General features: G+C 51.8%; 54 protein-coding genes, 1 pseudogene and 1 other annotated feature (1 of these 56 cut by a window edge). Of the genes and pseudogenes, 17 read left to right on the forward strand and 38 right to left on the reverse strand.

Going from position 1 to position 57,671, the window contains the following annotated elements; translation table 11 throughout:
* Positions 1-20: 20 nt before the first annotated feature.
* The 4 genes from KI379_RS28575 to KI379_RS28590 form a co-directional block, all read right to left on the reverse strand.
* On the reverse strand, positions 21-761 hold the full coding sequence (locus KI379_RS28575) for an SDR family oxidoreductase (RefSeq protein WP_212985785.1): 741 nt from the start codon (positions 759-761) through the stop codon (positions 21-23).
* Positions 762-892: 131 nt separating this feature from the next.
* Positions 893-1,294, reverse strand: coding sequence for an ester cyclase (locus tag KI379_RS28580; RefSeq protein ID WP_076172244.1), 402 nt, complete (start codon positions 1,292-1,294; stop codon positions 893-895).
* A gap of 47 nt (positions 1,295-1,341) precedes the next feature.
* Positions 1,342-1,692: an ester cyclase gene (locus KI379_RS28585; protein ID WP_089549548.1), complete on the reverse strand. Its 351-nt coding sequence runs from the start codon at positions 1,690-1,692 to the stop codon at positions 1,342-1,344.
* Between the two features lie 116 nt (positions 1,693-1,808).
* A complete protein-coding gene (locus tag KI379_RS28590; protein ID WP_076172248.1) occupies positions 1,809-2,360 on the reverse strand; it encodes an NADPH-dependent FMN reductase in 552 nt (183 codons plus the stop codon).
* Between the two features lie 193 nt (positions 2,361-2,553).
* Here KI379_RS28590 and KI379_RS28595 point away from each other — a divergent pair, with 193 nt between their 5' ends.
* A complete protein-coding gene (locus KI379_RS28595) occupies positions 2,554-3,324 on the forward strand; it encodes an ArsR/SmtB family transcription factor (protein WP_244879483.1) in 771 nt (256 codons plus the stop codon).
* Between the two features lie 249 nt (positions 3,325-3,573).
* Positions 3,574-3,813, forward strand: a complete 240-nt coding sequence (locus KI379_RS28600) for a hypothetical protein (RefSeq protein ID WP_212985693.1) — start codon at positions 3,574-3,576, stop codon at positions 3,811-3,813.
* A gap of 55 nt (positions 3,814-3,868) precedes the next feature.
* Here the strand turns inward: KI379_RS28600 and KI379_RS28605 are convergent, their stop codons facing one another.
* The 8 genes from KI379_RS28605 to KI379_RS28640 form a co-directional block, all read right to left on the reverse strand.
* Positions 3,869-5,914 carry a bifunctional diguanylate cyclase/phosphodiesterase gene (locus KI379_RS28605; RefSeq protein WP_373309623.1) on the reverse strand — a complete coding sequence of 682 codons (2,046 nt, stop codon included), beginning with the start codon at positions 5,912-5,914 and terminating at the stop codon, positions 3,869-3,871.
* A 156-nt stretch (positions 5,915-6,070) separates the two neighbouring features.
* Positions 6,071-6,496, reverse strand: coding sequence for a DUF1801 domain-containing protein (locus KI379_RS28610; RefSeq protein WP_192716854.1), 426 nt, complete (start codon positions 6,494-6,496; stop codon positions 6,071-6,073).
* A gap of 70 nt (positions 6,497-6,566) precedes the next feature.
* Positions 6,567-8,342 (reverse strand): DUF5050 domain-containing protein, encoded by a 1,776-nt coding sequence (locus KI379_RS28615; protein WP_212985694.1) that lies wholly within the window; start codon positions 8,340-8,342, stop codon positions 6,567-6,569.
* A 134-nt stretch (positions 8,343-8,476) separates the two neighbouring features.
* A complete protein-coding gene (locus tag KI379_RS28620; protein WP_212985695.1) occupies positions 8,477-8,842 on the reverse strand; it encodes an MmcQ/YjbR family DNA-binding protein in 366 nt (121 codons plus the stop codon).
* 14 nt (positions 8,843-8,856) lie between these two features.
* On the reverse strand, positions 8,857-9,522 hold the full coding sequence (locus tag KI379_RS28625) for a YdeI/OmpD-associated family protein (protein ID WP_212985696.1): 666 nt from the start codon (positions 9,520-9,522) through the stop codon (positions 8,857-8,859).
* A 202-nt stretch (positions 9,523-9,724) separates the two neighbouring features.
* Positions 9,725-12,274 (reverse strand): carbohydrate-binding domain-containing protein, encoded by a 2,550-nt coding sequence (locus tag KI379_RS28630; RefSeq protein WP_212985697.1) that lies wholly within the window; start codon positions 12,272-12,274, stop codon positions 9,725-9,727.
* Positions 12,275-12,278: 4 nt separating this feature from the next.
* Positions 12,279-12,974: a DUF4956 domain-containing protein gene (locus KI379_RS28635; protein ID WP_212985698.1), complete on the reverse strand. Its 696-nt coding sequence runs from the start codon at positions 12,972-12,974 to the stop codon at positions 12,279-12,281.
* On the reverse strand, positions 12,971-13,720 hold the full coding sequence (locus tag KI379_RS28640; protein ID WP_116233271.1) for a polyphosphate polymerase domain-containing protein: 750 nt from the start codon (positions 13,718-13,720) through the stop codon (positions 12,971-12,973). Before KI379_RS28640 ends, KI379_RS28635 begins: the two co-directional genes overlap by 4 nt.
* Before the next feature lie 299 nt (positions 13,721-14,019).
* Here KI379_RS28640 and KI379_RS28645 point away from each other — a divergent pair, with 299 nt between their 5' ends.
* Positions 14,020-14,697 carry a response regulator transcription factor gene (locus KI379_RS28645; protein WP_076172272.1) on the forward strand — a complete coding sequence of 226 codons (678 nt, stop codon included), beginning with the start codon at positions 14,020-14,022 and terminating at the stop codon, positions 14,695-14,697.
* A complete protein-coding gene (locus KI379_RS28650) occupies positions 14,697-16,091 on the forward strand; it encodes a sensor histidine kinase (protein ID WP_212985699.1) in 1,395 nt (464 codons plus the stop codon). Before KI379_RS28645 ends, KI379_RS28650 begins: the two co-directional genes overlap by 1 nt.
* A gap of 179 nt (positions 16,092-16,270) precedes the next feature.
* Here the strand turns inward: KI379_RS28650 and KI379_RS28655 are convergent, their stop codons facing one another.
* On the reverse strand, positions 16,271-16,558 hold the full coding sequence (locus KI379_RS28655) for an alpha/beta-type small acid-soluble spore protein (protein ID WP_076172276.1): 288 nt from the start codon (positions 16,556-16,558) through the stop codon (positions 16,271-16,273).
* Between the two features lie 137 nt (positions 16,559-16,695).
* Positions 16,696-17,595: a LysR family transcriptional regulator gene (locus tag KI379_RS28660; RefSeq protein ID WP_212985700.1), complete on the reverse strand. Its 900-nt coding sequence runs from the start codon at positions 17,593-17,595 to the stop codon at positions 16,696-16,698.
* 158 nt (positions 17,596-17,753) lie between these two features.
* Here KI379_RS28660 and KI379_RS28665 point away from each other — a divergent pair, with 158 nt between their 5' ends.
* Complete coding sequence (locus KI379_RS28665) at positions 17,754-18,845, forward strand: oxidoreductase (RefSeq protein WP_212985701.1); 1,092 nt, start codon at positions 17,754-17,756, stop codon at positions 18,843-18,845.
* Positions 18,846-18,901: 56 nt separating this feature from the next.
* Here the strand turns inward: KI379_RS28665 and KI379_RS28670 are convergent, their stop codons facing one another.
* The 4 genes from KI379_RS28670 to KI379_RS28685 form a co-directional block, all read right to left on the reverse strand.
* Complete coding sequence (locus KI379_RS28670; protein WP_212985702.1) at positions 18,902-20,380, reverse strand: protein adenylyltransferase SelO; 1,479 nt, start codon at positions 20,378-20,380, stop codon at positions 18,902-18,904.
* Between the two features lie 294 nt (positions 20,381-20,674).
* On the reverse strand, positions 20,675-20,884 hold the full coding sequence (locus KI379_RS28675) for a twin-arginine translocase TatA/TatE family subunit (protein ID WP_076172284.1): 210 nt from the start codon (positions 20,882-20,884) through the stop codon (positions 20,675-20,677).
* A 66-nt stretch (positions 20,885-20,950) separates the two neighbouring features.
* Entirely contained in the window at positions 20,951-21,511 is a 561-nt protein-coding gene (locus KI379_RS28680; protein ID WP_163882169.1) for a RidA family protein, read from the reverse strand.
* Between the two features lie 28 nt (positions 21,512-21,539).
* Positions 21,540-23,144, reverse strand: a complete 1,605-nt coding sequence (locus KI379_RS28685) for a flavin monoamine oxidase family protein (protein ID WP_116233265.1) — start codon at positions 23,142-23,144, stop codon at positions 21,540-21,542.
* 280 nt (positions 23,145-23,424) lie between these two features.
* On the opposite strand from KI379_RS28685, the gene KI379_RS28690 reads away from it, so the two are divergent.
* Complete coding sequence (locus tag KI379_RS28690; RefSeq protein WP_076172288.1) at positions 23,425-23,676, forward strand: MerR family transcriptional regulator; 252 nt, start codon at positions 23,425-23,427, stop codon at positions 23,674-23,676.
* Positions 23,677-23,708: 32 nt separating this feature from the next.
* Complete coding sequence (tatC, locus tag KI379_RS28695) at positions 23,709-24,479, forward strand: twin-arginine translocase subunit TatC (protein WP_076172290.1); 771 nt, start codon at positions 23,709-23,711, stop codon at positions 24,477-24,479.
* 147 nt (positions 24,480-24,626) lie between these two features.
* On the opposite strand, the gene KI379_RS28700 is transcribed toward tatC, so the two are convergent.
* The 4 genes from KI379_RS28700 to KI379_RS28715 form a co-directional block, all read right to left on the reverse strand.
* Positions 24,627-25,652 carry an SMI1/KNR4 family protein gene (locus KI379_RS28700; protein WP_212985703.1) on the reverse strand — a complete coding sequence of 342 codons (1,026 nt, stop codon included), beginning with the start codon at positions 25,650-25,652 and terminating at the stop codon, positions 24,627-24,629.
* 133 nt (positions 25,653-25,785) lie between these two features.
* Positions 25,786-26,286 carry a DinB family protein gene (locus KI379_RS28705; protein WP_212985704.1) on the reverse strand — a complete coding sequence of 167 codons (501 nt, stop codon included), beginning with the start codon at positions 26,284-26,286 and terminating at the stop codon, positions 25,786-25,788.
* A 211-nt stretch (positions 26,287-26,497) separates the two neighbouring features.
* On the reverse strand, positions 26,498-28,600 hold the full coding sequence (locus KI379_RS28710; protein ID WP_212985705.1) for a TerD family protein: 2,103 nt from the start codon (positions 28,598-28,600) through the stop codon (positions 26,498-26,500).
* Between the two features lie 311 nt (positions 28,601-28,911).
* A complete protein-coding gene (locus tag KI379_RS28715; RefSeq protein ID WP_212985706.1) occupies positions 28,912-29,991 on the reverse strand; it encodes an ankyrin repeat domain-containing protein in 1,080 nt (359 codons plus the stop codon).
* A gap of 156 nt (positions 29,992-30,147) precedes the next feature.
* Here KI379_RS28715 and KI379_RS28720 point away from each other — a divergent pair, with 156 nt between their 5' ends.
* Positions 30,148-30,528: a hypothetical protein gene (locus tag KI379_RS28720; protein WP_244169313.1), complete on the forward strand. Its 381-nt coding sequence runs from the start codon at positions 30,148-30,150 to the stop codon at positions 30,526-30,528.
* Positions 30,529-30,723: 195 nt separating this feature from the next.
* Here the strand turns inward: KI379_RS28720 and KI379_RS28725 are convergent, their stop codons facing one another.
* Complete coding sequence (locus KI379_RS28725; RefSeq protein ID WP_212985707.1) at positions 30,724-32,232, reverse strand: malate:quinone oxidoreductase; 1,509 nt, start codon at positions 32,230-32,232, stop codon at positions 30,724-30,726.
* Positions 32,233-32,686: 454 nt separating this feature from the next.
* On the opposite strand from KI379_RS28725, the gene KI379_RS28730 reads away from it, so the two are divergent.
* On the forward strand, positions 32,687-33,178 hold the full coding sequence (locus KI379_RS28730) for a pyridoxamine 5'-phosphate oxidase family protein (RefSeq protein ID WP_089549529.1): 492 nt from the start codon (positions 32,687-32,689) through the stop codon (positions 33,176-33,178).
* Positions 33,179-33,281: 103 nt separating this feature from the next.
* On the opposite strand, the gene KI379_RS28735 is transcribed toward KI379_RS28730, so the two are convergent.
* The 6 genes from KI379_RS28735 to KI379_RS28760 form a co-directional block, all read right to left on the reverse strand.
* A complete protein-coding gene (locus tag KI379_RS28735; protein ID WP_076172305.1) occupies positions 33,282-34,019 on the reverse strand; it encodes a GntR family transcriptional regulator in 738 nt (245 codons plus the stop codon).
* 70 nt (positions 34,020-34,089) lie between these two features.
* Complete coding sequence (gene frlD, locus KI379_RS28740) at positions 34,090-34,872, reverse strand: fructoselysine 6-kinase (protein ID WP_212985708.1); 783 nt, start codon at positions 34,870-34,872, stop codon at positions 34,090-34,092.
* A gap of 63 nt (positions 34,873-34,935) precedes the next feature.
* Positions 34,936-35,949: an SIS domain-containing protein gene (locus KI379_RS28745; protein WP_212985709.1), complete on the reverse strand. Its 1,014-nt coding sequence runs from the start codon at positions 35,947-35,949 to the stop codon at positions 34,936-34,938.
* A 79-nt stretch (positions 35,950-36,028) separates the two neighbouring features.
* Complete coding sequence (locus tag KI379_RS28750; RefSeq protein WP_212985710.1) at positions 36,029-37,399, reverse strand: amino acid permease; 1,371 nt, start codon at positions 37,397-37,399, stop codon at positions 36,029-36,031.
* 25 nt (positions 37,400-37,424) lie between these two features.
* Entirely contained in the window at positions 37,425-38,243 is an 819-nt protein-coding gene (locus tag KI379_RS28755) for a TIM barrel protein (protein ID WP_212985711.1), read from the reverse strand.
* 196 nt (positions 38,244-38,439) lie between these two features.
* Positions 38,440-38,793: a winged helix-turn-helix transcriptional regulator gene (locus tag KI379_RS28760; protein ID WP_089549524.1), complete on the reverse strand. Its 354-nt coding sequence runs from the start codon at positions 38,791-38,793 to the stop codon at positions 38,440-38,442.
* Between the two features lie 119 nt (positions 38,794-38,912).
* On the opposite strand from KI379_RS28760, the gene KI379_RS28765 reads away from it, so the two are divergent.
* The 3 genes from KI379_RS28765 (at position 38,913) to KI379_RS28775 (ending at position 41,129) form a co-directional block, all read left to right on the forward strand.
* Entirely contained in the window at positions 38,913-39,332 is a 420-nt protein-coding gene (locus KI379_RS28765) for a YybH family protein (protein WP_212985712.1), read from the forward strand.
* Between the two features lie 111 nt (positions 39,333-39,443).
* Positions 39,444-40,517: a hypothetical protein gene (locus KI379_RS28770; protein ID WP_212985713.1), complete on the forward strand. Its 1,074-nt coding sequence runs from the start codon at positions 39,444-39,446 to the stop codon at positions 40,515-40,517.
* A gap of 255 nt (positions 40,518-40,772) precedes the next feature.
* On the forward strand, positions 40,773-41,129 hold the full coding sequence (locus KI379_RS28775) for a hypothetical protein (RefSeq protein ID WP_076172322.1): 357 nt from the start codon (positions 40,773-40,775) through the stop codon (positions 41,127-41,129).
* Positions 41,130-41,243: 114 nt separating this feature from the next.
* Here the strand turns inward: KI379_RS28775 and KI379_RS28780 are convergent, their stop codons facing one another.
* Positions 41,244-41,834: a TetR/AcrR family transcriptional regulator gene (locus KI379_RS28780; protein WP_212985714.1), complete on the reverse strand. Its 591-nt coding sequence runs from the start codon at positions 41,832-41,834 to the stop codon at positions 41,244-41,246.
* Positions 41,835-42,031: 197 nt separating this feature from the next.
* Here KI379_RS28780 and KI379_RS28785 point away from each other — a divergent pair, with 197 nt between their 5' ends.
* Positions 42,032-42,775: an SDR family oxidoreductase gene (locus KI379_RS28785; protein ID WP_212985715.1), complete on the forward strand. Its 744-nt coding sequence runs from the start codon at positions 42,032-42,034 to the stop codon at positions 42,773-42,775.
* Between the two features lie 48 nt (positions 42,776-42,823).
* Positions 42,824-43,506: pseudogene (locus tag KI379_RS28790) on the forward strand (ABC transporter ATP-binding protein); the annotation flags it as partial.
* 418 nt (positions 43,507-43,924) lie between these two features.
* On the opposite strand, the gene KI379_RS28795 reads toward KI379_RS28790, so the two are convergent.
* Together KI379_RS28795 and KI379_RS28800 are read right to left on the reverse strand one after the other, a co-directional pair.
* Positions 43,925-46,453 carry an ATP-binding protein gene (locus tag KI379_RS28795; RefSeq protein WP_212985716.1) on the reverse strand — a complete coding sequence of 843 codons (2,529 nt, stop codon included), beginning with the start codon at positions 46,451-46,453 and terminating at the stop codon, positions 43,925-43,927.
* A 503-nt stretch (positions 46,454-46,956) separates the two neighbouring features.
* On the reverse strand, positions 46,957-48,096 hold the full coding sequence (locus KI379_RS28800; protein WP_212985717.1) for a 5-methyltetrahydropteroyltriglutamate--homocysteine S-methyltransferase: 1,140 nt from the start codon (positions 48,094-48,096) through the stop codon (positions 46,957-46,959).
* A 245-nt stretch (positions 48,097-48,341) separates the two neighbouring features.
* Between KI379_RS28800 and KI379_RS28805 the strand changes: the two genes are divergently transcribed.
* Entirely contained in the window at positions 48,342-49,619 is a 1,278-nt protein-coding gene (locus KI379_RS28805; protein WP_212985718.1) for an MFS transporter, read from the forward strand.
* Positions 49,620-49,749: 130 nt separating this feature from the next.
* On the opposite strand, the gene KI379_RS28810 is transcribed toward KI379_RS28805, so the two are convergent.
* The 4 genes from KI379_RS28810 to KI379_RS28825 form a co-directional block, all read right to left on the reverse strand.
* Positions 49,750-50,412, reverse strand: coding sequence for a nitroreductase family protein (locus tag KI379_RS28810; protein WP_212985719.1), 663 nt, complete (start codon positions 50,410-50,412; stop codon positions 49,750-49,752).
* A gap of 136 nt (positions 50,413-50,548) precedes the next feature.
* Entirely contained in the window at positions 50,549-50,950 is a 402-nt protein-coding gene (locus KI379_RS28815) for an RrF2 family transcriptional regulator (protein WP_076172363.1), read from the reverse strand.
* Positions 50,951-51,330: 380 nt separating this feature from the next.
* Positions 51,331-52,251: an alpha/beta hydrolase family protein gene (locus KI379_RS28820; RefSeq protein WP_212985720.1), complete on the reverse strand. Its 921-nt coding sequence runs from the start codon at positions 52,249-52,251 to the stop codon at positions 51,331-51,333.
* Positions 52,252-52,314: 63 nt separating this feature from the next.
* Complete coding sequence (locus KI379_RS28825) at positions 52,315-53,067, reverse strand: SDR family oxidoreductase (protein ID WP_212985721.1); 753 nt, start codon at positions 53,065-53,067, stop codon at positions 52,315-52,317.
* A 228-nt stretch (positions 53,068-53,295) separates the two neighbouring features.
* On the opposite strand from KI379_RS28825, the gene KI379_RS28830 reads away from it, so the two are divergent.
* Entirely contained in the window at positions 53,296-53,757 is a 462-nt protein-coding gene (locus KI379_RS28830; RefSeq protein ID WP_212985722.1) for a MarR family winged helix-turn-helix transcriptional regulator, read from the forward strand.
* 242 nt (positions 53,758-53,999) lie between these two features.
* On the opposite strand, the gene leuA is transcribed toward KI379_RS28830, so the two are convergent.
* Together leuA and KI379_RS28840 are read right to left on the reverse strand one after the other, a co-directional pair.
* Positions 54,000-55,670, reverse strand: a complete 1,671-nt coding sequence (gene leuA, locus KI379_RS28835) for a 2-isopropylmalate synthase (protein ID WP_212985723.1) — start codon at positions 55,668-55,670, stop codon at positions 54,000-54,002.
* A gap of 76 nt (positions 55,671-55,746) precedes the next feature.
* Positions 55,747-56,009: a binding site (T-box leader), on the reverse strand.
* Between the two features lie 437 nt (positions 56,010-56,446).
* Entirely contained in the window at positions 56,447-56,791 is a 345-nt protein-coding gene (locus KI379_RS28840; RefSeq protein WP_089549515.1) for a winged helix-turn-helix transcriptional regulator, read from the reverse strand.
* A gap of 273 nt (positions 56,792-57,064) precedes the next feature.
* Here KI379_RS28840 and nfsA point away from each other — a divergent pair, with 273 nt between their 5' ends.
* Positions 57,065-57,671 carry the 5' portion of an oxygen-insensitive NADPH nitroreductase gene (nfsA, locus tag KI379_RS28845; RefSeq protein WP_089549514.1) on the forward strand. Its footprint extends 134 nt past the window's final position, so the window shows 607 of its 741 coding nt (coding positions 1-607); it begins with the start codon at positions 57,065-57,067; its stop codon lies off the right edge, out of view.

Raw genomic sequence — 57,671 nt, forward strand, 5'->3', positions numbered from 1 at the left:
GTGAGCCATGGTTATTCGTATTATAATTCCTGCCTGGTGGGCCTTACAATGATTTCATTGACGGCCGTTTGCGGCGGCTGGGATATGGCGTAAGCAATAGCGTGAGCGATGGCCTCCGGGGTTAAGGCGATGTCCATGGAAGCTTCGATGTCCCGCTTCACTTCTTCGTTCGTAATCGTGTGCACCAGCTCGGTGTCGACGCCTCCCGGACAAATAATCGTCGTGCGGATGTTATTATGAGCTTCTTCTTGGCGCAGTGCTTCGGTGATTGCCCGAACGGCGAATTTGGTGCCTGAGTAAACCGCCCACGTTTTACGGACGATGTGCCCGGTCACCGACGCGACGTTGATGACGTGCCCCTGTCTGCGCTCCCGCATATGCGGCAGCACGGCCCCGATCCCATAGAGCACACCCTTCACGTTTACATCGATCATCCGGTCCCACTCTTCGATCTTCTTCTCGTGCAGATAAGACAGCGGCATGATCCCTGCATTATTCACCAGCACGTCGATTTGTCCGTATGTGTCAAGGGCGAGCCGGGCCAGCTCCTCCATCTGCGACTGCACGCTCACATCCGTCACTTGGTACACCGCCGTGCCTCCTTCCTGCTCAATCGCCGACTGTAGCTGCTTGAGCCGTTCTCCGCGCCTTGCTGCGAGCACCATTTGGGCTCCGCTTCGGGCGAGGACCCTGGCCGTAGCTTCTCCGATACCGCTGGAGGCTCCTGTTAAAATAACCACTTTTCCTTGCACCGCGTTCATGATCATGGGTACCATCCTTTCTTTACGGGTAAGATGGTTCCCAGTATAGGACCTTGAGCGCGCTCTAGGTCAAGGCTTTCTGTTCATAGGAAAAGACCGGTGTCTAACGCCTCGAATCCAACGGTTTAGGTTTATCCCGCTTGAATTTGGCTCCACATCGTCACCATATCGATCCAGCCGCGATGCTCTGCGATTTTTCCGTCCCTAAGGCGGTACTGGCGGTACAGCGTCACATTCATCGTCCGTCCGGTCGGTGCGGTGCCGAAGAACACGCCCTGATGGGTGCCCCGGACCGTCATTCGAACGAGAACCTTCTCATTCTCGGCGATGATTTCCTCTACCGTATACTGCTTATCCGGGAAGGCCTCCAGGATTTTGGCGGCAAACTGCTTCAACCCTTCTTTCGATTGATAGCTGAGCTCCCGGTAATCTTCAGTCGTAAACGTATCCGCTGCACTCAGATCGTTGCTGTTCCAGAACGCCTGAATAAAAGCTTCAACCACCTCGGTATTTTTTTGCTCCATCGTTGTCATAGGATCCATCTCCTCTAATTTATATTGGCCGTATCATACAGGTCATGTCAGGCACCAGTTTGCAGCTGGGGGAGCAGCGTACCGGTGTCATACCATCCGAAGCGATGAACGATCCGCCCATCGTTCACCGTGAATTCGTGGAACTGCGTGATCCGTACCGTTTTTCCCGTAGCGGGAATTCCTGCGAATATTCCGGTGTGCTTGCCCGTGATGACCACCCTTGCGATGACCTTCTCTCCCTGGACCATCACGTCATCCACTTCGTATTGCCGGTCCGTAAATGCCTCTTCCAGTTGACCGATGAATGCTTGCCCCGTTTGGCTCAGCGTCCCTGCCTTCCATGCCTCTTCGATCCATTTTACTGCCGCTTCCACCTGCTGCTGCCGCGTTGTGCTCATAGCGATCCGTCTCCTTTTTTGTTGGTCATATTCAAAATACTCCGGCGCACTCGTCTAATCGTTGCAAATTCATAATGTTACCATTTGGTCACGTGTTGTGTAAAAAAATATGCTGTCTATCCGGTTACCACTGCCGTCTCAGCTGAAAGCAGCCGGGTCATCTTTATAAATTGTTCGATAACTGTGCTGACCCTCTCTCTCACCCCTGCATCCAAAGGCGCGCCATCCGGGCCAAATTCATTCGAACCGTACCCTACGGAAATCCATTCCGGGCAATTGACGCCATGCAGGTTGCGGACGATCGTCTGCAGATGCGTCAGCGAGCTGATGCCAAGCGGCCCGCCTGCCGAGCTTACGGAAAGAACCGGCTTGCCTTCCACATGTCCCGGCGTCAAATAATCCAGGGCATTCTTCAGCGCTCCCGAGATAGATCCGTGGTATTCCGGTGTGGCCAAAATCAGCGCATCTGCATGAATGATCTCATTTTGCAGACGTACAGCCTCCGGATTTTGCCCTGCTTCCGGCGAATACAGCGGCAGCTGAAGCTCCCTCATGTCCACGAACGAAACCGTAATTCCGCTGCCGGCCAGTTGGCTTTCCAAATAACGAAGGAGCCTGGTGCTAACGGATCCCGCATCGTTGCTTCCGGCAATCAAAGTCATTTTCATTTCCTACATCCTCCTTTGGATTCCCCGGCGCTGCATCAGCACTTAAACACCTGCCGGCTGACAAACGATTTGGGGTATGATAATATGTGACTATATTGTCACTCTTGATGAAATTATAATACGTTACTATATGGTAACATGTCAAGGGCATTGCTCTACTTTTTCAATGCATGAGGTAAAGGAGGTGTTACGATTGGAGGACAATCTAATATTTAAAGCCCTCGCCGACCCCACGCGCCGCACCCTTCTGGACCTGCTGCAGGCGCATGACGGACGGACGCTGAACGACTTGTGCGCCCCGCTCGACATGTCCCGGTTCGGCGTGATGAAGCATTTGAACCTGCTGGAGGAAGCCGGACTCATTACGACCAGGAAGGTCGGCCGGGAGAAGCTGCACTACCTTAACGCCGTGCCCATCCGCCAGATATACGAACGATGGGTCAGCAAATACGCCGAACCTTGGGCGGCAGGATTAACATCACTTCAATTCGAATTGGAGCGTGAGACGCAAATGGAAACCAGACCGAAGCATGTCAACCGGATCGCCATTAAATCGAGTCCCGAGCAGGTGTGGCAGGCGATTACCGACCCGGCCAAAACGTCAAAGTTTTGGTTCAATTGTGCCATTCAATCCTCCTGGGAAATCGGCTCTTCCTTTGAACTGCTGGGCCCGGAGGGGGAAAAGAAGGTCAAGGGGGTCATCCTTGAATTGGATCGCCCGCATAAGCTGGCCGTGAGCTGGCAGTTTGTCAATCTGCCCGGTACGGAGAACGATGCGCCTTCCCGCGTCACGTGGGAGATCGCACAGCACGATGAATTACCCGGCGTCACGCTCGTTACGGCCGTCCATGACGATTTCGAACAGGCGCTCCCTACCGCGGGCGTGCTGGAGAACGGCCTGCCGCTCGTCCTTTCGGGAATGAAAACGTTCCTGGAAACAGGGTCTACGCTGGCGGATATGTAAGGAGTTTCAAAAGCATTTTCAAGGCCCAGTCGCGACTGTCTGCGAGTGGGTTTTTCGTGCGATCTGATCGACAAGCATGTTAATCCAAGCCCATAGCCGGCAAACTTCTCCGCACTTCTCTAACTTTTGTGCTTCCAAGGCGTTGTTATAAATAGATGTCAACGAGCGTCATTTATAGGCTGTGTGAACTCCACCCTGCTTATATAGCAGATAACCGATAGCGATGGAGAAGGGAGATGAAATGCTAAGATGAGTGGTGCTAGTATGATAGGTATGGGCGGCGTGGTAGCCGTCCTGATAATGTGGGGAGTTATTTTAGCAATTTTCTTTTTGCTGGTCCGGCTGGCCGTGGATAAATCCAATATGCGTACCGAGCTGCGGCATTTGCGCCGGGAGGTTCGAGAGCTGAAATCCTTGGTTCAGAACCAGCGGAACGATTCTATCAACCATGTTGAGAATTTCACCTATAACCATCCCGAAGATGATTAATAAAATAGCTTGTAAAAAAGGATGCCAGCTACAACCGGCATCCTTTTTGTTTTATTCAAACCAACGTTTCTCCGCTCGGCCTTCCCGCATTCTGCAGCAGCCACTCGTCCATCTGTTCGATATTCATCGGTTTGCCGTAGAAATATCCCTGCATCACGTTGCATCCGGATGCGCGGAGAAAATCGATCTGCTCCCTCGTTTCCACGCCCTCAGCCACCAGCTCCAGATGAAGCTTGAGCGCCATATCGATGATGGCGCCCACGATCGCCCGTTTGGAGGGTGAATCGCTTTCCCGGACAAACAGCTGATCGATCTTGATCGTGTCGATCGGAATTTGATCCAGGGATCCGAGCGAGGAATACCCCGATCCGAAATCGTCCATCGATATCCGCACCCCGATCTCGCGCAGCTCATTCAGCTGCCGGATCATATCGGGCACATCGTACAGCATCGTCGATTCGGTGATCTCCAGCTCCAGGTACCGGGCCGGAAGCCCGGTCGTCCGAAGCGCATGTTCTACCATGTACAGAAGGTGCTGGCTTTCGAACAAGCGCACAGACACATTGACCGACACGATCATCGAAGGCATGCCTTTGTCGAGCCACACCTTGTTTTGGCGGCAGGCCTCTTCCAGGATCCACCGGGTCATCGGGATAATCAGTCCGGTTTCTTCGGCGATGGGGATGAATTCATCTGGTGAGACGACGCCGAATTTGGGGTGCGGCCAGCGCATCAGCGCCTCGAGTCCGACGGGAGTATCCGTCTGGGCATCCCACTTCGGCTGATACACGACATAGAACTCCTGGCGTTCCGACGCTCCACGCATATCCTTTTCCAATTCCAGCCGGCGCAGCAGCCTTTTATCCATGTCGTCATCAAATACGCAGTACCGGTTCTTGCCGGCATTCTTGGCATTGTACATGGCCGTATCTGATGTTTTCAACAGCGACGCCCGGTCCGTTCCATGCTTGGGCGCCAGACTAATGCCAATGCTGGCCGTAATGTACAGCTCATTGCCCTGCAGGACAAACGGTCGGGTGACGACCTCCAAAATGCCGGACGCAAGCTCCTCTGCCAAGGCCTGGCCGCAGTTTTCCGCAACTACGAGAAATTCATCACCGCCTAGGCGAAATACCTTCTGGTCATCCTGCAGATACCCGCTTAGACGTCTTCCCACCTCCTGAACCAGCATGTCGCCGATGTCATGACCCAGCGTATCGTTGATCGTTTTGAATCGATCCAGGTCGATAAACAAAACGGCGGTTTCCTTCGAGGTATCGACTCCCTCGCCAAGCAGCCGGTTCAGGTCATGCCGGTTAGGCAGCCCGGTTAACGGGTCGCTGTAGGCCATTTTCTCCAACACGTGACGGTCGAAAAACATCGCTCCCCACGAAACCATCAGGATAAAAAACGTCGTGATCGTCACACCGGCCAGCAGTAAAAGGTTCATTTCCCCGGCATCGGTAGAAATAATCGCATTCGGGTTCCCGCACCAAAAATCGGCTGCCTTCATGCCGGTAAAATGCATGCCGCAAATGGCCAGTCCCATGATCAGAGCCGAAACCCACTTCCACCAGCTGACCTCGGTATGATCGCGAAAGCGGAGGAACAGCAGCAGCGCCACGTAAGAAGCCGCAAGTGCAATGGCTGCCGAGAGCAGCCAATAAGACCGGTCATAGATAATCTCAGCCGGAAGACGCATCGCGGCCATCCCGGTAGAGTGCATCGCCACGATGCCGCTGCCCATGCAGAACCCGCTCAAGGCAAACTTGCCCCAGTTCACGCCTTTGGACAGCAGCATTTGGAATGCAATAAATGACGCCACTATGCTGCACAGCATCGATAACAGCGTAATCGGAATATCGTAATTCACTGGCACGTTCAAATGGAAGGCAAGCATACCGACGAAATGCATGGACCATACCCCGCTGCCCATGACGCAGGAGCCGGCTACCAGCCACCATTTCTGCGTCCTGCCCCGCGACCTTGATATTTTGGCCGCTAAGTTGAGGGCCGAATAGGACGCAAATACGGCGATGATGAACGAGAGCATAACGATCCATAAATTATATGATTCATGTAGCAGGACGATGGGGCTCACTCCTTGTTGTCAACGCAGTAAAACTCATAGAGCAAGTATAAAGGAGCGTCCCGCCAAAACGAAAGAAGTATTTTAGCAAAATTCGCTAATTTTCGCCGCCTTCTGCACGAGTTTTACCGCCTATCGACACGGCTCTGTGACCCCGGCAGCCTGCTGTCACTCCCCAGCCGGATAGGTTTCTTGCAAATGCTTTACCGACTGCCGGATCAGCGCCTTCAGCACGTCTGCATCAATATCCGCAACCTTGTTGATATAGACGCAGCCTTTGCCGGAGGTATGCTTGCCCAAGTCCTTCAGGAGGGCTTCACGCTGTTCTTCACCAGGGGCGAAGTAGAGGCTGATTTTGGCCTTGCGGGGTGAAAAGCCGACGAGCGGCGCATCCCCTTCGTGACCTGACGCATACTTGTAATGGTACGAACCGAAGCCGATGATGCTCGGCCCCCACATTTTCGCAGGATACCCCGTCGTCTCTGTAAAAATGTCCAGCAGCCAATACGCATCCTGCTTCTTGCCGGGATGCTCCACCTGTTCGATGAAGTCGAGCACACTGTCATCGGTTTCTTTCGTTTTCAGCTCATACATGGTCACCACTCCTTTTTGCAGGAAAATAAAATGGCCTGCCCGTTTACCCGGGCAGACCAACGGAATCGGTTTATTTTACCGAATAAACCCCTTCCTTGTAGGTCAAGGTGTACACCAAACCTTCATCCGTAAGCTTTGCCGTTTGGATCCGGTCGGATACCAGACGGGTGTTCCCCTTCCCGTCAATCTTGTATATTCCAGGATCGTAGCCTTCCGACAGGTAGTAAATCGTATTCTTTCCAATGTAGTAAGAGCTTACCGGCTTGTCGCTGCGCTTGATTTCCTTGCCAGTCGCGAAGTCATATTGGTACAGGTTGCCCGGATCGTAGGAACTGCCGGCATCGTTCGAGGTATAGTACAAGCTGCCATTCAACAGCTGGGCATTCAGCACCTTTCTGGAAATCACGGTTTTTGGCTCCGCTCCATTCACGTCGGTCTTGGCCAAATAACCGGTCGCACCGTCCACATAATAAATCTGATTATCCACCATCCAGAACGGACCGGCGGCAGGAGTAAGCTTCACCTGCGTCTGGTCAGACGGGTTGACTTTGTACACCGAGCCCTCATCCTTCGGGTCGCTGTCTTTGTATCCAAGCACGTACACAAAGCCCCCTTTGACGTAAATGGCATCATTAACGCTGTAGCTGGTCCCGCCCCCGTCATGCTGCTTCCGGTTGATGGCATAAACGAATTCGTCCTGGCCGATCGCTTTATTCTCCCCAGTCTTGAGATTAACCCGGCTTAAGTTATCGACCGTTTTGCCCATAATGTTAAAATCGGCATGATACAGGAAATCACCCGATTTGACAGGACCGATTATGCTTTTGGCACCTGTCACCTCTTTCAATGAGCCATTCTGAACTCGATACAACGTCTCCGATCCAATCGTAAGATCGCCGCTGTGTAGGTTCACGTACAGCTCATTGTCAATCATCGAGACATTCTGCAGCCAGCCGTCCGACGGCTTCCAATCTGCGAGCGAGCTCACCTTCCGAACTTTATTGTTAGTCAGGTCCAAAGCATACAGAACCCCTTGGTTGCTCACCGTCGATACAAAATACAGATCGTGCCCGATGACCTTAGCACTGTGCAGTGCCGGCTCCCCCGGAATGTTAACCTGAACTTCCTTTTTGCCGTCAGCCTTCCGATATAACCGTTCTAAGGTGCCGCTGCTTTGATAGATCTGCTTATAATAGTACAGCGCGTCTCCGTATTTAGTGATCGGCGTCAGTACCTTTTCATCCGTCAACGGCTTCCGGGTGTCCTTTAGTTGGGTTAAAATGCGGTTTTTTACAGCCAGCGTTTCGGCACTCTTCTCGTCAACGACTTCGTCTCCCATCACGATCAGGCCGTCCAGCCACTGGATATTTTTGCCCAGCGCCTCCGCTGCGCTTCTTAGGGGCAGAACGACCCGGCCACCGATTTTCTGCGGAGCCACGTCCATCTTTTTGGACTCGTTATTCACCAGCATCGTCGTACTGTTCACTTTGAACTTGATCGTTTTCTTCAACCCATAGTTCACAAAAGTAACGTCATCCGGATTTTTCGCTTCCCAAATCGTTTGCCACTCACCCTGGGAGCGGAACTGCGAAGCCAGCGTTCCCATCAGGCGGATCGGCACCAGGACCCTTCCACTGCGCTGGACGATGTCATAATCACCGTAAAGGTCGGTCTTCTCCCCATTAATAAAAGCTTTTCCGTGATAATCATAAGGAATGATGACCATCTGGTCGAAGGTTTGGCTTAGAGGCTTGGGAGCCGCCTTCTCCGCGGCAAAAGCCGGTACCGCCCCGCATACCAAAGCCGCAGACAGCAGCAAACTCGTTAACTTGAATTTTGTCGACATCGAAACTTCTCCTTACCCTCATAAATTTTATCTCATTTCAGACGAACCTAGATCAATCGATCTGCCAGGGACCGCCTAGATTATAGACGTCCGGAGAAAGGAATATGTTTCTAGTTCTGTGCTAAACTCCAAAATTATGCGCCTTCGATGACCTGCTTCACCAACCGTTTGGGCGCCGCCAGCAGATACGCTTCCTTGATCAGCACGGCCAGCTCGTCCCAGTCCAGGACGGATGATTTATCCACGGAAACCCAGCCGTGGTGTCCGATATAAGGCGTTTTAACGTAGCCTTCCTGCTGCAGCAGCAGGAACTGCTCTTCCTTGGTCGATTTGAACGAAAGGCTCGGAACGCCCTCGTTCTCCCCCATCATGACAAACGTTTTGCCTCTGACTTTCATGACGTTGTGGCCAAAGCCGTCAACAATCTCCTCCACCTCCGGCAGCGGACGGCAGATGCCCCTCACCCGCTCCAGCATGTCCAAGCCCTGCATTGACTTCATCCCAAGCCGCCTCCTTATCTTCTCCGATACAGGTCCATCGTTTTATAGCCCGCTGCCAGAGCCGTTTTCATATCCTCGCGCCGCTTCTCCCGGGTCTCCTCTTGTACCGCGCTGTAAATGTACCGGGCCCAATCCCGGCGGTATCCCGGCGTGAGGGACTGGTAGAAGACAAGCACCTCCGGAGAATCCTGCAGATCCTTCTCCACCTCCGGAATCAAGGCTTCATAATCGCCAACGGATTGGCTCGGTTTGGAGGACGGCTGCTTTTTGCTTGGCTTCTCCGCTTTGAGGCCGACGACCGTAAACACGTCGTTCAATCCGACCATACGCGCAAATTTGATGCTGCTAGTCCCAATAAATCCATTCTCATCCGCGCCTAACCCTTCCAGAAGCTCGTCCCTGTGGATATAGGTGGAGTACACCTTGTTTCCCTTTTTCGGATATGCTGCGTACAAATATCCCCCTTCGTTCAGATGATTGCCGTCAATCACCTTCCGCACAAGCCCTTGCAGAGACTCCATATCGAGCACAAAGGCGAAAATCAGATCGTAACCGCCGTCCTTCAGCTCGGTATCATACGACTCCAGACCGGCCAGTAGATCCTCCCCTTCCGGTTGATGCAGTACCGCCGTCTTATTATATTTTTGCAGGTTCAACTTCTCCACGATTGTTTTCGCCATTCCCAAGGACCTCCGTAAATCAATCTACTATATTTAATATTCTGTACTTTTTTCGTATATAGTAAAGCGAACATTCGGGGAAAAAGCAACCTCCCATCGGCAGCGCCCAGCCACACCACGGCAAAAAGAACCCCCATTAAAAATGGGGGCTCTGCGTTACCCGTGCATATCACCGCATATTCTCGTTACTTCGTGCCGGTCATTAAATCGAGGATGTGCCTGTAGCAGCATTATCCGAGCTGCCGGAGCCCGACGTTCCGGACTGTCCGGTACTGCTTGTTCCGCTGCCGGACGCGCTGCCACTGGAGTTACCGGATGTGCTGCCGCTGGTACCGGAGGCGCCGCTTTGACTGCTCGTGCCCGATCCGCTGCCGTTCGCTCCTCCTCTGCCTCCCGGACCCCGGCCTCCGCCGAAGCCGCCGCCAAATCCACCGCCGCCAGTGGTTACGCCGGACTCGTTCACATACGTGACCGTGTCACCGAGCTTGAAGCTGACGACCTTCGTGCCGCCGGTCAGCTTGCCGCCCGTGTACAAGCCGTCCTTCAACGTGCCTGTCGAGGTGCCGCCCGTGTAGATGGCGTAGGTTTCTTCGGACTTCAGATCCGGCGTGGAAATGACGATGGTCTGGATGTCTTTAGCCGGTGCAAAGCTCAGGACCGGTGTGCCTGCGCTGTCGGTCATTGTCACGAGCGTACCCGCCTTCACTGTGCTCGGGAACGTCATGAGCACCGAGCGCTGCGACGAGCCTTCCGATGGCGCTTGGGCCATGCCGGCGCTGCCCGCGGCAACCAGCAGACCGCCGGACTGCTCGAACGTACCGTCATAATCAAGGGCGCCGTTGCCGCCCGATGTCGGACCATTCACGATCGCGGTGCCTCCGGTCATCGTGATGGAGCCGTTGGCGTCCAGACCGTCGCCTTGCGCATTCACCGTCAGGTAGCCGCCGCTGATCGTCAGCTGTGCGGTGCCGGCGCTTCCGCCAGGGCCGCCAGGCATCCCTTGGCCATCCGGACGCTGCTGGGCGACGTTTTGGTCAGCCGAGCCGCTTTGCACCGCCTGGCTGCCCGCATTCGCCTGCGCATCGGACTGCGCCGAGCCCGTACCGGACGACGAGCTGCTGCCCGTTTGCGCAGACGTTCCGGACTGCGCCTGATCGCCCGTCTGTCCTTGGCTGCCGGCCGCTTGATCCGGCGCCTGTCCCGGCATGCCTGCCGGCGGTTGTCCGCCGAACATGCCGCCCGGGCCTTCCGAGCTGCCGCTGCCGTCGGAAGCATTCACGCCGTCATCGCTCGCGACGACGTTCACTTCGCCGCCGGAGATGCTGATATCCGCGGCCTCCATACCTTCGTAGCTGTTCTTGATGTTCACTTTGCCGCCGGAAATAACGATCGATACATCGCCGTGAATGCCGTCATCACCGGTCGTGAGATCCAGCTGACCGCCGGAAACGAGGACGCTGCCATTGCTGTGCACCGTATCGTCCGCCGAGTCGATCGTGAACGTGCCGCCCGAAACGGCGATGCCTGCCTCTGCCTTGAGCCCTTTCGAACTCGTGGACTCGCTTTCCTCATCCTCCGTCTGCGCCGCATCCGCGTCTGTTCCACTGCTGCTGTTCGTAATCGCAGCGGTGTCATCCTTCACCTGGGATGCGGAATCCTTAGCCGATGCCGATGCCGATGCCTCGTCGCCGCTGGTCGAATCCGCAGCCGCGCCGCTGTCTGTGCCTTGGGCACCGGACTCACCTCCCTGTCCGTCCGCTCCTGACTGGCCGCCGAAACCAGGGCGCTGCATCGGCATTTCTTCCTCATGCGGCTCGGCGTTCGCGCTGCCGCCGCCGGTCACGACATCATAGGTACCGCCGGCGATCAGCAGAGAAGCCGCCGCCTGGAAGCCGTCGCTGCCGGATTCAACATGGAACGTGCCGTCCTCGATAAGCAAATACCCTTTATCGGTCTTGTCCCCGTCATAAGTCGTCTTGAAGCCGTCCCCGCCGGCGTTAATGTTGATCGTGCCCGCTTTGACGGCGGCCAGATCGCGGCCGACGATGCCGTCGTCGGCTGCGTTGACGCTCAGCATGCCGCTGACGATTTTCAGATCGTCTTTGCTGGTGATGCCGTCCTTGTAATTCCCCTGCACGGTCAGCTGGCCGGTGCCATTAATCGTCAGATCGTCCTGGCTGAACAGGGCCGCCGTCGGCGCCTCATCGGACGTATCCGCATACTTCGTGCCGTCCGACAGTGTGTTCTGCGTCCCTTCCGGCAGCGTCAGCACCGTTTTGCCGGCTTGCTTAACCTGGATCGCCGGGCTGTCCGAGCTCGCGATTTGCGCTCCGTTCAGCACCAAACGCACGACGTCATCTTTTCCTGCATCGACCACAATACTGCCGCCTTGCAGCCTGCCGCTGATCACATACGTTCCGGCCGAGGATATGGTTACATCGCCTCCGCTGGACTTTGCGCCTGCTCCCGTCACGGTCGCGTCCGTCCCGTTCAGCTTGATGACCGTGGAGTCACCGGCTGACCAATCTACCGTGGTATCGTCGGCGTCATACTCCACCAGATCATTGATTTTCAGGCTGGCCAGCTTCGCGTTCGCTTCGCTCGCATTCACCGTCGTCGTTTCCGTCGCCTCGGCCGCCGTGCCGTCCACCGCTGTCGTCGTATTGCTCGCCGCATTGGTCGTGCACCCGGAGGCCAGCATGGCCGACAGGATCAGAATCGCGGCAAATTTTGTTTTATAGGAATGTTTCATCGGATCAACCTCGTTTCGTTTCATATTCCTGCACCGCAGGGTTCATCGTCAGCGTAATGTCCAGATTGCCGTTGCGGGTCCGGATCGCGTCCAGAAATTCTTTCTGGTTCGTCTGCGGCCCCATTTTCACCGTGTAGACCACCTCATAGAGGCTGCCGAGCTCGGTGGTCTTGACCTTTTTCAGCTCATACTCGACATTGTGCTTGCGGAAAATCTCCTCAAATGCCTCCTCGTAACCGAGGTTTTCAGGAATGGTCACCTTGAGCGTTTTGAACGCGTCTTTGCGGGTGCCGAATTTAATCAGCTTCAAAACATACATCAGCGCGCAGAGGATCACTGTAAACAGAACCGCATACCCAAAGGCACCAACACCGGCGGATAACCCTGCCGCCATCGAGAACAGAACATAGGAAATGTCCTTCGAATCTCCCGGCGCACTCCGGAACCGGATGATCGAGAAGGCGCCGGCCAGGCTGAACGCCCGGGCGATATTGCTGCCAATCAGCATAATAATGATGGCTACGATCGCCGGCAGCACCATCATCGTTAGGGTGAAGCTCGGCGAATAGGCAGGCTGTGTTTTCATGTAAGTGAAGCTGATAATGGCACCCAGCACGATGGCGATAGCCAGCGTCAAAAGCGCATGAGATAACGATAAGGTCGTGTCCGCAGCGGACGAATTCAAAATAGAATCGATCATAAAACAACTCTCTCCCTTTCCACAACTGGTGCATTAGCATGGCGTATCGATTTCTTATACTCGTTCCCGTATTTGGAGAAGCTTGTACGGTACATCTGATGCTCGGAGAGCATTTTGGACAGCCAGACCGGAACGGTCTTCTCGGCCTTGACCTCCATCAGCCACTGTCCCCGCTCCATGAGCTGATCCCCGTAATCCCCGGCCTCTAGTGCAAGATCGTAACGCCGCGAGCGGATGTTGGTGTCGAAGGTAATCCGCAGATCCCGGTTCCCCTTACAGAACAAGGCAATGCGGTCGTATGCCAGATACACCATCGGTTTCAACTCGTACCGGCTCAGAAAATACTCGATTTCGCTGACCACCTGGCGGTTCATGCCCTTCCGGAACTCCGGCGGCACCCCTGTCCGGACGAATTCGTATGCCTCATGAAGCTTGAGCGAAGTTCTTCTTTTGTTCACCAGGCCGAACACCTTCTTCTTCAGCTCCAGATATACTTTGGCATCGCTCTCCGGCACGCCGTACGACCGGATCCGCAGCTTTTCCCGGTACTTGGGCTTGGCCAAACTCGTTCGGATGAGCGTATGATGCTCCGTATCGTAGTACAAGTTGCTGATGGTGTAGAACTTGTTATCCTTGTTGTTTTCATCCGGTTCCATATATGCCATCAGGTCGTTGTAAATGTTGTAAAAAGCCTTGGTGTCCATCAGATACTTGTTCTCATACCGGTTAAACACTTCAATAGCCATCGTCATGTCGCTCCTTTCGTTTATACAGGTTCACCCGGGCTCATCGCCCTTCATGTTTGTAGCTTAATGGCTTAACCTTTAACGAATCTTAAACATTGCGGTAACATTCCGTTTACACGCCGATTACAAAACAAGCTCACCATTGTACAATAAGGGACAAGCGAAGGAGCTGAGGTTCAGGTCCGCCCGGCCGCAGCCCAAAAGGCTGCAATTCAAGGCGTTAAAGGTTGATTAAAGGTTCGCTTCTTATAATTAAGGGACAATAACGCTGCACTAGAGGTATGAAGGAGATTACGATCATGCGGATATTAATTGTGGAAGACGAGGTTAACCTGGCCGAGGCACTGACCCAGATTTTGAAGAAAAACCATTACTCCGTCGATGCCGTCCACGACGGCCAGACGGGACTGGATAACGCCCTCAGCGGGATCTATGATCTGCTGCTGCTCGACATCATGCTGCCGGGGATGGACGGAATTACGCTGCTGAAGACGATCCGGGCCGAAGGCATTGCAACGCCGGTCATTATGCTTACCGCCAAGGGCGAAATTTCGGACACGATTACGGGGCTGGACTGCGGAGCTGACGATTATGTCGCCAAGCCGTTCTCGACGGGCGAGCTGCTTGCCCGGATCCGGGCGGCGCTGCGCCGCAAAGGCGAAGTCGTCCCCGAGGACGGCCTGAAATTCGGGGATATCGAGCTGAACACGTCCACGCTCAAGCTGAGCTGCAACGGGAAGGAGCTGAAGCTGATTTTGAAGGAGTGCGAGCTGCTCGAACTGCTGATGCTGCGAAAGTCGGCGGTGACGTCCAAGGAGCAGATGATCGAGAAGCTGTGGGGTTTTGATTCCGATGCGGAGCACAATAACGTGGAAGTGTATATTTCGTTTTTGCGGAAAAAGCTGGCGTTCCTGAACGCCTCGGTGCGGATCAGCACGATCCGGGGCGTCGGCTATGTATTGGAGGCGACTTCTTAATGTTCAAGAAGCTGCGCAACCGGTTCCTGCTGATGAACATGGTCATCATCACCATCATCATGCTGGTCGCCTTTGCCACGATTTACGTCATTACCTATCAAAACGTGCGCCGCGACATCGGCATGGAACTGGAGCGCGTCTCGGAGTTTTATCACAAGGACGGCGGGCCCGGAAAGCAAAGCCCGGGGAAAGGCTCCGGGCAGGGCGGGGCTTCGCTGGCGCAGACCGGTAGCGGCGGCAAAACGGGCAGCCTGTCCGGCACGGGCGGCAGCGCCGCACAGATCCAGGGATCCGGAGGCATCGGTGGAGAGCTGCCTGCCACGGGAGATACCGATCTACGCCACCCCCGGGAAGGCGGGCAGATCCCCCCGCCGGAACTGTCGGTATCCTTCGAGCTGAAGACCGACCGGGAGTGGAATCTCCTGTCCAAGAACACGAGGTTTGATATGGAGGATACATTCTATGAGACGGCCAAGGAAGAGGCGGCTTCCAAGCCCGTCCGCAACGCCCAGTTCACCCTCGAAGGAACGCGATGGGCTTACAGCGTGCAGCAGAATCCCAGCGGCTATTCCATCGTATTCCTGGACGTGACGGCACAGCTGAAAATCATCACCAACCTGATCTACACCTTTTCCATCGTGGCGCTGGTCATGCTGGCGGTTATCTATCTGACGAGCCGATATTTCGCCAACCGGTCCATCGAACCGGTCCGCGAAGCCTTCGACAAGCAGAAGCAGTTTATCGCAGACGCCTCACATGAGCTGAAGACGCCGCTTGCGGTCATCAACACGAACGCTGATGTCCTTCTGGCCAACAGTGACGAGACGATCCGGTCGCAGTCGAAATGGCTCCAGCATATCAAATCGGAGACCGAGCGCATGAAGACGCTCACGAACGATCTCCTGTACCTGACTCAGATGGACGATGCGCGGGGCCATATGATCTTCGTGCCGTTTGATCTCAGCGAAGCCGTCGAAAGCGTCATTCTTACGATGGAAGCGGTCATATTCGAAAAAGAGCTGTCCTTCACTTACGATATCGAGCCGCGTCTGACTGTGACCGGCAGCAGTGAGCAGATCAAGCAGGTCGTCATGATCCTGCTGGACAACGCCGTCAAATATACCAATCCACGGGGCTCGATCCATCTGAGCCTGAAGAAGCAGCATAACCATCTGCTGCTGCGGGTAACGAATACGGGCGAGGGCATCGCCCCTGAGCATTTAGACAACATCTTCGACCGGTTCTACCGCGTCGACGCCTCCCGCTCCCGCAAGCACGGCGGATATGGCCTTGGCCTGGCGATCGCCAAATCGATCGTCGAGCAGCATAAAGGGAAAATATCCGTGAAGAGCGTGCCGAACGAGAAAACGACGTTTGATGTGCAGCTGGGGTGAGCAGTACAGCCATGGAACAAGGGACCGGTAAGCGACCGACTATAACGATAGCGAGATAGAATAAAGGCACCCGCTAGGACATTGGGGTGCCTTTATTACATATAAAAAGTATAAGCTTCGGAGACTCCAACGCAATCCTTGCTCACGAAGAGAAGCCGCCATGCCACAGCCTAATGCCGCTACTTCTGCCCGTCCTTCTCCGCCAGCTGCTGCTGGGCCAGCCGGATCATCTCGCGGACCATCGAGCCGCCGATTTTGCCCCCGACATGGCCGACCGATTCCGTCGTGAGCTCGCCGTTGCCGTCCGGACTGAGCGGCACGCCGAGGTCTTTGGCCACTTCGTACTTCACGTCATCCGGCCGGTTCGGGTCCACGTCATACCCTTCGCGCCGCATGACTTCTGCTTTAAACGTCTGCATGTCCCTGGCAACCCCTGGAACCGCGTATTTTCGGTTTCTTCTGGACATCCTAGCTTCATCTCCCCACTTGTTTTCCCTTAACATGCCCGGAGACAGCCAGGTCCATCCTCCCTAAGCGCTGCCTGATCCTGCCTTCCTGTATGATGGCTTTAGTATGGGATCAAACCAGAAGGCATCTTTTTCGCTTAAACATTTGCATAGCCTGCCAAGTTAAACCGCTGTCCTGCCCTTTTCACACATGTGGCAAAAGCAAGGAACGCTTGGCTTTGGAACTGCTCCTTCCGGGACACCAACCGCGTGGTCACAAATTGGTATTGTTCGGGGACCGGATACATGCGAACACCATCTTCATCCGCAGTCGCAGTCACAGCCATCCGGGTCAGAAACGCACTGCCGATTCCCGCACGTACGCAATTTAGCATGGTCTCCAAAGTGCTGACCTCGATCATATTCATACCTTGTTCCTCTTGGCTATGGAGCCAATCTTCGTTCGCAGCACGCAGTGGGCAGCCCTTCGGAAACACGACCCATGCAGGATTCCCCGTCTTAGCAAATGTTTCTGTTCCTTGACCTGCAGGCGTTAGGAGCACCACTTCTTCCTGTATTTCAAAGGCGATCTGCAGTGAGGACAGTTCAAACTCCCCGGTCAAGAAGGCGCCGTCCAAGCGCCGATCCAGAACTTTCTCGTAATTTTCCTTCGAAGTTGCAGTCACCAAAGACAAGCTCACCTCAGGGTATTGGGTCTGAAATTCGGACAGCGCCTGTATAAATGGGGCCGTTGAAGCTATCGTCTCCACCACGCCGATCGACAGTGGACCGCAAGGATAGTCAGGCTCCTTGACAGCCTTGGCTGCCTCCTCGGCCAGCATGAGAATGTCCGTCGCATATTGATACAAAACAAGTCCTTTCTCGGCGAGGACTACTCCCTTCGGTGTCCTAAGAAACAGCTGCGCCCCCAACTCCGATTCCAGCTTTCGCACCCTTGTAGTGAGGTTGGACTGTACATAGCCCAGCTTCTCAGCTGCGCGGGTAATGCTGCCTTCCTTCACAATAGCCATAAACACTTTCAAGTCGGTTAGCTCCATCCCCCAAAACCTCCGGTTCAATCCCATCAATTTTTTTAATGAGCTCATCTATAGCAATCATTTTACGGTATTGAACAGGCAGGATACAATCATCTCAGGTCAACAGCCAGGTGTAAAAGAAGGTCCGCTATCAAAAAAATAAAGGGAGGTTTTTAAATATGAAGCAATATCCGAACCTTTTTAACGGTTATATGCTAGGTACCCTACCGCTTCCGAATCGGGCGGTTCTGGCGCCGATGACACGCACCAGTGCAGAGCCGAACGGAGTGGCTAACGATCGTATGGCACGTTATTATTCCCGTTTTGCAAAAGGGGGATTCGGCTTGATCATCACGGAGGGCTTGTACCCGGATGAGGAATTCAGCCGGAGTTATCATCATCAGCCCGGTATCGCCAGCATAGCACAAGCTGATTCGTGGATACCGATCATTCAGGCCGTGCACCGGGAAGGAGGGAAAATCATTGCCCAGTTGATGCATGCAGGCGCGTTAGTCCAGCATGATGCTTTCACTCCGATCGCACCGTCTGCGGTGCAGCCTGTTGGAACGATGCTGGAGGATCATGGGGGCAGCGGCGAGTTCGCTGTGCCAAAGGCTATGACGCTGGCAGAGATTCGAAGAACGATCGAAGGCTTCAAGCAGGCCGCTCTCCGCGCGAAGTACGCCGGATTTGACGGTGTGGAGATTCATGCCGCCAACGGCTATCTGCTCGATCAGTTTATTACGGATTATACAAACCGGCGCACGGATGATTATGGCGGCGCGACAAGCCGGCGTATCCGCTTCGCCGTAGAAGTCCTTAGAGCCATCCGTTCCGCCGTTGGCCCGGATTATTTGGTCGGCGTTCGCATTTCGCAAGGGAAGGTGAACGATTTTGACCACAAATGGGCTCATGGAGAAGAAGATGCAAAAATCATCTTCGGGGAATTGGCCGCAGCTTCCGCCAGTTACCTTCATACGACCGAGTATAAGGCATGGATGCCCGCCTTCTCGGATGAGGGGCCGACCCTTGCGGAGCTCGCCAAACGATACAGCGGCCTTCCCGTGATCGCCAATGGAAAACTGGGTGATCCTGAAAGGGCCGAACAAATGCTGATTGCAGGAGCAGCCGATCTGATCGCCGTCGGAACCAGCGCACTGGCCAATCCGGATTGGGTGAACAAGATACGGGAGGGGGGCACGCTGCGAGCTTTTGATCACCGTTTTCTCCAGCCGATGGCCACATTAAAGGAAGAGGAAGTACTGGGCTAACACTTGTTCCTACAAAAAAAGGACCAGCTCCGCTGGTCCTTTCTCATGATCTCATATCAGGTTCCGCAGTAGGTCCGATACCGGAACGTCGACTCCGGTACGACGGCATACTCGGCCTGTTCCGGCGTATGCGCGTAAGGATCGGCCAGAACCTGCAGCAGCTGGTGCATCACTTCGTAATCGCCGTCCTGCTCCGCCGCCTCCAGTGCTTCCTCCACCCGGTGGTTCCGCGGAATGACCGCCGGATTGCTGTCCCGCATCAATTGATGCGCAGCCTCCTTGGTTTCGGACTGCCGGCCAAGCCTTTCCTGCCAGCGTGCATGCCAGGCCTCGAATTCTTCGATGCCATGCAGCGGAGTTCCCTCCAACCGGTCAAACGTTAAGGCAAGAAACGTATTGGTATAGTCGGCGCGGTGCGTCTTCATGAGCTCTAGGAGTTCTTCGATGAGCGACTCGTCCTCCGGTTCTTCATGGAAGATCCCAAGCTTCGCCCGCATCCCTGCAAGCCAGTATTCATTAAACAGACCGGCAAAAGTCTCGACCGCGTTCTCCGCCATCTTAACGGCCTGCTCCTCGTCCTCATGCAGCAGCGGCAGCAAGGCTTCCGCCAATCGGGCGAGATTCCAGGAGCCGATGTACGGCTGGTTGCCGTAAGCATACCGGCCCTGTGAGTCGATGGAGCTGAACACAGTGGCCGGATCGTAGGTATCCATAAAGGCGCACGGACCGTAGTCGATCGTTTCCCCGCTGAGGGTCATGTTGTCCGTATTCATAACGCCGTGGACGAATCCAACCAGCTGCCATTTCGCGATCAGAGCGGCTTGGCGCTTGATCACTTCCTGCAGCAATATAAGGTAGCGATTTTCACCGGAAGCAAGGTCAGCATCGGGATAATGCCTCTGCAGGGTGTAATCGGCCAAAGCCCGCAGGTCATCCGTCGTGCCTGCTCCCCGAGCGAACTGAAACGTGCCGACGCGGATATGGCTGGCCGCCACGCGGGTCAAAATCGCGCCCGGCAGCTCTTCCTCCCGGGTAATCGCCTGGCCGGTGGACGTCACCGCCAGGCTGCGGGTCGTCGGAATGCCAAGGCCATGCATGGCCTCGCTGATGATGTATTCCCGCAGCATCGGCCCCAGGGCCGCCCGTCCGTCGCCACCACGGGAATATGGCGTGCGGCCCGCTCCTTTGAGCTGAATATCCACTCGCTTGCCCTCTGGTGTGACCTGCTCGCCCAGCAGGACCGCCCGCCCGTCGCCCAGCATCGTAAGATGGCCGAATTGATGCCCTGCGTATGCCTGAGCGAGTGGCTGCGCCCCTTCCGGAATGCGGTTTCCCGCCAGTTCCGCAGCTCCTTCATCGCTCATGAGCGCCTGAGCGTTTAAACCGAGCGACGCCGCCAGCGGCTCATTGAATGCCACGATCCGCGGCGAACGCACCGGCACCGGATCCTGCCGGGTATAAAACAGATCCGGCAGCCCGGCGTAGCTGTTGTCTAAATGCCATCCCGCCTCCAGTTTTCCTTGTGTATCCGTCATAAAGGTCTCCTTTTTCAATCCTAGTAAAATCATTCTTCGCATGATGACAGCCTGATTGTCTTATGGCCAAGGCCGGTTCCACTGCTTCATATCCTGTGCCGTATCAAATTTATTATGCGGCCCAGAACTTCAGCGGCCAAACGATGCCTGGTTCTTCCATTATAAAAGAACACAGCGGCGGAGGCCATGATGGGGTTCGGCCGGCTCAACACAAACAGCCCCGCCATTCGTGTTGAATGACGGGGCTGGCTGTACAGGGTGGCCGTTGATCAGCGGATACGTTGGTCCTCCCCTTTATCCTTTGATTTTAATGATACCGGACTCTCGCTCACGCTCTTTGTCTTCTTCTTTATCCTCACCGACGAGGTCCCTTGCGGACGACTTAAATTCGGAGAGCGTGCGTCCCACCGCACGGCCCAGCTCCGGCAGCTTGGAGGGCCCGAACAAAATCAGCACGACGACCAGAATCATCATCAACCCGGCAAATCCTACGTTTTGAAACATCGCCAATCAGCTCCTTCTCATTTGTCATGGAGAACATTCCGCCTTAGCGAAACCCGTGCTCCTGCCTCACTTCTTCTTCGAATCCGGCTTCACGGCCACCGCTTCGATCTCGATCAGCCAGTCGGAACTCACCAGGCTCGCCACGCCTACCGTTGAGCGGGCCGGTTTTACCGGATTGGCTTCGGTATTAAAGAACTGCGCATAGGCATCGAACCAACCCGTATAGTCAAACGTTCCGCCCTTCTGGGCGTCAGGAGCGATGTATACCCGCAGGTAAACGACATCTTTCAGGCCAAGGCCCTGTTCCTTCAGCTGCTTTTCGATTTCCTTCAAAATGCCGATGCCCTGCGTTTTCGTATCCCCATAGCGTTCATAGACCGTCTTGCCGTCCTTGTTCAGTACCGGCGGGACGGTGCCGCTCGTGAACAAGTACGATGCGCCTTCGGGAACGACCACGCCGCTGGATATGGACGACGAAGGGCTTCCGTAAAATACCGGCGCCGGCGCCGTCTTGATCGGCTTGGCCGGTTTCGCCGGGGTATGGGCGGCGCTGTCGGCATATGCCGTGACGCTGACGGTGCCAAGCAGAACTGTCATCAGCAGCGCTGTTTTCATTTTTTTCATCATAAAAGACCAGCCCCTTCTAGATTTGGATCTATGATTTCATGACACGCTGATGGATATCGGTGACCACCTCGCGGGCGGACTCGATCGCTCCGGCCTGCCAAGCCGTAATATAGCTGATATGCTCACCGGCCAGATAAATCCGGTTGTCAGGCTTGCACAGTGTCGGATAGTACGTTTTGCGGTCGTTTGCTGAGTATGAAACCCAGCCGCCCTCTTGATACTTGATCGTTTTCCAGTTGATCGAATAGGAGGATTCGAACTCTTTTGGATACTGCGGATGGATTTTGGCCCCTTGTGCCAGCGCCAGCTTCTCCCGCTCCGCGTACGACATCGCTCCGAGCTTGTCGGCAACCCCGCCGTAGGCATAATAGCCGAGGAGGACTCCCTTTTTCCCGAAATAATCGGTCGGCGGGTAATAAATCTGCGTAATGTCCATATTCGTCAAGCTGCTGCCTCCGTACAGGTGCTCATCCTCTTCCCAGAAGCGCCGCTTGAACTGCAGGCCGATCTTTCCGGCAGAGGCGTAATTGATGCTCTGAATCGCCTTGGACATTTCGGGGGAAAAATCAGCGGGGATCTTCTTCAGCACGGATAACGGAATGGTGCAGATGCAGTAATCCCCTTTGACCTCCTGCTCCCGGCCGGATGCCATGTCGGTGTACACGATTCTCACGCCCGACGAGGACTGGCGGATCTCCTTGACCTCGGCCCGGAATTTGATCCGATTGCCAACCCGCTTCTCGAACGCCTTCGCAATGGCGTCCATCCCGCCGATCGGGTGGAACATCATCATCTGCTGGTCGTATTCGTACTCATTGCTGAAATACTTGCCGAAGCCGGAGTTGATGATCGACTTTAGATCGAACGGATCGCGGAGAACCCCGGCATCAAGCCGGCTCCCCGGCTCATCCTTGTATCCGCCGCGCTGCGAGCCTTTGTAGAACAAATCGGGGTTCAGGTCCCCCTCCACCTTTAAGTAATCGACGAGCTTCATCTTCTCTTCAGCCGTGAGCGGAAGATCGAGCGCGTTCTGGTCAACCGCCTTGGCGAGCATTTCCGCGACGTAGCCGCGTACGTCCGCTTTGGCAGCCCGCTTCGGCACCTTTTGACCGGATAAAGCGCCGACGTTTTCGTTGTAGTAATAGCCGCTTTCGTTCACGTTGTTGAACGGTTCGATCGCAACGCCGAATTTCCGGCAGTACTCCAGGGTGACATGGAACTGCGGAATGCGCATTGGGCCGGCATTGAAATACAAGCCCTTATCGAAGCGGGACGTTTGGGTACCCGAACCGATTTCCGCCTCTGACGTGCCGCCGCGAACAGTCCAGCATCGGCCGCCAGCCCGGCTTTTTGCCTCGAGAATCGTGCAGTCGTACCCGGCCAATCCCAGTTCGTACGCTGCGGTCATGCCGGCGATCCCGGCGCCGAGAATGATGATTTTTTTGCCGCCCCGTCCGCTTAAGTGCAGATCATTCGGGCCCGGCGGTTCATATTCGGCGGCCTTCATCGTCTCCGGCGACAGCAGTCCCATCGTTCCCATCAGGCTGAAGACGGCAACGGATCCCCCTACTTTGCCGACGGTCGACAGAAATTGTCTGCGGGTCATTTCTTTCGGTTGCTCCTTGATTGTCACCTCGATCACTCCTTCGCTAGTGGAATGGAACCTCTTGAGGCGATCTTAGCAAAGAATTTTAGTTTTCGGTGATTTTGTGTAAGGATTTCTTACAGGGATTTTTTTATTTTTAAAAACCGATTGCATTTTTAATGGGTTTTCCTTAAAATCATGTCATAATTCCTTCCATAAACATCTGTTTGTGTGTTTCTTCTCTTTGTTTTATCTTCTTCTAGGTTTCAATCCTGGCTGTTTCTGCAATGGTCCGGGGTTAACTATACTTGCACAGGAGGTAAATAGCATGGAGAGCAAGGTGATGAGCATTGGGATCGTCTGCGAGCTGACCGGCTTGTCGGAACGCCAAATCCGGTATTACGAGGAACGAAAGCTGATCTTCCCGGAGCGGACGAAAGGAGGTAACCGCCGATATTCTTTTGAAGACGTAAAGGCCATTCAGGACATCTATCAAAAAATGCAGGAGGGATTTAATACGCTGGAGCTGAAGGAAATGAAAAAATCGAAAACGCCGCGCTGCACGCCGGCCTTCCGGTAACGGACATGACTTGGGAGGAGTGATCTTCGCCTATGGAAGCGAAAAATACGATGACCCTGCTCGGGCATATCGCCGAGCTTAGAAAACGGCTCCTTCGGATCGCCGCCGTATTCATCGTCAGTATGGCAGCCGGCCTGTTTGCAGCCCCTCATATCCTGACGCTGCTGCGGACGCATTCCCCGCTCCACGTCGCATGGAACGTCTTCTCACCATGGGACGGACTGCGGATTTATATGAGCATTGCCGTGGTACTGTCGCTGCTGCCGACCATACCCTTTGGCATGTACCAGATTTGGCGGTTTGTCTGCCAGGGACTCAAGCCTGGCGAGCAAAAGGCGGCAGTCCGCTACATACCGTTCGCTGCATCATGCTTTCTGGTGGGCGTGGCCTTTGCGTATTTCGTCGTCTTTCCGATGAGCCTGCGCTTTACAGCCGGCATCAACCGTCAGATCGGCCTTGTGGAGACCTATGGGGTATCCCAGTACTTCGGGTTTATGTTTAATATCATGATCCCGCTCGCCATTGCCTTCGAACTGCCCGTGATCGTTATGTTTCTGGCCCGGATCGGGATCTTAAACCCGTCGATCCTAAAAGGAATGAGGCGTTACGCGTACGTCGTTCTAGTTGCCGTGGCTGCACTGATCTCGCCGCCTGACCTCGTCTCCCATCTCATGGTGGCTGTTCCGCTCATCGCCTTGTACGAAATCAGCGCTTGGCTGACCGGTTGGGTGCATCGCAAGAAGCAGCGTGCGAAAGAGGCATTGGAGCATGCCGTCACGGATGGCTCCTATTCGGCAACCTAAAAGAACGGAAATGGAATTGCCCCCTATGACATAAAAAAGGAAGCTGGCTCCCCTGCGAGGGAGCAGCTTCCTCTTGATTTTTTGGCGCGATATGGCAGGGATTCCATCCCCGCTCACGCGTTCATGGCCGCTTTATTGTCACGGGCCCTAGGCGTTAACTAGTCCGCGGACAAAGGTTTCGAAATCGGGCGCGAGCCGGGTAATCTTACGCCCGGTTGCCTGTTCTACATGCACAACCTCAGGCTCTCCATCGTTGCCGGAGCCACGGTAATCCAGCATAACCACGCCGGACTCCTGCGGGCAGTCGCAAATGACGACGCCGAACTCCGGATAACCACCGTTCTCGATGATAGACCGGCTGCCGGAGGCCCCGCAAAGCGATTTGGCTTTGTCCCGGCCGATGCCGAACATGCCGTTAATCCGGATCCCGCTTGGCGCTCCATCGACGGCTTCACCCAGCGGGAAGTACCTGCTGCGGGGAATGCCCCCGTTATGTATTTTCATCATCTGCACATAAAACGCCGGCAGCTTGAACACCAGCTCCTCCTGCACGGAATCGATCAGATCTTCCGTCGGCGGAGCCGAAACATACGATTCCGCATCGGGATCGGCGTCGTTCCAGAAGTTGTTGATATCGAAACCCTCATTTGGCGAGCCATACGGCACATCTAAATTGGCTTCGTCCGATGGGATGGCATTCACCGAAGCCACGGCCGCCGCGGCACCATCCGTTTCATCGGTTTCCCCGGATTCATCCGAGCCGCTGTCTTCCGCCGAGTCGTCTGAATCTAAATCTTCATCCGTCTCTTCCTCGAATTCCCCGGCCTTCTTGGCACGGATCCATTCCAGAAACTCCAGGGTATCCTCATCCCCAGGCTCCAGCTCATCAGCACGAGTAAACTCCCGCTCGGCGTCATCATACTGCTCCAGGTAATAATAGGCCAGTCCAATCCGGTAATGCCAAAGCGGATCTTCCGCCCCTTCCTCGGCAACGGTCAGAAACTGCTGCACCGCCTCCTCGTAGCGTTCCAGATTGTTCAGCGCCCGGCCTAAATGGCCGACCAGCTCATAACTCCGCTCCTCCGCAGGAATTTCCGTTACGGCCTCTACGATGCGTTCGTATTCATCCTCTTCATGCCATGTCTCCAGCTGTTCCAACAGATCCTCGCTCATCCTCATTCCCCCTGCGATATACTCTTGCTGTGATTATAGCATTTTCCGGAGGCGGTTCTCCAGGGCGCGGCAGCCTCAAGGAGTTGCATAGCATTTATGAAAAAAAAAGCGCCGTATCGGGCGCCCAATGATTTTACAGCGGCGGCTGCTGTACCCCCAGCTTCACCCATCCTTCCTTCGATGGCCCGTAGACGGCCGGTATGCCCAGTCCCGCTTGACGCATCAGAACCGTCGCTTGACCCCGATGATGCGCAATATGCTTGATCAGCCCCATGAGGATGGAGGCGTTGGATTCCATTCGTCCAAATGCGTTCTGTACCTTGCGAAGTGACTCATCGGTCCACTGCTCTTCCAGTGCCTTGGCGGCTGCCGAGCTGACCGTCCGGAAGGTATCCGCAATCTCTTTAGCGGAAGGGACTTCATCCGGATTTGCGACCTTATCCATCGCGATGCCGAATTCGTTCAAATAGTCGGGGATATTCGAGACAAAATGCCAGGCGATCCTGCCCAAAGTCCGTCCTTCCGGATAGACCTGCTGCCCCAGCGATTCATCCGTCAGCGCATCCAGAACCCCCTGCGTCAATTCGGCTTCCTTGTTCCATTCCTGAATAAAATCCTGCACCGTCACATACATAACGTTCTTCCTCCTTTTGATGATTAAAATTTCTTACGACCAGCCTCTGCTTCCTTTCGGCCTTTCATACGTCCATCTTAGCCCATATTGGTGACAGGGTTTGTCATAGTTGCGAATTTTATTAAAAAAATCACGAACGCAAAAAACCGACGCATGATCGCCATGAGCCGGTTATCGGTTAATCTCTTTACGTTTTTCGCTATATCCGAATCTACACCATATATTCCGCCATAATTTCCTCGATATCATAAGGAGTTACCCCTTGCTCCACAGAGAACAACGCATCGGCCTCCCCCGGAGTTTCGGTCAGCACCCCGCGGGCCTTAGCATGGAGCATGAACAGATCATACAGATCCGGTTTCCGCAAAGTCGTCATCGCTTTGCCCATCAGGACCATTCCTTTTTGGTTCCCCTCGACGTTGTTGTAGTAGTACGGATGCCGAGTTAAAGATAGGTCCGTCCAGATCACCGTGCGTTCCACCAGATCCAAGATTACGGGGATGGCAATCTGCGTATCGGCGGTGACATCGATTTTGTTCGCGACCGTACCAGGCTCGAAAATTTCGCCGGACCCGGGCTTCTTCCGCATCATCCAGCCCGTAAAGCACTCCGGCAAATCGCAATACGGCTGGCTTGTGAACGAATGCAACGTCGTCACAATATACCGTCCGCCGTAATCGACGATGGAAGGAATGTGCAGGTCGATAAACTCGCTCGCGCCTTGAGGGGCCGAAACGATATCTCCGCTGTGCACAGCCCGGTACTTGGACGACCGTAAGTTCGTATACGAAATATGTTCCATATACTGCCAGTCACGATCGTACATTACGGCGGACAGGTCGATGTCCACACGGCCCGTCGGCTTGCCGTCCACCAGGCCCTCTTTCCACCAGCTGAAGAAACGAATCGTATCCCCTTCCGCCATCGGCACCCGGCTGCCGCGCACGATCGTATGCAGTGCTTTGCTGGCAGAGCGCCCGGAGAACGGTACGAGGTAGCTTTGGAGCCGCTTGTCGACATACACCTTCCCGAGCGGCGGCAGGGCAGAGAAGCGCCCGATCAGCGCCTGCTCGCATAGCTGCACGATGTCCCGGCATGCCTCTTCGTCAATCTCCGGCAGGTTGTTCCGAAGGGCAAACGCATTGGCGACATTCCCTTTTGGAAAAAAGACGCGCAATTGCTGCCGTTCCTGGCGGCGGGCAAAATGGTTCTTCACCTGCAGCAGCACCGGCGTCGATACTTCCTTAACCACCTCGCCAAAAGCCAGCACGACATACTCTGTATGCTCGGTGGACCGGAGCAGATGATCGAGCCTTCTCGCCAGTTCGCCCGGGCGCTGCATCAGGAGATCGATCAGCGTCCAAACGTTCCGGAATTGGAAGGCCAGCTCCACGCTTCCGTTAAAGGTCGTGAACGGCTTGTCGTTGCGCAGGACGTCAAAGGCTTCCTCGCACCGCCGGAAGCGATGCTTATATTCGGAAGGATGCAGAATTTCGCCCAGCCGAATCCAGCGCTCCTTGTACCGCAGCATATCTTCCGTGATGGATGGGCACTTCTCGAGCAGTCCCAGCAGCAGCCGTCGCTCACGCCGTTTGAATTTGCGGAAACGCGTCGCCTCGGCCAGACTGACGTCTCCATCTGACCATGCGGCTGCCAGCCGAAGGACATCGGTCGCCGTCCGGAAGTACCGTCCGATCTGCTCCAGATTGGCTTGGTCATGCTTCATTAAGGACGCTGCGACGAATGCCGCATTTTCCTTGAACGGGATGTCGTCCGGTAGAAGCACTTCCAAATCATCCTCGCCGGCAAACGCAATAACGTCATCAATATCCTGTTTGTCACGATCGGAGATTGAGCCTTTGGCTTGAATCAACCGGGAGATCAGGCTCATGAATTCCGCCCGGCTCCCCAAACCAATCACTTTCAGGTTACCTTCATCCTCCAGGGGCAGCCGGTCCGCTTGCCCGTACGCCGGTACATCCAACGTCAGGTAATGATAAATCGCATTCAGATACAGCTCGGCATCGCTATGCTCCATGACCTGCATCGGAAAATCCGGGTACATCGGTTTGAACTTCACATGAGCCCCGACCATAACCTGTAAATCCGCGACCAGCTGTTGGTATAATGCTTCAAACTGTACTTTAGATAAGTCCTTTACCGCGCGCAGCAGCGCATGCGAAAACGTATATCCCAGCGCTTCAATATTTTTCAGGGCGGATGCCAAATAGGCCTTCGGGAGCGGCTCGCCTCCCTGCCCTTGTTCCACGATCAGATGATTGGCTCTTCGTAAGTAGATGGTATTGATATTCATATTAAAGAGTCCAGGAAACCCATGCCCCTAATTTTTAATAAGGGTTTAAGAAGGAAGGAGCATGATAGCCTGGACGCCTCCTCTCTGAATCGGAATCCTTCAGGGAAGCGGCGGCCCTATGTTCGCCAAATGAAGTTAGAAGGAAGGACCGCCATAGCCTGAAGGTCAAGGGCTTCGGATTTTGCTGAACCCGAGCCTTTGATATCCCCATCTTCCCATACTCCGCAGCGCGCCAACAGGGCGAAAGTATTACGATGTATGAAAAATCACACAGATTCGTCCGGATCATCCTCAGGCACCCATTATGGTTTCTACAGCTCACCCTCTAGAAAACGAATAAGATACGTACCGGGCTGCTCGAGGAACTCTCCCAAACGGCACAGGTCCGAATAGTGGTCATGCTCGACGTCATAGCAGCCGATCCATCCTTTTTTCTTCGGATTCCACATGAGCTGAAGATCCGAATAGTTGTCTATGTCTGCCGATAGGCGCAGCAGCTTCTGCCCCCCCACCTTGATCGGGATCGTGTCGGTCAAGGTGAAGAAGTCGATATGCCGGATATCGTACTCATTGGGGGCTAACTCAAGACGCAGACGGTCACCGGTTAACCGATCGACCAGCTCCTCCGGTAATTTATACGCTCTCAGTTCATGCTTCTTATTCGCCACGTCATGAAATTCCGGCGGTTCCAGCGATTTTAAATAATCGGCCAGAACTGCGTTCTTTTGGCTGACCGCGATCGTATACGGCCGTTCACCGTCCTTTTCCGCTAACGTCACATCCGCGCCCCGCTCGACCAAAAATTTGACCATGCCGAAATTTCCAATGCGCGCGGCCACAGTTAACGGCGTCGCTTCGTAAGGATAGACTTGATCCGGCTGGTTGTAGTTAATGTCCACCCCCTGATCGAGCAAGTAATTGAGGGTTTTATAGTCATGATCGGACACCGCCTGGCGAAGTACAGCCCCGCCGTGCAGCTTGATATCGAGGCCCAGCTCCTGAATGAGCGGGATGTTGCTTTTGTTGCCATAATAAGCCTGCGAATACGCGCCGGAGCCCACTCGATTAAGCATGTCCATTCTGGCACCCTGCGCGTGGATATAGCGTACCATCTCCTTCTTCCCATAACGTACAGCCCGTAAAAAAGCCGGACTCTGTGCGTTATTGAGGTTGACGCCGTGTTCTACCAGCAGCTTAACTACATCCAGCCGTTCCGCGATCACGGCAAGGTCAAGCGGACTTAACGCATTATACCGGCTAAGTACGATACCCTCCTCAATATCCCAACCCTCCGCGAGAGCATCCCGCAAAGCCGGAATATTCCCTTGATAGATATGCATTGCGATTTCTGGAAGCTCCTTGAATTTCCCGATATCTTTCAACTGAATCATGTTTTCCTCTCCCCTGCCCAAATGGTTAAACTTAATTCAATCTATGTAGATGATTTATTTGTAAATCGTAGACGGATCCCCCTGCGCTGCATTAAGCTTAATATATAATACTTGGGGCCATTTACCTGAATTATATTAAAAATGGAAGCGAGGTGCATGCCATTGACGACAATTGTTATGATCATCATTATCTTTTCGTTACTTACCGCCTCACTTACGATCACTTTTGCCATCAAGACAGTAACCCGTCAACGTAAAGGGCTATCGCAGCGCAAAACCATCCTCACAAACGGCACATCCGCGCAAGCCGTCATCAATTCCATTCAGCAAACGAATGCGCAGCTCAATAATCAACCGGAGGTGCTGCTTGATTTAACCGTCACCAAGCCGGATGGCGAATCTCATCATACCATCGTCAAAACGTTTATCCCGATCGTGAATATTCCCTCCTTTCAGAAAGGCTGCGTCGTTGAAGTGAAGTATATGACGATCGCAGGCGAGCCAAAGTTTGAAGTCGTCGGTGCTTACGTACCCTGACCGGTGTCCTCTGCAAATGCAAAACGGCCCTCATCCCTTAAAGCTCAGGGTGAAGGCCGTTTTATTTAAGATTATAGAATTTATAAATTTCAGCGAAGCTGAACCATTCTATAATCGCAAGAAAAACTTCAGTTAAACGCGGTCTGTCTTCTTGAAGGTACGTCGATAGACGTTTTTCTTATCATATCGCTATATTTACATCACGTTGGCCGAATGCAATCCACGGTTGAGACCGAGCGTGCGTGCCGTCGACGTATGAATTTCGCGGATCAGCCCCGGATTTTTCATCAAAGGCGCGCCATAAGACGGAATCATTTCCCGAATCTTCGGCTCCCACGCCTTCGCATGCTGAGGGAAGCATTTTTCGATGACCTCGAGCATGACGGAAACGGCGGTGGATGCTCCCGGAGAAGCCCCCAGCAAAGCGGCGATGGATCCGTCCGCGGCGGTCACGACTTCCGTACCGAACTGAAGCGTGCCTTTGCCGCCCGCTTCCGTATCTTTGATGACCTGCACGCGCTGGCCGGCCACCAGCATATCCCAATCCTCGCTCTTGGCGTTCGGGATGAATTCACGCAGCTCTTCCATACGTTTTTCCTTCGACAGCATGACCTGCTGGATCAGGTACTTGGTCAGCGACAGGTTTTTGGCGCCTGCAGCTAACATCGTGAGCACGTTGTTCGGCTTGACCGAACCCAGCAAATCGAACATGGAACCGGTCTTCAGGAACTTTGGCGAAAAGCCTGCAAACGGTCCGAAGAGCAGCGACTTCTGATTGTCGATAAAACGGGTGTCCAAATGCGGCACCGACATCGGCGGCGCACCTACTTTGGCCTTGCCGTACACCTTGGCATGGTGCTGCGCTACCACTTCCGGATTGTTGCACACCATAAAGAGTCCGCTAATCGGGAATCCGCCGATATGCTTCCCTTCCGGAATGCCGGATTTCTGAAGGAGCGGAAGGCTTCCGCCGCCACCGCCGATAAAGACGAACTTCGCCGTATGGCGTTCGACGCTGCCGCTGCTCAAATTGCGTATTTTCAATTCCCACGCGCCATCGCTGTTGCGTTTAATATCGTCCACACTGTGCTTGTAATGAATACCAACGTTTTTGCTCTTCAAATGCTCAAACAGCATACGCGTTAAAGCGCCAAAGTTGACGTCCGTTCCCGAGTCCATTTTGGTGGCCGCGATCGGTTCATCCGAGGTCCGGTCCTTCATAATGAGCGGAATCCATTCCATCAGTTTTTTCGGATCGTCGGAGAATTCCATCCCTTGAAACAGCGGGTTTTTGGACATCGTCTCAAAACGCTTCTTCAAAAATGCCACGTCTTCTTTCCCCTGAACCATGCTCATATGGGGGAGCGGCATAATAAAGTCCTGCGGATTGCGGATCAAATTACTTTTGACCAGATAAGACCAAAACTGCATGGAAACCTGAAATTGCTCGTTGACGCTAATCGCTTTGCTGATATCTATGGATCCATCCGGTTTTACGGATGTGTAGTTCAGCTCGCACAGGGCGGCATGCCCCGTTCCTGCGTTGTTCCATTCGTTCGAGCTTTCCTCTCCCGGGCTTGCCAGCTTCTCAAACACTGTAATTTTCCAGTTCGGTACTAATTCTTTCAACAGTGTCCCCAAAGTCGCACTCATGATTCCGGCACCAATTAAGATAACGTCTGTATCGGTTTGTCTGTTGCTCATAATTACCGTCCTTACACGCTAGTATTTGAAGAAAAGATGTAGGCGCTCTCAAGAGGCAAGCCAGAGTGCGACCCGGTTATCCACCTTTTCTGATGAATGATTACTTAATTTATAGTATAACACTATTCTCTGGAGTGTTAAATGATTGTCGTGCGAACAGCTCGGAAATAAACAAAAAACCAAAGGCCATCGCCGGCAGCATACCGGAATCGCGGCTTTGGTCATGGGATCGTCTCCTAATCTGGTGAATTTGCCCACTCCTCTGCGGTAAGCACCTCGGCCTGCTTCGGAAATACCTTCTCCGGTAAGATGCGATGAACCTCGGGGGTCTAGGTATAGGCTTCTGCATAAGGGGATTCAAATCAGGAGTGGAGTCAGCCCAATTCTCTTGGTTTGGCAGCGTATAAATAAGTGTAATACTAATAAAAACACACACTAGGAAAAGGTGAACAAAATGACAAATCCAACTCCGGACAACCAAGAAGCGATCGAGAAAGTACGCGATTTGATTAAGGGCATCGACACGGCCATGCTGACGACCGTCTCGGAAGAAGGGCTGGTTTCACGTCCCATGAAGACCCAGGATATCGAATTCGACGGCGACCTATGGTTCCTGACCAAGAAAGACACTGAGAAGTTCCATGAGCTGCTGCAAAACCGGCAGGTCAACGTAGCCTATGCCGGCAAGTCCTTCGTCTCCATCCGCGGTGAAGCCGAGCTGGTCAACAGCACCGAAAAGCTGAAGGAACTGTGGAACCCCGTTTACGAGCAGCTGCTGGAAACGAACTATGACGATCCGAACCTTGTGCTCATCAAGGTGCAGGCCGAAGCAGCCGAGTACTGGGATGCCGGCAACAAGTTCAAAATGGCCCGGTTCCTGTTCCGCAGACTGATGGGTAAAAGCAACGAAGGCACCAATATGAATCGAACTGTGGAATTGGATTAGGATAAAAAAACGGACGCCGGTTCTTAACCCGCGTCCGTTTTTATTTTCAGATCACAGTGCAGTCTCCGCCCGTCCCTGTCCACACGAGCGTTCAGCCCTAAGTCTACTGCCCCTGCTTCGCCCGGTGAACCGTCAGCGTGACCCGGTTGGTCTCACACATGAAGGTAGAGAGATGCACCGGCTCATCCTTGGCGTCAAAGGCCACTTTTAAAATTCGGAACAGATTCGCCCCGATGTCGCATTCCAGCAGCTTGGCATACTCCTTCGTCGCGCCGATCACATCGATCTCTTTATCGTTGCTAACGATTTCCGTTCCGTAATCCTCGGACAGAATTTTATACGTCGATTCGTTCGTAGTAATCTTCTTTTCCAGGTCGGGAAAGCGGGTCAGCGAATAATGCGCGATGTCGTAAAACAGCGGACGGTCATTGACGTACATAAGCCGCTCCAGCTCGAGCACCGGGCTGCCCGCATCGATGCGAAGATACCTGGCCACGTCTTCGGTCGCTTCGATCACGTCGCTCCTGAGTATCCGGGAATTCGGAATCATCCCAAGCTGATGGCTGAATTCGGAGAATCCGCTTACAGACAGCAGCTCATTATGGAATTTGTTGGAGGCCACGAACGTCCCCCGCCGTGGAATCCGGGTCAGCGCCCCTTCCCGGACCAGCTCCTCGATCGCTTTGCGGATCGTAATCCGGCTCACGCTATAAATATCGCAAAGCTCGGCCTCTGTCGGGATCTGCTCATCCGGTTTGTAGCGCCCCTGCTGTATATCATTCTTCAACATTTGCCTGATCTGCATGTACAGCGGCTGAGGGGTTGAAGGATTCAAATTCATTGAACATTCATCCTTATCCATCAATGATCAAATTTGTATCTCTCTATTATACATTGATGGCTACGTCCAGTCACCATGCAGCAAAGTAGCTGATCGTCTTTGCGGCTTTATCGGCGCCCTGCTCCAGGCAGGCTGCGACCGGAAGCCCTTTCAGAATACCGTATATAAATCCGGCAATAAATGAATCACCCGCTCCCAGCGTATCGACTACCTCCACCTCCGTAATTCCGTGCTTGTAGAACCGTTCTCCATCGTAGGCCAAAGAACCGTTTTCTCCAAGCGTGGCTACGACGATTTTGGAGCCCCGGTCCTTGATCTCCCGCATGAGGCGGCGGATATGTTCGTCATCCTGTGTATAGGACAAGAACGGGTAGTCCACGTATGGCGTCAGTGTCGTCACCAGCTCATGATCCAGCTTATCGGCAAAGTCGAAGGAAGTCAGCAGTCCTTTTTCCTTAAAATTAGCGAAATACGAATCGGCATGGCCCCAAATCGCGGAATGCACCAGCTGGAATGACTCCGTAAAGCGCAGATCCTCGGAGTTCAAGGCGAAATCAGCCATCACGCCTTCTTCATAATCGCCCAGCTTTCTTTCGCTGCCTACCATATCGACGTAGGTCACCGCCGTGCGGCCTTCTTGGACCGAGACCTTGGACGTATCTACGCCCTTGCCCCGAATCGCCTGAACCATAATCTCCCCATACCGGTCGTTGCCCACCCAGCCGATATAGGCTGTCTCCGCACCCAGTTCGGTCAAATAGACGGCTACGTTTACCGGATTTCCTCCAGGACAGGCTTTCCCCGAGGATCGGTAAACATCCATACAATTGTCTCCGACTGTAACGATTCGCATCTTGTCTCACCTTCCCGTGTAAGGAAGGAGCTCTGCCGGGATAGGCAGCGCTCCCCGTACGTATTAGTATTCCATCTTGCGATAGTATCGTCTCAAAGTCAGCGGATGGTTTCTTTCGCGTTCCAGATAAACGCTGATCCGGCTCAGCAACGCCCAGTTGATACTCACGGCAAAATGCTTCCGGAACTCATCGCTGATCCCTTCCATCACAAAATCTTTCGTGTCGATCACCGTCAGCCGTTTGGTGACCTTCTCGGCAAATCGTTCCACACGGTCCGCCAGCGGTCTCGTTTCATCCTCACCCTTCAGCAGAATGACGCTTGTATCTTCTACGACGAGCTCCAGGGTGCCGTGGAAAAATTCAGCCGCATGGATGGACTTGGCCGGAATCCACTGCATCTCTTCCAGCACGCACATAGCGTAGGAATAGGTGTTGCCCCACAGGTTCCCCGAGCCGACCATCATGTGGTAGTTCGTATCTTTATGCTCAACGGCAAAGGCCTCGGCACGCTTATCAAACGCTTTGACGGCATCCAGAATGGCTTGCGGCAGCAGGGCGACTTCCTTGGTGAATTGCTCATACTGAGGGAACTCGTTATTGTTATACATGAACCGGAATACGACCATGTACAGCAGCATGAAGAACGTATCGAAGGAGTGCTTCTCCGACCCGGTCGTAATGCAGTGATCAACCAGCTTCGTGATCGGCGTGTCCGGCTCGGCCACCAGGGCAAAGGTCGTTGCACCCCGCTCTTTGCAGTACTCGATCGCCTCGATAGTCTCCTTCGTCGTTCCGGATACCGAGGTGAAGATGCACACGGAATCCTTGCTGAAATGCTTGTTGTTCATCACCAGAAATTCAGCGGCGATTTCGGCGTGCGCGTCGATCTTGGAGCTCGATTTCAGGATATATTCATACGGGTACATCATCGCGATGGTACCGCCCGCGCCGATCATGAAGATGTTGCTGTAGCCTTTGCTGCAGATCCCGTCGACAATGTCCTCAATCTGGCTTCGGTAAGCGAGGCCTTCCTTTTCCACCAATCTTAGAAACAGCTCTTCGTCAAAATTAAACATGTCGCGTTCCCTCCTGTGCTGGAGCGGTTGCCGCCCCTCTATTTGTTATGTCTTGTATTATAATTAGATATTACTAAACTTACAATTCTTTTTTTGCGGGTTGGGCCATCATTGGGGGGCTGCTGTCCTGGTGTCGATGGCGTCCGTATTTCTTTTCCCAATAGTAATAGACAGGCAGGCCGGTGACGATCACGATCAGCGCCGCAATCATCCCCTCGAGCGGAGCCCAGGTGAAGGTTCCCCACGCCAGCCAGGCTGCGCCCAAGATCGCCAGCACCGTTGTAATTCTCCAGAAAGGCATGCGGTAGATCGGCTTGTAGTCCTCTCTTTTCCGGCACTTATAAATCGCAGCAAAGTCCAGGATGTTAATCACCAGCTGAATCAGCGTAAAGTAACCCAGCAGTGCGGTTAAATCGCTGAAAAATACGAGAATGCAGGCATACGTAACTTGGGCCAGAATCGAGAAGCTCGGCGTTTCGTACTTGGGATGGACTTTTGCAAAGCGCTGAAAGAACAGCCCGTCCTTGGCCATGGCATACTCAAGACGCGGCTGGAACATGATGCAAGAGCTTAACGCGCCGAGGATGACGATAATGGCTGTGATTGCCACGAAAGACGAGGCGATGCCGGAGAACCCCGGAATGTAGCTGACCGCATCGGACACGGCGGCGCTGGAGCCCATCAGCTTGTCAAACGGCATTAAACCGGTAATGCAAACAGACAGCAGCGTGTAAAGACCAAGAACGATCAGCACCGAGCTGATGAGTGCCTTCGGCAGCACCTTCCCGGGATTTCGGATTTCCCCTGCCATAAAGCAGATTGACGCCATTCCCGTATACGCCCAGGTTGTGGCCGACACTCCGCCGATCAGGCTGCCGCTGTGCGTTCCCGCCGCAGGCGTATATGAAAAATGATCATAGTTCATATACATCAAGCCCAGCGCGATGACGATGAGGAACGGAATGATCTTGAGCAAAGTAATGATGACTTGAAAGCGGCCGCCCTCCTTTACGCTGCGGTAATGAATGGAGGTAATGAACAAAATAATGGCAATGCCCAGGAGCTTGCCCGCAATCCCGCTAAAGAACGGGAAGAAGCTTGCCAGATAAGTGACGATCGCGAGTGCCATGATCGAGATGGACGGAGGATCGAGCGCCCAGAACGTCGCCCATCCGTACAGGAAGGCAAGCGGCCGCCAACCCGCTTTGTTCAGATACACGTAACCGCTTCCATTTTCCGGATAAGCAGTAGACAGCTCGGCCAGCACCATAACCTGCGGGATGGCAATAACGCCGCCGATAATCCAGGCCAGGATGGACATGGAAGGCAGACCCGCAGCCCTTGCCACATCCCCGGTCGAGACGAAGATTCCGGAGCCGATCGTTGTTCCCACTGCTAAGGCCAAGGCTGACCAGAAGCCCAGCTTTCTTGTAAGTGTGCCATTACTCATCGTGAGTTCCTCCCAATCCGAATGATCAGATGCCCAGTTCCCTAATTTTTTGAATGGATTGCTTAACCGTCTCGTGCGGGTGTTGATAATAACGGTGTCCCATAATCTCCAGCGTGCAGGTCCCTTGGTAGCTCAGGCTTTGAAGGTCGGTGACATACCCTCTCCAATCCAGTATCCCGTCGTCCAGAGCCAGATGCGCATCCGAAGTTCCGTCTCCGTCGATCAGATGAAAATGACACAGATCCGGCAGTACGGAGAAATAATCCTCCGGCGTTTCGCCGGCCAGATGCATGGCTACCGAGTCGATCATTCCCTGAAGCGCCGGGGACCTTATCTCATCCAGCAATTTCCGGATTCCCTTGACGTCCGTCATCAAGTTTGACTCGAAGCGGGTCAGGGGCTCCAAAGCAAGCGTCACGCCTTCCTGCTCCGCCACCCGGGCCAGCCTGCCGATCGAATCGGCCGCGTACGTCCATGACTGATCCTCAGACAGATGGAAGTCTCCGATCCCTGAGGTGACCAGCATCATGCTGCAGTCCAATTCCAACGCGGCGTACATATTCTCGATAAAATAGTCTACGCTCTTCTGCCGCAGATCCGGATCGGATGCCGCCAGATTGTAAGGGTACACGCACTGTTCCGGCGTATAGCAGACCACCTTCATCTGCCTGGAGCGAAGTTCCTGACGGATGCGCCTTACTTGGCTAAGGCCGCCCCGATACACATAGAAATGCGGCTCACCTGCCCACAGCTCGATGCGATCCACCCCGAGCTCCGTCATGGAATCGAGAAAGTGTTCAAAAGGAAAATGCCTATACGTAATATTCATGCCTGCAAGATCCATCGCTTCACCTCCAAAATGATAGCGCTTTTAATTGTTATGTCTTGTATTATAATTAAGTAATACATAATGTCAACCCATTCGTTTAAAATAAAAAAATCCCGCTGTGGCACCCGCCCTAGAAAGGGGGTGCTGCGGGATATCTAGAGAAAAGAATATAGCTTAGCGGTATTCATAACTTACATCGACATAACTCGACTCAGCTTGGCGGATCAGCAGCCGCCTCCTGTTTTTGCTGTGAAATATAGTGCTCTCCCACTTTCATGATCTGCTCCAAAATGGGCTCCAAACGCTGGCCAAACTCCGTCAGCGAATATTCAACTTTTGGCGGCACGGTCAAAAATGCATTTCGCTGTACGATACCGCCTTCTTCCAACTCCCGCAGCTGTGTCGTCAGCACATGCCTGGAAACACCGGGAATTCGCCGGTGAAGCTCGCCGAAACGGCACGTTTGCTGAAGCAGCTCGTAGATAATCTTCGGTTTCCATTTCCCGTTGATCAGCTGCAGTCCCACATCTACCGGACAACCAAATGTTCCATCCTGATAAGGCATCTTTTCCTCCTGCTGGTCAGGTTTTTATGACTACGTCATCTATTTCTGCGTACTTCAATACCGGTGAAGGATCGTATAAGCTACCTGTATATTTCCATTATACGAAAAGAGGCGATCTTATGAAGCCACCATTGAACTTCAATCCGGTCATGCGGCCGGAGGACATGAATGCTGCTTTTGCCGAGGCCTTCAACTCCGGCGATATCAACGCACTGCTTTCGTTATACGAATCAAACAGCATTTTGATAAACCCAGCCGGCGAGCTTGACCAAGGAATCGAAAAAATCCGCAGAACGCTCGAGGATTTGCTGCAGCTGCAGGGACGCATGACGTCCAGGAACATTTACTGCATCCCATTCGAAAATATCGCTTTGCTGCGTGCCCATTTCATCCTTCATACACAGGATGGGAACGGCAATCCGGCTCAGGTGGAAGGACATACGTCTGAAGTGATAAGACGGCAAACCGACGGAAGCTGGCGGTACATCGTAGACCACCCTTCGGGCTCCGAAATTTTGGAACGAATACGTTCATGCTGAGGATTTTCGCAGGAGGTTATGCCCGCTTCATGTCGAAAACCTCTAAAGCAGCCTGTTAGCGGCCGGCAAGCGAATGCAAGCAGAATGATTAAGGAACCGAGGAACAGACAAATGACACTTCAATCGCTATTTAACAATTATTTGAACATCAAATTTAATAGAGGATTCGAGCTTGATCACACGGAAGGCTTTAAATACGGCCTTTTCGAGGATGGCAGCGCCGAATTATTTTTTGCCGATCATGATGACGAACCGTTTGTGGAATGGGCAGACGCATTACAGCCGAAAGATCCCCGGTACACGGCTAACCCCGACTGGAGCCCGCTGCTCTCGGGTTACTTTCCGGACCTCGATGTCTACGATGAGCAGATCCTCTATTTTCTCCTGTATACGATCAATTCGACGACGTCCATTGCAAGTCCCCATCCTTACCGTGCAATGAATGATTTCATGAAACATTACTGCTTTTTTCAATTGGGACAGTTGACAGATGCGGCCCGGTTGAATGAAGTGCAGAAAGAGCAGCTAAGGGACTTTTTCTTCTTTTTCTACCTTTATGCCCACCCGGTTAACGAGGAAACTCTGTACGGCTTTTCTTTCCGGGGCCGGGATTTGGTTCATACGAAAACGGGTATCCGCGTAGAGCGCTATTTTTCCTTATACCACGATTACTACTGCGACAAGCACGATGAGTATAAGGATCGATGGCTAATCACTCCTCACGAAATTCAGGCCGATAAACACCTCACGCTGGAGCTGCTAAGATCGATTGAGGGTAAATCATCCAGGCTGCTTATGCCTTCGGAAGAAGGTTTCGAGACCGTACTGCGGCTGATCAATGACGTGGATGAGCTGCTCCGGATGCACTCGGAACATCAAACAACATTTTTCGATTTGCTGAGAGACGCTCTCTTGGATGCCGGAACCAACCCGTATCGAGAATACGGATTCCGCATGCTGCTTCAGAATTATGTCTGTTATATCCTTTATTTTCAGTTTGATAACATTCATGATTTGGTCGATCATCTCAAGGACACCCCGTTAGCGTGCCAAAAAATCGTCAACATGCTCTTTGCGGACGCCATTTTTATTCAGAAAATCATGCGGCAGCACCGGATCGATATCGCCGAGTATCAGGACGTAACCGGATTTTTTGGAGAAGAAACCCGGGAGATGTATTTGTAAGGGAATTCCTTTTCCATTAAAGATTGTCCATATTTTGGCGGAAGTTTTGATAACCTCCTGACGCGAGCTTATCATTTGGGACGGCATTACGACAACGTTTCAGAGGCTGTGAATTAATCGGGGAGCGCTGCGGAAATCCGGCTCCGGCTCGAAATGAAATGTAATGCCTTTGCCATGGTGGTATGGCCTGCAGTGCCGTGTCCAAGCTCATCCTCTATGAATACGTTGTAGGAATTTCATTAGAGAGGTGAGAGCATGATTCAACTAAGCGGGATCGTAGGCGGAAAAACGCCGGTCAAAGTAGGGCCGCGGAAAACACTGCTGCTGCAGCAAATCGTCATCCGGGTGAAAAAGGGAAGAAAATTGGTGTTAAACAACCTCAATTTTTTGTTCAATAATGAAGCCTTTGCGATTAAAATCGAGGCCCAGCCGTCTCCGGGAAAGTTTGTTGCCCGAGGCGGTGCCGGGGATTTAACGCCAAACAAAGTGTTATTTAACAACAACACCGGCGAAGATCAAATCATTTTCCTCTTGGTCAGCGCCGTGAATACCTCGAGAACCTCCACGGAGCTCAGCCGCTCGGACAGCTGGCGTATGACTCTCAAGCGGTGATTATTCAGGTTGCGGTGGAGAGACGAACGAAGTTTGAGAAAGCGGAATTCAGCCCTTTCCGGCCATTGGCCGGATGGGGCTTTTTCTTATCCAGGACGCCTCATCTGAAATATTTTAAACCATACAATAAATGTCGTGACGCTTGAGCAGCTTCATGGCTTGCTCCGCCATCATTGCGGGCGGATGCGGCATCTGGTTCGCAATCCACCATTCTACCGTTCCAACGAATGCTGAAGCCGTAAACTGAAGCGTGACTTCCGGATCCATGCCTCGGTTGGCTCCCTCCATATCGATCTGCTTCTGGATCAAGGTCTTCGTAATTCCCAGCATACATTCGCGAAACGCGACCGTATTTTGACTGGATAGCATGGAAGAGAAAAACAGAAAATGATCCTCGAAATAAGCGAACAGCGATTTCAGCGCTTCCGTTGCTTCGAATAGATCCGTTACTTTTTGCTGGAAAGACTTGTTGAGCGAGCAAGCCGTAACCATTTGGTTCAAATGATCTTCGATACATTTGTCGAGCAGATCGTATTTATCTGCATAATGAAGATACACCGTTGCCCGGTTGACGTTTGCCCGTTCGGCAATATCGTTTATGGTAATCCGATCGAACGCCTTCTCTGCGAACAGTTCCACGAATGCTCGATTGATGGCTTCCTTTGTTCTTGTAATGCGCCGGTCTTTTTTGACTTTAACTTCCATGGATCGGTTACCTCCCTATAGTTAATCGACAATATTAATATGAATGTCGCGTATCATACGGATCCTAGTGATTTAACGATTGAATCGATTCCTTCTCTCTATATAATATTAATCAACGGACGTTAAATAAACAACACGTGTAGTGAAATGCTGTCGACAGCACGATACAATAAATTATTATTGGGAGACGATGACCCATGGAAAATATAAAATCGAAAGTAGTTATTTTGACCGGAGCGACCGGCGGAATCGGTGAAGCGACAGCAAAACTGCTCGCCCAGCACGGAGCCAAGCTCGTATTGGCTGCCAGAAGAGAAGATCGGCTGCAATCTCTTGCCGACGATATCATAAAGAGCGGCGGAGAAGCGATTGTCCTGCCGACCGACGTGAGCTCAGCGCGTGGGATGCAGGAATTAGCACAGGCTGCACTGCAAAAATACGGGCGGATCGACGTGCTGATCAACAATGCCGGTATTATGCCCAATTCCTGGTTGAACGAATTGAAGATCGACGATTGGGACCGCATGATCGACGTGAACATCAAGGGCGTATTGTACGGCATCGCCGCGGCTTTGCCAGCGATGAGGAAGCAGCAAGCGGGGCATATCGTCAACATTTCTTCGCTTATGGGGCACAAGGTCGTTCCGGTAACGGCCGTGTACAGCGCCACTAAGCATGCCGTGCGGGCGATCACTGAAGGACTGCGTCAGGAGGAATCACCGACTTCGCGCATCCGGACCACCAACATCTCTCCAGGGATGGTGGCGACGGAAACGGCGATCAGTGTTCTTCCACCCGAGTACCAAGATGCCGTTGCGCCAGGGAGCGGGATGGCACTGTCACCAGACAGCGTCGCCAGAGCCGTTGCCTACGCCATCAACGAGCCTGACGATGCCGCCATAAACGAAATCACGATCCGGCCTACCATGCAAGAAATCTGAAAACGGACCGCCCTCGCATGCAATGCATGTCAGAGGGCGGTCTTTTTTGTTCTCGGAGCCAACGGCTGTGGGAAGTCAACCCTGCTGAAAACCATGGCCAGACTCATTAAGCCGTCTTCCGGCAGCATTACGCTTGACGGTAAGCCCATCGGCAAATATTCGCGGAAACACTTGGCACGGGTCCTAGGCTTGCTGCCGAAATCGCCTATTGTGCCGGAGGGGATTTCGGTAGCGGACTTGGTAGGCCGCGGAAGACCGGATGGACCAAAAAGGATTACGAGGCCGTTGCTGAAGCAATGAGGATTATGGATATCACCGAACTGGCCAACCACCACATTGACGAGCTCTCAGGCGGCCAGCGGCAGCGCGTCCGGATTGCGATGGCATTGGCACAGCAGACCGATATTTTATTTCTTGATGAACCAACGACCTTTCTGGATATCACCTATCAAGTCGAAATTCTGGACCTGCTCACCGACCTGAACCGAAAGTACGGAACAACGATCGTGATGGTTCTTCATGACATCAACCTGTCCGCACGTTATGCTGACCATATTTTTGCGCTGTATAAAGGAGCGCTTATGGCTGAGGGTGCGCCATCCAAAGTGATTACCAGCACGCTTGTTAAGGACATTTTCGGACTCGATTGCATGTTGATCGGAGATCCTGTTTCTGGATCTCCCTTAGTGATTCCTAAGGGGAGGCATCATGCGTGTCAAGTTGAGCAGTGAGGTTGATGGAACAAGAGCCCAAGAAGTCTCTCGTCTCTAAATGGAAAAACAGTTTGGACTTTTCTTGATCTTCTTTTGCCGTGCAGTTTTAAGGTATTGTTTGTTATACGAACACTCAGGCACATGTACGGAGAAGATGAAAAGTAGCGACAGTACTAAACACTGCTATTGACGTCTCGATTAATGAACACATATCGCGGGAACTAATGATCTGAGGATTTTCGTTATCTAGTACAGAGCTCTAAGAGAACACAATATAAGAGTGTAAAATAAATAACGCCTGTTGTTATCTCTGGACAGCTACACCGGCACTCTCTAATTAATATCAGTTTGTCTTAAACAAATACTTATAGTTTCCGATTATTATGAAAAAGGCATCCAAAATAAACGGATGCCCTTTTCATTGTTTTAAAAAATATTACGCTGAGTAAAGATCCCTTTTTAAATTCTCTATTATATACTTCATTCTTGGCTTTAAATTAACCTTTTGTTGATTAATTGAGGATGTTGTTGCTTTTTTCGAAGCAGCATTAGTATAAAACTGAACAAATATATGCAACAAGCTGACTTCTTGTAACTTTTCTTGATTTTCTTGATTTTTAAAACAGATAAAAGATTTCTCGATTACCCTAGATGCCTTCCTTAAATATATTCCATCTTTTGAATCAATGAATGCTTTACAGCAGCCCTGAGCTAGATGATAAAATGCGTTCGCGGCGTTCTCGCTTTGATCTTCCCGTGCAATATAAATATCACTGGATATTTCTAAATATTTTATCGCTTCAAATACATTGTCGTTATCGATTAGATGGTACATACCATATAGTTTTAATAACGCAGGGTAGCTTGGCGATTGAAGAACGTGATTATAACCACCTTTACAAATAATTAAATAGGCATCCTCAAATGAAGTATTCATTTGCTCAAGTAAATATTTCCTCATTGAATAATCTCTTGCTTTTGCCAAAAACAGCTTATATATTCTTGCTTTTTGAAAGCTGATATAAGGATGTCCACTTCTTCTAAATAGACGATTAAACTCCTCCTCGGTTTCAGCAAGGTAACCACTTATATCCTTCATTCTTCTTAACTTTCTATTGCTCTCATCAAATAGATTATATGCTTGGGCGATGGCTAAAGTATCAGAATTAGCTATTGGTTGCCAATCCTCCATGATTTCTCTAAGCTTTGGATTTCTAGTCATATCCAGTCTTAATTTTTCAATTGCTTCATCATTGCGTCTTCGATAATCGTTGATTTTTTCAACAAGAGTTAGAACTCCTTGACGATCAGGCAATAACTTAAGTGAAACAAACTTTAACGCCATTTCGTTTAATTCATAAAGTCCGTTAATTCTATTAATTATGAATTTCTTTATGAATAGAGATAAGATTTCATTTAAACTAGCGGCATCAATACCTGACAATTCGTGAATTGAATAGAAATCCATAGGTTCTCTATGTAGTAGAATAATATTCAATACATCCTTTAACCCATTATATTTCAACTCATATTCAGAAATTATGTTGTCAAACATATTTCTATACATGAATTCAGCTATTTCGTCAATTTCCCGATTAGGCAAATGTCGCATAGAATCAATAGATGACCGTATACTCATTATTCCATCTATTATCCTGTCAAGCATAAGAGTAATAACTAGAGTGTTGCCACAAGATAACGTCAGAAAATCTTGGATTTCTTGTTGGTCAAACTCGTGCCTATAACTTCTTAATTTACAGTAGTCCCCGATAAATTGGGAGCCAGCTTTAATTTCTTTAAATCCATTTATCTCAATTCTCTTATCTGCTATTTCTTCCTCTTGTCGTGACGTAATGATAAATTGTATATGGTGCGGGCACTCATTAATGAAATTTTCAAGTCTTGTTCTTTCTAATCCAACAATATTCTCATAATTATCAATTATAATCAATCCTTGGCTACAAGAATTGAAATACTCAAGAATAGATTCTTCTTTAGAATTATCGCATCCAAGTACTGATGCAAATATTTCACAAAGGTCATTAAAAGTTTCGTATTGAGGCTCAAAATTTTTTATTTTTATTATTCCACTTCTATCGAAAGCAAGCTTATTAGATTTTGACGATGCCCAGCATATAAAATCGTATGAATACATTCCCTCATTAACTTTATCAAGTAGGTTATAACAAAACTCTAATGCCAATGCTGTTTTTCCAACACCGCCGTAACCATGTAATACTACGCTACTGCTTTTTCGACGATTTGTTAATAAGTATTGATTCATTAAGTCATATTCTGTCTCACGCATTAATAATTGTTCATGCACTAGACTTACAGAATACAAATTGTGTTTCAAAATTGGTTTGGAATCTAACTTTGTTAGTAGTGCAGTAATTTCTTTTTTTAAGTCTTCCCCACTTACATACCAGAAGTATTTTTCCTCTAATGTTGAAAGACTCATAAAAATGAAATGAATGATTTGCCTTGCTTCATCTAAACTAACCCGTCTTGACCCTGGATGAGAACAGGCGTTTCTAACTATTAAATAGAGGTTCAAAGTTGATTCAAATTCTCTCCCAAATCTCTTTATGTACTCAGTAAAATATGGCTCGTTAAGTAAAAACATTATATCAATTATCTCTGAAAGATAGGGAACGTCCGAATCTTGGTAGTGACTTTTTTTATCGTAACAATTAAATGCAAACACAATTGATTCATAAAATGATTTTAAATTCCCATCCTTCAACCATTTCGTTATCTTTCCAATATACTTTTGGAATAATAGTGGCTTTACTCCAATATTAGAAGTATCAAACGCATTCTTTAAAGTCATAATTAAAGTTTCAAAAGAATTGTAATCTTTATGCTTCTGAAGGATTTGTTCAGAAATAAAGGACCTTAATCCAACTTCAAATTCCTTAAGTATAGAATCAAATTCTGAGCACTGTTTTGAACTAATAAACATATTTTCACCTCTATACGAAGTACTTTATTTGAAAGAAAAAACTCTAGTAAATTATATAATAATCGTCTTGTTGGTTGAAGGAAAATATTTACACCTATAGTAGGGCTTTGAATCAACGGATTTCCTTTTGCTCAGCTAAAGATTTTATTGGGGATTCTCCATGCAAAATGTAACGCCTTTTTCTCAGTACAGCGTGCTTTGACAAGGCATAACTTTTTAATTCCTATTCATGTGTCAAACCCCATAGGATCCAAGAAATCCCCTAAAAAAGCTGACAATGGGACTGTAGTGGGCGCTTTGACCAACCGATAAATGCGGATTGGTCCGCACTAAAAAAAATACCATTGACGGCTTTCCATGCCGTCAATGGTTGTTTTTGAATTATTTTATTACTTATCTATCAGATGTGTTACTTTAAGCATTCTTCTGATCAAGGTACCTCAGACCGCATTATAATGACTTTTTGGTGATATTTAACAGTTTACTTTATTCTACTTCCCGATTTACTTCCAGATCTCTTCCGCGATTTCTTTAATAAAAGCAAGCTTGCGCCATTGCTGCTCCTCGGTCAGGTGGTTGCCTTCTTCCGTAGAGGCGAAGCCGCATTGCGGGCTCAGGCAAATCCGGTTCAGGTCGACGTACTGTGTCGCTTCCTCGATCCGTTTCAGGATGTCCTCTTTATTTTCCAGCTCACCGAATTTAGAAGAGAACAGGCCCAGCACGACCTGCTGATTGTCCTTCAGGAAGCGCAGCGGCTTGAAATCGCCTGCCCGCTCGGTATCGAACTCCAGATAATAGCCGGAGTAGTTATCGATACCCAGGAGCGTTTGCGCGATCGGCTCGTAGCCTCCTCCAACTCCGGCGTAAGTCGATACATAATTACCGCGGCATACATGCGTGGTGACGACGAGGTCATCCGGAAGACCGGATACCACTTCCTCATTCAATCTTGCAAATTCATTCGCATATTCTGCCACGTTGACGCCGGCCTGCTTCATAAACGCCATAAACTGTTCGTCGCAAAGCGCTCCCCACGTGCAATCGTCGATTTGGAGGCTGCGGCAGCCGGCTTCATAGAGTGCAAGGATCGCTGCTTTGTAGGCTTTGGCAATATCCGTAACAAGCTCTTCCCGATTCGGATAGATGGCTTGCGTGCTCTCCTGATTTTCTGCCCGGTCCAGCTCGAACAGGAACTGCGCGGCCGCAGGAATGGATTGACGCACAACGACATCTTCGCCAGCAACCTCTTTTAAAAACGCATAATGCGATACAAACGGATGGCTGCTGTAACCCACTTTACCAGTCAGGCGGGCGGTTTCGGGTCTGGACTGTGCACCGTTAAATTGGTAGCCTTGATCAACAATGGTCCGCTCTACGCCATCCAAGCCCCAGAAGAAGTCCAGATGCCACCAAGAACGGCGGAATTCGCCGTCGGTGACCGCTTGAAGCCCTACTTCTTTTTGCTTCTGCACGAGCTTGATGATCTCGGCGCTCTCTACTTCACTTAGCTGCTCAGCGGTGATTTCACCGTTCTGGAATTGGGCTCTGGCTTCTTTCAACGCTTGGGGGCGCAAAAAGCTGCCGACGATATCATATCGAAACGGAGTAACGGTTCGTTTTGTAGGTTTGGTTTGTGTGCTCATCGGCTAACCTCCTCGGAAAATAATATTAAAATCACTATAGCATAACCCCTTGGGTATAACGTTCTACTAAAAGGTTATAGCCTGTTATAGCTATTAACTATAGCTGATTTTCTTTTTACAGGATGCCTCTGTGCTTGCCCTATTAGGTGTTTTTCCTTCATTGTAAAAAACTTCAAGTTCCCGTATTCTTAATCTTGTTACAAGCTTTTTGCATCATGCACGTAGGAATGGAGACTTTGACCGCCATGAAATCATCCTTCTTAACCCGGCCTTTCTATTTCCTGTGGACCACCCAGACGGCGGCAAACGCCGCGGATGTGCTCTACATTATGGCGCTTACGGTGCTGGTGTTAAACCAGACCGAATCACTCATATCGGCGGCGTTTATGCCGCTGATGCGCAGCGGCGCCCAAATGCTGAGCGGCCTGATCGCGCCGCTGCTGTTGAACCGCTTCAAACTTCCATCCCTGCTGCTCCTCTCGCAGACGGGCCAGTTTCTGCTGTTCGTAGGCTTGGCCGTTTACCTGCAGCTTACCGGAAAGGACGCTGTGTTTGTTCTGGTGTTTGCGCTGGTCTTCGCCATGTCTTTCCTGGACGGGTGGACGGTTCCCGCCCGCAACGCGCTTGTTCCGCGGCTCGTCGCACATGAGCAGGGCCTGCTCAAGGCCAACAGCTTGATCAGCGTCAGCGATCAGGTCGTACAGTTTGCCGGCTGGGGGCTCAGCGGCGTTATTGTCGCCTTGCTTGGACCCAGTCCAACACTGTTGGTGACGGCCGTCGTCTACGGGCTGGCAGCGGCTTTTACACTAGGCGTCAAGGAGCCGGCGGAAGCCCATCTTGAACAGCAGCCGACCGACGCAGTGCCTGACGACAGCTTAGCAGCGGCTCCAGCTTCCAGATGGCACACCTTGACCGAGGGCTGGAAAATCATCTGGCAAATGCCGCGCCTGCGGCTGCTGACCTTCATGGACATCATCGACATGCTGGGCGGTTCGGTATGGGTCGGCGCTTTTACGCTGGCCTTCGTTCAGACGGCACTTGGCCAAGGCGAAGAGTGGTGGGGCTTCATTAATGCGGCTTATTTTGCGGGGACAGTCGGCGGCGGACTGCTGGTTCTGGCCATTTCACGCGCCATCGGCAGCAGCCTTCTGGCCGCCATGCTGATCGGCATGGCGGGGTATGGCATCCTCACCGCCATATACGCCCTCAACACCCAGCCCTTTATCGCGCTCATTCTCGTCCTGCTGATGGGCCCATTCGCTGAGCTTTCGGTGATCAACCGCCGCACCTTGATTCAGCGCAGCGTTGACAAAGGGGTGCTGCCGAAAGTGCTGTCCGCCCAAGCCTCCTTGCTGAATCTGGTGTTCTGTATTTCGCTGCTCGTTATGGCTGCCCTTGCCGAATGGCTCGGCATTGTGAACCTATACTTGTTAGCAGCAGTCCTAACCTTGCTGGCGCTGGGAGTCGGCCTGATCGGCCGTCAGGCTTTCCGTAACGAATCTGCTCCCGGCGCACGAATGTAAATTCCGCTAAAAAACCACTCCATGATCTGGAGTGGTTTCTGTCTTTTATATGCTGATGGAACGGTATCGTCCAAACCGCTGAGATACAGTTCATATCCTCGGGTGTTTTTTTCACGCTTGAATGCTGATATTATGCCTTAGGCATTTCGTTGAAGAAAGCGACATCCTCCATCGGCAGTCTTAATGTCGGGTGTCCGGGATTTGCCGCCTTGCCGATGGCGATAAGCATAATAGGAGCGTATCTCTCTGGAATATCGAACGCTTCTGCAAATTTAGCATGATCAAAGCCGCCCATCGGAACCGTATCATATCCTTTGGCACGGGCGACAAGCATAAGCTGCATGGATACCAATCCACCGTCAATAGATATTTTCTGGAGAACAGTCTCTGAAGGCATGCTCGCGAACATCGTTTGATAGCGTTCCACAAAGGATTGAGCAGTGTCTGCAGGCATGTAACCCGCATCAACCGCCATTCCGTAAATCTTCTCGGCCAGTTTATAGCCCTCCAGATCTCCGAGTACCGCAATGACAGCCGAAGCTTCGATCACTTGCTGCTGATTGAAGGCAATCGGATACAGTTTTTGCTTCAGCTCCTGCGAGTCGATGACGAGGAATCGCCACGGCTGCAGATTGGCGGCTGAAGGAGCCAGCGCAGCTTGCTGCAGGATTTCGTTCATTTCCTCCCGCGAAATTTTCACTTCGGGATCATAGCTGCGGACGGACCGCCGTTCCTGAATAACGTTGAAAAATGGCTGCTGCTCCACGGTTTGTGACAATTGTGAAACGGACATGTTTCTCTCCTCCTCGTAATTACTGTGCTCAGTACAGGCACAGTATATCTTAAAATAAAATGCAGTCGGGCCACCAACTGCAACTTACATGAACACAGTATATAACGTTTCGACTCACATTGCAATCCGGTAATTATTATTGCATCAAATCGGCTAACGTATGCTGCTTGAGCAATTCGATCGTCTGATTCTGCACTTCTCCCATAATCGCTTCAAGCTTTTGTTGGCCCGAAGCGCATTGCTCCTGAACCTCTTGTTCGCAGCAATCCGATTTTACAGCCAAATAGATATCCGCCAGCGTAATTTGATCCGGACGGCGCTTTAGATAGTAGCCCCCGTTCCGTCCTTCTCTCGCTTCGACCATTCCGCTATGCGTGAGCTGCGCCAATACTCTGCGGAGGAATGTGGCATGTGATTGGACATCGCAGGCTATGGCCGCGCTGGAAAGCATTCCTTCGCATTTGGCAAGCAAGATCAGGGCATGTACAGCAGTGGCGAAACGCGGCGGACCAATCTGGACGCTCCGGTTAGATATCATTTAAATCCCTCCTGTTTACAGTGTATCGCAATCTCACAACATGTGTCTGTATCAGCAATACTTTCTTTTATCATATCAGTTCTTTCCTCAAACATAAAACTCGCGATGAACGGAGTGGATGTTTGCGGGATAAGGCAGGCGTCATGTTGATGTGTTTGGGTATCCCATTGTTGGTGCTCCCCCAAACTTTTGGTTTGTGGCAAGCTTCACGACCCCGCCTATAACGGCAAGTTTAAAGGCCATCCTTTTTAGGGATGGCCGTTGTGATATCGCTTGTTTGACTATCGTCCTGGAAAGTTGTCCCGTCACCGAACTTCAAATGGATGCTCGCGGCCGGTGGGGCTTCATATGACTCTCAGGCCGGCACGCCCATCAGGCCCTTACTTCGACTCGATACGGCCCAGCGGGTTGGCCCCTTCTTCCAAAGCCGCGCGGGCTGCCGCCCAGCTGGAATCGTCGATGCCAAGCGCGCTGCGCAGATAAGCCCAAGTGACCCGCTGGAGCAGGGCGACCCGTTCGGGGTTCTCGTCCGTCGTCTCCGTGACGTTGTACCCGGGAATTCCGCCCAGCGAGTGCTCTCCCCCGAAAAGGGTGAGCAGACTCTTGCTGCCCGGGCTCAGGAAGTACGGATCGGCGAACCAGTCCGGCCCCCGTGTGGACAGCCGGGACTGATCCTGGTCCCCCGCGACCACGAGGGTCGGCGTATTCATGTCCGCGAAGCTCGGATTCATGAAGGGGAAGTGCTCGGCCGCGAATGGGCTTAAGTCGGCTCCGCCCTTGCCCGTCGTGGCAAGCAGCAATCCCGCCTGAATCCGCGGGTCGGACATGTCCTCACCCGGCTTACCGTCGGCATCAAGGACACGGGCGCCGAGCAGCGTGCTCACCGTCTGGCCTCCCCAGGAGTGTCCGGCTGCGGCAATGCGGCTCCGATCAAGGCGTCCCCTGAGACCAGGCACAGAAGCCTCAATCAGGTCAAGCTGGTCGAGAATGCGCTTCAGGTCATCAACCCGAATGCGCCAGATCAGCGGTGTTCGGGAATCTTCAGGTGGAAGATTCAGCGTTCTCGAGTCGAGGTGGGTAGGTTGAATAACTACGAAGCCGTGTGCTGCCCAGAAGTCCACCAAGGGAGCATAGCCGTCCATCGACGAGCCAAAGCCATGGGAGAAAACGATAATGGGCAGATCATGCCCCGTTGCGGGCGCAGACACCCGCACTTGCAGATCCTCACCCCGTTCCGGCGCGGGCAGCACTACCGGTTTTACCGAGATGATCGGAGTAGATGTATTAACGTTGATTTCCATAATTAAAGTTCCTTTCGTTGAGAGAGATTGGGGGGTGGTTGGGATCAACCACTAGAAGCTGCATTACCACGGGAGTGGGCCGTCCTCGTTCGAAAACGTGCCTGTCGGACCGTTCTCATCGAGGAGCGCCAGACGCACGGGTTCGCGTGCCCCCTGTTCGACGGTGCGCGTTCCCGCGAAGTTGTTGAGGTCCGTCCCGGTAAAGCCCGGGCATGCTGCGTTGACCTTGATGCCCGCCGACTCGAGTTCGATGGCGAAAGCAAGCGTCACGGCGTTGAGGGCGGTCTTCGACGGGCTGTACACGGCACCGAACATCGGACGATGCGGATTGGCCGGGTCGGCGTTGAGCGTCAACGATCCCGCTTCGCTGGATACGTTGACGATGCGTGCCGCCGGCGCCTCACGCAGGAGCGGCAGCATCGCTTGGGTGACCGCGATAACGCCAAACACGTTCGTCTCGAACACCGCGCGTACCTCGTCAAGAGAAGCGATGCTGGGCCGGCACGATTCCGCGATCTCCTCAAGCGGCCGGTCCGGATTGCCCGCATGCGAGATGCCGGCATTGTTCACGAGCACGTCGAGTCGGCCGAGCTCTCGGCGGATACGCTCTGCCGCGGCGTCGACGGAGGCCTGATTCGTGACGTCGAGCTGGAGGGCGCGTACGTCCGCTCCTATACTTTTTGCTGCCTCCTCCCCATTCTTAAGGCTGCGCGACCCGACGAGTACGGTGAAGCCGTGTGCAGCGAGATCTTTGGCAATTTGATGGCCGATTCCTTTGTTGGCCCCGGTAACCAGGGCGACGGGTTTATGCTGCATCTAAAAAAATCTCCTTTCGTGCATTGAAGTATGGTATTTGTAAATGCTCCAGGCTGATGCGCCAACTTCGTATCCAGAATGGATCTTTGGGTTGATACGTCAACCTAATGGGTAAAAAACTTGGTTGCACCTCAACCCATCATGTGCGATCACATCTGGTTGATGCGTCAACCTGGTATCTACTGTAACATGTTGTGGTTGATGCGTCAACCATGATATGATGTTTCTATGGATAAGAACGAGCTAAATGAAGTAGAAATGCGAATATGGCATATGTGGAAGGGTTCCTTCCAGACCATCTTCGGCCGCGTCATCAAGGAAATATCCGAGCAGACCGGGCTATCGGAAGGTGATTATGGTGTTTTGGACCGGTTAGACCTGTTTGGGGACGGCAGCCTTCGCCAGCAGGAATTAGCCGACTCGATGGACTGGGATAAGAGCCGATTGTCACATCATTTGACGCGGATGGAGAAACGTGGACTCGTGAGGAGGAAGCCGCTGAACACGGATCGTGGCGTTCAAGTCATCATCACTCCCGCCGGCAAATCCGTGCTGGAAGATGCCCGTCCTATCGCCTCCAGGGCCATACGCAGGCATTTCTTTGATCAATTAACCGAGCAAGACATCGAGTCGATTACTAGGCTGGCGGAGAAGACAAGGTCTTCGTCTGGTAAAACCCCGCCGCCCTGACCACGTTTGTTAATGCTATTCGTGAAACAGATGACTACATCGATCAGTAAAGAACGTGCCCATCACCCAAACGGTGAAGGGGCCTTCTACTTTCTGTAAGCCCTGACCCCTCTCTAAGGTGTCTATGGGCGAATAAACAAAAAAGGAGCTGCCCGCGGCAGCTCCTTTTCTCATGTGGGAGAATGCTCTCACCCTCTATAGGTCGGAGTGAATGGAATCGAATTTTGCTTCGCTGAAAGCGATCAGTTATTGGTATTGCGGCTAAACTGATTCACGGCACTAAAGAGCGCTTTTACCGACGAAGTCATAATATCAACGTCAATGCCGCATCCCCAATATACACTGCCGTTGGAAGCCGTGATCCCGATGTAAGACACCGCTTGGGATTTCGAGCCTATTTCCAGAGCATGTTCCGTATAGACCAGATCGGAATAATCCAGCCCAAGCTCAGTTTGCAGCGCATTGCTGATCGCATCGAGTCTGCCGTTTCCGTTGCCGGCGATTTCCTTGACTTCGTTGCCGGTACGAATCGTGACGATCGTTTGGAAGTCTTCGTTGTCCGTCATGCGGTATTTCACAAACTCGACAGGCGTTTGGATATTCACGTATTCCTTCAAGAAAATGGCGTAGATCTCCTCAGGCATCAGTTCCTTCTGCTGCTGATCCGATACGTTTTTAACGAAGTATCCGAAGTTTTCGCGCATTTTCGCCGGGAGGTCAAGTCCGTACTTCAACTGCAGCACGTAGCCGATTCCGCCTTTGCCGGACTGGCTGTTGATGCGGATAATGTCGCCTTCGTATTCCCTGCCGATGTCCATCGGATCAATCAGCAGATAAGGGACCGACCAATGCTGCGGATTCTTTTCCTCGCGCCATTTCATTCCTTTGGCAATAGCATCCTGATGCGAACCGGAGAACGCGGTGAATACCAGCTCGCCTCCGTATGGATGTCTTTCGCCCACTCTCATTTTGGTCAGCCGTTCGTACACGGAGGCAATCGCCGGAATGTTCTCAAAATTCAGCTTCGGATCGACTCCGTGAGAGTACATGTTGAGCGCCAGCGTCACAATATCCACGTTCCCCGTCCGTTCCCCGTTTCCGAACAATGTGCCTTCGACGCGCTGAGCTCCGGCCAGCATGCCGAGCTCGGCGTCCGCCACGCCCGTGCCTCTGTCATTATGCGGATGAACCGACAGAATGACATGTTCCCGGAAGTTCAGATGCTCGCTCATATACTCGATCTGGCTGGCGTAGACGTGAGGCATTGACATGGATACCGTAGCCGGAAGATTGATAATGACCGTATTCTCTGCGGTCGGCTGCCATACATCAAGCACGCTGTTGCAGATGTCCAGCGCAAACTCGATCTCCGTGCCGGTAAAGCTCTCCGGCGAATATTGGAACTGGAAGTTCCCTTCCGTCTCCTGCGCGCACTCCTTCAGCAGCTTGGCGCCGCTCACAGCGATATCGATAATCTCTTCCTTGGATTTGCGGAATACCTGCTCCCGCTGCGCCACGGAGGTGGAGTTGTACAGATGGACGACGGCTTTTTTCGCGCCCTTCAGCGATTCGAACGTTTTGCGGATAATGTGTTCTCTCGACTGGGTCAGCACCTGGATCGTCACGTCGTCCGGGATCAAATCTTGTTCGATCAACGTGCGCAAAAAGGCAAATTCCGTCTCCGAAGCTGCGGGGAATCCGACCTCGATCTCCTTAAATCCGATATCCACAAGCAGCTTGAAGTATTCCAGCTTCTCCTCCAGATTCATCGGAACGATCAACGCCTGATTGCCGTCACGAAGGTCAACGCTGCACCAAATCGGCGCCTCCGTAATATATTCCTTCCGGGTCCAGTTCAGGCTGGTCTCCGGCGGCATAAAATATCCTCTGTCGTATTTGTTTACATTTTTCATGGATACCCTTCCTTTCGTCGATTCCTATGCTAATCTGCCAAAGATCGGAGGCGCAAAAAAAGCCTTTCATCTCCATTACAGAGACGAAAGACTTTAACATCTTACGCGGTACCACTCCGAATTCATGCCAACGCCGGCATGCACTCTACGGATACGGTTTGCATAAACAGACAAACCTGGATCCTCCTGATGATAACGGTCAGGCTCCGGCTCCACCTACTTTACTGTTTCAGCGAGCAACTCCAAGGTGAGTTCCAATTTTCTCCACGGCTGTTTCACACCGGCCAACAGCTCTCTGTTCGCTTAGAAAACCGTACTATTCCTTTTCAACGTAGTTTAATTATTAGGATTAATGCTATATCACCGACACGATGGTGTCAAGTGCAATCTACAACGTATTGTTCTTCCGTGAGGGCTTTTTTATTTGGCTGAATGCTGCGATATTTAATTTTTATGTACAAAAATAGTGGGTGCGGTTTTTAACCATCATTATGGTTCGTGTTCCCTTCCAATTTATGCAGTAACCTATAATCAGGGTTTACTTCCCATACTTCAAAGGAGGCACAAAGCATTTAGCATTCATGGCGTCTAATAATCTGGAGCGTTGCTGTGGTCTTGTGATGTATTCCCCAATATTGAATTCATCCATTTTTATATCGATCATTTCCCCATTCGTAAACCACTCAAGGCAGTAGTGAATCCCTTTTCCAAAGGCTAAATGCTGGCTTTTTCCCTCAAAATATTGAACACTTCGGGGTCATAGTACATTAATTTTGTTATCCATACTCTTTACCGAAGTCCTCCATCTTCTCAAGGATCGGCAGTAATTTATTCCCCTTGTCTGTAAGCGAATACTCTACCCGAGGAGGAACTTCTGGATAAACATCACGTTTAATGACTCCATCTTGCTCCAACTCTCTAAGCTGCTTTGTGAGAGAGCCTTGCGATAAACCGCCAAGAAATTTTTTGATGTCCGTATAGCGACGCGTTTCTCCTCTTAGATACCATAATATAAAGTATTTCCAACGTCCTGAAAGGACATATTGGGTAAAGGATATCGCGTACATATCCCTGTTTTCATCGATAAACGCTTTATCAAATCCTTCATTACAGACCCTCATTGATATCCCCCCCTGAAGGTACAAAAAGTTGTACTATGTTCATTTATATTGCCCTCTTTGCGGACCCAACGAAAAATTTTATGATAGTGTCAATGTCACCGGGACAGAACAACATTGGCCAATATTTAGTTAGCAGTCTTAATGTAATTATAGCAAAAAGGTGATTCAACTCTGAGCCTATACAGCTTAAAGGAGAGTAGGGAACACGCAAAAACATGTGAGTTCCTTATCAATACGGAGTTATTATATCAAATAAATATGGAGATGGATTACATGAATGAAACCATTTCACTGCTTCATAATCATGCATCTGTGCGATCTTTTACCAATAAATCCTTGACAGAAGAACAGCGAGAAGCAATCTTTAAAGCAGTCAGTCAAACTTCATCTTCCAGTCTTCTTCAAGCCGTTTCGATTATTCGAATCACAAATCCTGATCTGCGAAAAAAAGTGATGCAACTCAGTATGGATCAACCCTATATTGAAGAGGCAGCAGAGTTTTGGATTTTTTGTGCAGATTTCAACCGTAATCATCAAATTGCCCCAGTGGTGGATATTGAATATATTGAATTTCTGTTGGTCGGTACGTTCGACGCTGGACTAATGGCACAAAATGCCTTAACAGCAGCCGAATCCATGGGACTTGGCGGTGTATTTATCGGGGCTGTCAGAGCTAATATTAACGAATTATCTGACCTGTTGAAATTACCGAAGTATGTGATACCTTTGGTGGGATTATGCTTGGGTACCCCGGCAGGAGATAAACCTGAACTTAAGCCGCGGCTGCCTCAATCCATGGTCTTGCAAGAAAATCAATATCAACCACTAGATCAAGAGAAATTAGCCACCTATGATGAAGCCATGTTGAAGTATTATGAGA

It is taken from the genome of Paenibacillus cineris (assembly GCF_018333335.1).
In the GTDB taxonomy this organism is placed as follows: Bacteria; Bacillota; Bacilli; order Paenibacillales; family Paenibacillaceae; genus Paenibacillus_AQ; species Paenibacillus_AQ favisporus.

What these genes read in the sequence shown, in the direction of transcription:
- KI379_RS28840 (WP_089549515.1), bottom strand. Translation starts at nt 56,791, where the DNA reads ATGAGGGTCTGTAATGAAGGATTTGATAAAGCGTTTATCGATGAAAAC.
- KI379_RS28825 (WP_212985721.1), bottom strand. Translation starts at nt 53,067, where the DNA reads ATGCAGCATAAACCCGTCGCCCTGGTTACCGGGGCCAACAAAGGAATC.
- KI379_RS28745 (WP_212985709.1), bottom strand. Translation starts at nt 35,949, where the DNA reads ATGTTTAATTTTGACGAAGAGCTGTTTCTAAGATTGGTGGAAAAGGAA.
- KI379_RS28620 (WP_212985695.1), bottom strand. Translation starts at nt 8,842, where the DNA reads ATGAAGTCAATGCAGGGCTTGGACATGCTGGAGCGGGTGAGGGGCATC.
- KI379_RS28770 (WP_212985713.1), top strand. Translation starts at nt 39,444, where the DNA reads ATGACACTTCAATCGCTATTTAACAATTATTTGAACATCAAATTTAAT.
- KI379_RS28815 (WP_076172363.1), bottom strand. Translation starts at nt 50,950, where the DNA reads ATGATATCTAACCGGAGCGTCCAGATTGGTCCGCCGCGTTTCGCCACT.
- KI379_RS28600 (WP_212985693.1), top strand. Translation starts at nt 3,574, where the DNA reads ATGAGTGGTGCTAGTATGATAGGTATGGGCGGCGTGGTAGCCGTCCTG.
- KI379_RS28635 (WP_212985698.1), bottom strand. Translation starts at nt 12,974, where the DNA reads ATGATCGATTCTATTTTGAATTCGTCCGCTGCGGACACGACCTTATCG.
- KI379_RS28580 (WP_076172244.1), bottom strand. Translation starts at nt 1,294, where the DNA reads ATGACAACGATGGAGCAAAAAAATACCGAGGTGGTTGAAGCTTTTATT.
- KI379_RS28805 (WP_212985718.1), top strand. Translation starts at nt 48,342, where the DNA reads ATGAAATCATCCTTCTTAACCCGGCCTTTCTATTTCCTGTGGACCACC.
- KI379_RS28720 (WP_244169313.1), top strand. Translation starts at nt 30,148, where the DNA reads ATGCCATTGACGACAATTGTTATGATCATCATTATCTTTTCGTTACTT.
- KI379_RS28735 (WP_076172305.1), bottom strand. Translation starts at nt 34,019, where the DNA reads ATGAATTTGAATCCTTCAACCCCTCAGCCGCTGTACATGCAGATCAGG.
- KI379_RS28725 (WP_212985707.1), bottom strand. Translation starts at nt 32,232, where the DNA reads ATGAGCAACAGACAAACCGATACAGACGTTATCTTAATTGGTGCCGGA.
- KI379_RS28760 (WP_089549524.1), bottom strand. Translation starts at nt 38,793, where the DNA reads ATGCCTTATCAGGATGGAACATTTGGTTGTCCGGTAGATGTGGGACTG.
- KI379_RS28710 (WP_212985705.1), bottom strand. Translation starts at nt 28,600, where the DNA reads ATGAATATCAATACCATCTACTTACGAAGAGCCAATCATCTGATCGTG.
- KI379_RS28615 (WP_212985694.1), bottom strand. Translation starts at nt 8,342, where the DNA reads ATGTCGACAAAATTCAAGTTAACGAGTTTGCTGCTGTCTGCGGCTTTG.
- KI379_RS28830 (WP_212985722.1), top strand. Translation starts at nt 53,296, where the DNA reads ATGGATAAGAACGAGCTAAATGAAGTAGAAATGCGAATATGGCATATG.
- KI379_RS28610 (WP_192716854.1), bottom strand. Translation starts at nt 6,496, where the DNA reads ATGTATGAGCTGAAAACGAAAGAAACCGATGACAGTGTGCTCGACTTC.
- KI379_RS28585 (WP_089549548.1), bottom strand. Translation starts at nt 1,692, where the DNA reads ATGAGCACAACGCGGCAGCAGCAGGTGGAAGCGGCAGTAAAATGGATC.
- KI379_RS28785 (WP_212985715.1), top strand. Translation starts at nt 42,032, where the DNA reads ATGGAAAATATAAAATCGAAAGTAGTTATTTTGACCGGAGCGACCGGC.
- leuA (WP_212985723.1), bottom strand. Translation starts at nt 55,670, where the DNA reads ATGAAAAATGTAAACAAATACGACAGAGGATATTTTATGCCGCCGGAG.
- KI379_RS28680 (WP_163882169.1), bottom strand. Translation starts at nt 21,511, where the DNA reads ATGATGAAAAAAATGAAAACAGCGCTGCTGATGACAGTTCTGCTTGGC.
- KI379_RS28715 (WP_212985706.1), bottom strand. Translation starts at nt 29,991, where the DNA reads ATGATTCAGTTGAAAGATATCGGGAAATTCAAGGAGCTTCCAGAAATC.
- KI379_RS28590 (WP_076172248.1), bottom strand. Translation starts at nt 2,360, where the DNA reads ATGAAAATGACTTTGATTGCCGGAAGCAACGATGCGGGATCCGTTAGC.
- KI379_RS28810 (WP_212985719.1), bottom strand. Translation starts at nt 50,412, where the DNA reads ATGTCCGTTTCACAATTGTCACAAACCGTGGAGCAGCAGCCATTTTTC.
- KI379_RS28645 (WP_076172272.1), top strand. Translation starts at nt 14,020, where the DNA reads ATGCGGATATTAATTGTGGAAGACGAGGTTAACCTGGCCGAGGCACTG.
- KI379_RS28775 (WP_076172322.1), top strand. Translation starts at nt 40,773, where the DNA reads ATGATTCAACTAAGCGGGATCGTAGGCGGAAAAACGCCGGTCAAAGTA.
- KI379_RS28625 (WP_212985696.1), bottom strand. Translation starts at nt 9,522, where the DNA reads ATGGCGAAAACAATCGTGGAGAAGTTGAACCTGCAAAAATATAATAAG.
- KI379_RS28630 (WP_212985697.1), bottom strand. Translation starts at nt 12,274, where the DNA reads ATGAAACATTCCTATAAAACAAAATTTGCCGCGATTCTGATCCTGTCG.
- tatC (WP_076172290.1), top strand. Translation starts at nt 23,709, where the DNA reads ATGGAAGCGAAAAATACGATGACCCTGCTCGGGCATATCGCCGAGCTT.
- KI379_RS28670 (WP_212985702.1), bottom strand. Translation starts at nt 20,380, where the DNA reads ATGACGGATACACAAGGAAAACTGGAGGCGGGATGGCATTTAGACAAC.
- KI379_RS28575 (WP_212985785.1), bottom strand. Translation starts at nt 761, where the DNA reads ATGAACGCGGTGCAAGGAAAAGTGGTTATTTTAACAGGAGCCTCCAGC.
- KI379_RS28750 (WP_212985710.1), bottom strand. Translation starts at nt 37,399, where the DNA reads ATGAGTAATGGCACACTTACAAGAAAGCTGGGCTTCTGGTCAGCCTTG.
- KI379_RS28730 (WP_089549529.1), top strand. Translation starts at nt 32,687, where the DNA reads ATGACAAATCCAACTCCGGACAACCAAGAAGCGATCGAGAAAGTACGC.
- KI379_RS28650 (WP_212985699.1), top strand. Translation starts at nt 14,697, where the DNA reads ATGTTCAAGAAGCTGCGCAACCGGTTCCTGCTGATGAACATGGTCATC.
- KI379_RS28800 (WP_212985717.1), bottom strand. Translation starts at nt 48,096, where the DNA reads ATGAGCACACAAACCAAACCTACAAAACGAACCGTTACTCCGTTTCGA.
- KI379_RS28675 (WP_076172284.1), bottom strand. Translation starts at nt 20,884, where the DNA reads ATGTTTCAAAACGTAGGATTTGCCGGGTTGATGATGATTCTGGTCGTC.
- KI379_RS28705 (WP_212985704.1), bottom strand. Translation starts at nt 26,286, where the DNA reads ATGTATGTGACGGTGCAGGATTTTATTCAGGAATGGAACAAGGAAGCC.
- KI379_RS28665 (WP_212985701.1), top strand. Translation starts at nt 17,754, where the DNA reads ATGAAGCAATATCCGAACCTTTTTAACGGTTATATGCTAGGTACCCTA.
- KI379_RS28820 (WP_212985720.1), bottom strand. Translation starts at nt 52,251, where the DNA reads ATGGAAATCAACGTTAATACATCTACTCCGATCATCTCGGTAAAACCG.
- frlD (WP_212985708.1), bottom strand. Translation starts at nt 34,872, where the DNA reads ATGCGAATCGTTACAGTCGGAGACAATTGTATGGATGTTTACCGATCC.
- KI379_RS28780 (WP_212985714.1), bottom strand. Translation starts at nt 41,834, where the DNA reads ATGGAAGTTAAAGTCAAAAAAGACCGGCGCATTACAAGAACAAAGGAA.
- KI379_RS28755 (WP_212985711.1), bottom strand. Translation starts at nt 38,243, where the DNA reads ATGGATCTTGCAGGCATGAATATTACGTATAGGCATTTTCCTTTTGAA.
- KI379_RS28690 (WP_076172288.1), top strand. Translation starts at nt 23,425, where the DNA reads ATGGAGAGCAAGGTGATGAGCATTGGGATCGTCTGCGAGCTGACCGGC.
- KI379_RS28700 (WP_212985703.1), bottom strand. Translation starts at nt 25,652, where the DNA reads ATGAGCGAGGATCTGTTGGAACAGCTGGAGACATGGCATGAAGAGGAT.
- KI379_RS28640 (WP_116233271.1), bottom strand. Translation starts at nt 13,720, where the DNA reads ATGGCTATTGAAGTGTTTAACCGGTATGAGAACAAGTATCTGATGGAC.
- KI379_RS28795 (WP_212985716.1), bottom strand. Translation starts at nt 46,453, where the DNA reads ATGTTTATTAGTTCAAAACAGTGCTCAGAATTTGATTCTATACTTAAG.
- KI379_RS28655 (WP_076172276.1), bottom strand. Translation starts at nt 16,558, where the DNA reads ATGTCCAGAAGAAACCGAAAATACGCGGTTCCAGGGGTTGCCAGGGAC.
- KI379_RS28660 (WP_212985700.1), bottom strand. Translation starts at nt 17,595, where the DNA reads ATGGAGCTAACCGACTTGAAAGTGTTTATGGCTATTGTGAAGGAAGGC.
- KI379_RS28765 (WP_212985712.1), top strand. Translation starts at nt 38,913, where the DNA reads ATGAAGCCACCATTGAACTTCAATCCGGTCATGCGGCCGGAGGACATG.